The sequence below is a fragment of the Acidovorax sp. NO-1 genome, assembly GCF_000238595.1.
Lineage (GTDB): Bacteria > Pseudomonadota > Gammaproteobacteria > Burkholderiales > Burkholderiaceae_C > Acidovorax.
The window spans coordinates 56,408-104,191 of sequence record NZ_AGTS01000090.1; the positions used below are offsets into that span (position 1 = coordinate 56,408).

44 protein-coding genes and 1 pseudogene (1 of these 45 running past the window's edge) are annotated in these 47,784 nt (G+C 65.7%); 31 read left to right on the forward strand and 14 right to left on the reverse strand.

Translation table 11 applies throughout. The annotated features are described in order from the left end of the window. The 5 genes in view from KYG_RS14800 to KYG_RS14820 are tightly spaced (at most 36 nt apart) and all read right to left on the reverse strand, a layout consistent with a single transcriptional unit that may run on beyond the window. On the reverse strand, positions 1–725 hold the 5' portion of the coding sequence (locus KYG_RS14800) for an ABC transporter substrate-binding protein (RefSeq protein WP_008905728.1). Its footprint begins 448 nt before the window's first position; 725 of the gene's 1,173 nt are visible here — the first part of the coding sequence; the start codon lies at positions 723–725; its stop codon lies beyond the left edge, outside the window. After that, positions 722–1,513 carry an alpha/beta fold hydrolase gene (locus KYG_RS14805; protein ID WP_008905729.1) on the reverse strand — a complete coding sequence of 264 codons (792 nt, stop codon included), beginning with the start codon at positions 1,511–1,513 and terminating at the stop codon, positions 722–724. Before KYG_RS14805 ends, KYG_RS14800 begins: the two co-directional genes overlap by 4 nt. After that, complete coding sequence (locus tag KYG_RS14810) at positions 1,510–3,069, reverse strand: benzoate-CoA ligase family protein (protein ID WP_008905730.1); 1,560 nt, start codon at positions 3,067–3,069, stop codon at positions 1,510–1,512. The genes KYG_RS14805 and KYG_RS14810 overlap by 4 nt, the downstream gene beginning before the upstream one ends. A gap of 36 nt (positions 3,070–3,105) precedes the next feature. Then, positions 3,106–4,659: a 3,4-dehydroadipyl-CoA semialdehyde dehydrogenase gene (locus KYG_RS14815; RefSeq protein ID WP_008905731.1), complete on the reverse strand. Its 1,554-nt coding sequence runs from the start codon at positions 4,657–4,659 to the stop codon at positions 3,106–3,108. Between the two features lie 3 nt (positions 4,660–4,662). Beyond that, positions 4,663–5,133 (reverse strand): DUF4863 family protein, encoded by a 471-nt coding sequence (locus KYG_RS14820; RefSeq protein WP_008905732.1) that lies wholly within the window; start codon positions 5,131–5,133, stop codon positions 4,663–4,665. A 162-nt stretch (positions 5,134–5,295) separates the two neighbouring features. Between KYG_RS14820 and KYG_RS14825 the strand changes: the two genes are divergently transcribed. From KYG_RS14825 to pcaF, 9 genes are all read left to right on the forward strand, one after another. Further along, positions 5,296–6,216 (forward strand): helix-turn-helix transcriptional regulator, encoded by a 921-nt coding sequence (locus tag KYG_RS14825; protein WP_050813866.1) that lies wholly within the window; start codon positions 5,296–5,298, stop codon positions 6,214–6,216. 267 nt (positions 6,217–6,483) lie between these two features. Continuing rightward, a complete protein-coding gene (boxC, locus tag KYG_RS14830) occupies positions 6,484–8,151 on the forward strand; it encodes a 2,3-epoxybenzoyl-CoA dihydrolase (RefSeq protein WP_008905734.1) in 1,668 nt (555 codons plus the stop codon). A gap of 12 nt (positions 8,152–8,163) precedes the next feature. Then, positions 8,164–9,591: a benzoyl-CoA 2,3-epoxidase subunit BoxB gene (gene boxB / locus KYG_RS14835; protein ID WP_008905735.1), complete on the forward strand. Its 1,428-nt coding sequence runs from the start codon at positions 8,164–8,166 to the stop codon at positions 9,589–9,591. A gap of 62 nt (positions 9,592–9,653) precedes the next feature. Continuing rightward, positions 9,654–10,931: a benzoyl-CoA 2,3-epoxidase subunit BoxA gene (gene boxA / locus KYG_RS14840; protein ID WP_008905736.1), complete on the forward strand. Its 1,278-nt coding sequence runs from the start codon at positions 9,654–9,656 to the stop codon at positions 10,929–10,931. Between the two features lie 128 nt (positions 10,932–11,059). After that, positions 11,060–11,854: an enoyl-CoA hydratase-related protein gene (locus tag KYG_RS14845; protein ID WP_008905737.1), complete on the forward strand. Its 795-nt coding sequence runs from the start codon at positions 11,060–11,062 to the stop codon at positions 11,852–11,854. Then, on the forward strand, positions 11,851–13,392 hold the full coding sequence (locus KYG_RS14850) for a 3-hydroxyacyl-CoA dehydrogenase (RefSeq protein ID WP_008905738.1): 1,542 nt from the start codon (positions 11,851–11,853) through the stop codon (positions 13,390–13,392). The genes KYG_RS14845 and KYG_RS14850 overlap by 4 nt, the downstream gene beginning before the upstream one ends. A gap of 10 nt (positions 13,393–13,402) precedes the next feature. Beyond that, a complete protein-coding gene (locus tag KYG_RS14855) occupies positions 13,403–14,203 on the forward strand; it encodes an enoyl-CoA hydratase/isomerase family protein (RefSeq protein WP_008905739.1) in 801 nt (266 codons plus the stop codon). Beyond that, on the forward strand, positions 14,200–14,685 hold the full coding sequence (locus KYG_RS14860; RefSeq protein WP_008905740.1) for a MaoC family dehydratase: 486 nt from the start codon (positions 14,200–14,202) through the stop codon (positions 14,683–14,685). The genes KYG_RS14855 and KYG_RS14860 overlap by 4 nt, the downstream gene beginning before the upstream one ends. After that, a complete protein-coding gene (gene pcaF / locus KYG_RS14865) occupies positions 14,682–15,890 on the forward strand; it encodes a 3-oxoadipyl-CoA thiolase (protein ID WP_008905741.1) in 1,209 nt (402 codons plus the stop codon). The genes KYG_RS14860 and pcaF overlap by 4 nt, the downstream gene beginning before the upstream one ends. 96 nt (positions 15,891–15,986) lie before the next feature. On the opposite strand, the gene boxB (KYG_RS14870) is transcribed toward pcaF, so the two are convergent. After that, positions 15,987–17,483 (reverse strand): benzoyl-CoA 2,3-epoxidase subunit BoxB, encoded by a 1,497-nt coding sequence (boxB, locus tag KYG_RS14870; protein WP_008905742.1) that lies wholly within the window; start codon positions 17,481–17,483, stop codon positions 15,987–15,989. A gap of 137 nt (positions 17,484–17,620) precedes the next feature. Further along, a complete protein-coding gene (locus KYG_RS24480) occupies positions 17,621–18,001 on the reverse strand; it encodes a hypothetical protein (RefSeq protein WP_139019393.1) in 381 nt (126 codons plus the stop codon). A 62-nt stretch (positions 18,002–18,063) separates the two neighbouring features. Here KYG_RS24480 and KYG_RS14880 point away from each other — a divergent pair, with 62 nt between their 5' ends. The 15 genes from KYG_RS14880 (at position 18,064) to KYG_RS14950 (ending at position 32,351) form a co-directional block, all read left to right on the forward strand. Next, a complete protein-coding gene (locus KYG_RS14880) occupies positions 18,064–18,984 on the forward strand; it encodes a LysR family transcriptional regulator (RefSeq protein ID WP_008905744.1) in 921 nt (306 codons plus the stop codon). Further along, the gene (locus tag KYG_RS14885) at positions 18,984–19,241 is read left to right on the forward strand and encodes an EexN family lipoprotein (protein WP_008905745.1); all 258 of its coding nucleotides are present in this window, start codon (positions 18,984–18,986) and stop codon (positions 19,239–19,241) included. Before KYG_RS14880 ends, KYG_RS14885 begins: the two co-directional genes overlap by 1 nt. 248 nt (positions 19,242–19,489) lie before the next feature. Beyond that, the gene (locus KYG_RS14890) at positions 19,490–21,487 is read left to right on the forward strand and encodes a conjugal transfer protein TraG (protein ID WP_008905746.1); all 1,998 of its coding nucleotides are present in this window, start codon (positions 19,490–19,492) and stop codon (positions 21,485–21,487) included. After that, positions 21,484–21,930 (forward strand): ribbon-helix-helix protein, CopG family, encoded by a 447-nt coding sequence (locus tag KYG_RS14895; protein ID WP_008905747.1) that lies wholly within the window; start codon positions 21,484–21,486, stop codon positions 21,928–21,930. The genes KYG_RS14890 and KYG_RS14895 overlap by 4 nt, the downstream gene beginning before the upstream one ends. Next, complete coding sequence (trbB, locus tag KYG_RS14900) at positions 21,927–22,982, forward strand: P-type conjugative transfer ATPase TrbB (protein WP_008905748.1); 1,056 nt, start codon at positions 21,927–21,929, stop codon at positions 22,980–22,982. The genes KYG_RS14895 and trbB overlap by 4 nt, the downstream gene beginning before the upstream one ends. Next, positions 22,979–23,362: a TrbC/VirB2 family protein gene (locus KYG_RS14905; RefSeq protein ID WP_008905749.1), complete on the forward strand. Its 384-nt coding sequence runs from the start codon at positions 22,979–22,981 to the stop codon at positions 23,360–23,362. The genes trbB and KYG_RS14905 overlap by 4 nt, the downstream gene beginning before the upstream one ends. Then, on the forward strand, positions 23,359–23,631 hold the full coding sequence (locus tag KYG_RS14910) for a VirB3 family type IV secretion system protein (RefSeq protein ID WP_008905750.1): 273 nt from the start codon (positions 23,359–23,361) through the stop codon (positions 23,629–23,631). Before KYG_RS14905 ends, KYG_RS14910 begins: the two co-directional genes overlap by 4 nt. A gap of 12 nt (positions 23,632–23,643) precedes the next feature. Then, complete coding sequence (trbE, locus tag KYG_RS14915; RefSeq protein ID WP_008905751.1) at positions 23,644–26,115, forward strand: conjugal transfer protein TrbE; 2,472 nt, start codon at positions 23,644–23,646, stop codon at positions 26,113–26,115. Further along, entirely contained in the window at positions 26,112–26,867 is a 756-nt protein-coding gene (trbJ, locus tag KYG_RS14920) for a P-type conjugative transfer protein TrbJ (protein WP_008905752.1), read from the forward strand. Before trbE ends, trbJ begins: the two co-directional genes overlap by 4 nt. Positions 26,868–26,876: 9 nt before the next feature. Beyond that, entirely contained in the window at positions 26,877–28,241 is a 1,365-nt protein-coding gene (gene trbL / locus KYG_RS14925; RefSeq protein ID WP_008905753.1) for a P-type conjugative transfer protein TrbL, read from the forward strand. Between the two features lie 18 nt (positions 28,242–28,259). After that, on the forward strand, positions 28,260–28,964 hold the full coding sequence (gene trbF, locus KYG_RS14930) for a conjugal transfer protein TrbF (protein WP_008905754.1): 705 nt from the start codon (positions 28,260–28,262) through the stop codon (positions 28,962–28,964). Then, positions 28,961–29,974, forward strand: a complete 1,014-nt coding sequence (gene trbG, locus KYG_RS14935) for a P-type conjugative transfer protein TrbG (protein ID WP_008905755.1) — start codon at positions 28,961–28,963, stop codon at positions 29,972–29,974. Before trbF ends, trbG begins: the two co-directional genes overlap by 4 nt. 2 nt (positions 29,975–29,976) lie before the next feature. After that, complete coding sequence (locus tag KYG_RS14940) at positions 29,977–31,239, forward strand: TrbI/VirB10 family protein (protein WP_008905756.1); 1,263 nt, start codon at positions 29,977–29,979, stop codon at positions 31,237–31,239. Further along, the gene (locus KYG_RS14945; protein WP_008905757.1) at positions 31,236–31,481 is read left to right on the forward strand and encodes a DUF2274 domain-containing protein; all 246 of its coding nucleotides are present in this window, start codon (positions 31,236–31,238) and stop codon (positions 31,479–31,481) included. The genes KYG_RS14940 and KYG_RS14945 overlap by 4 nt, the downstream gene beginning before the upstream one ends. A gap of 333 nt (positions 31,482–31,814) precedes the next feature. Beyond that, positions 31,815–32,351, forward strand: coding sequence for a hypothetical protein (locus tag KYG_RS14950; RefSeq protein WP_008905758.1), 537 nt, complete (start codon positions 31,815–31,817; stop codon positions 32,349–32,351). A 56-nt stretch (positions 32,352–32,407) separates the two neighbouring features. On the opposite strand, the gene KYG_RS14955 is transcribed toward KYG_RS14950, so the two are convergent. Continuing rightward, positions 32,408–32,734, reverse strand: a complete 327-nt coding sequence (locus KYG_RS14955; protein WP_008905759.1) for a DUF3579 domain-containing protein — start codon at positions 32,732–32,734, stop codon at positions 32,408–32,410. A 262-nt stretch (positions 32,735–32,996) separates the two neighbouring features. Here KYG_RS14955 and KYG_RS14960 point away from each other — a divergent pair, with 262 nt between their 5' ends. The 6 genes from KYG_RS14960 to kynA all read left to right on the forward strand — a co-directional run bounded on the left by KYG_RS14960 (position 32,997) and on the right by kynA (position 39,178). Continuing rightward, positions 32,997–34,193: an aspartate aminotransferase family protein gene (locus tag KYG_RS14960; protein ID WP_008905760.1), complete on the forward strand. Its 1,197-nt coding sequence runs from the start codon at positions 32,997–32,999 to the stop codon at positions 34,191–34,193. Positions 34,194–34,218: 25 nt separating this feature from the next. Beyond that, positions 34,219–35,139 carry an ornithine carbamoyltransferase gene (gene argF, locus KYG_RS14965; RefSeq protein WP_008905761.1) on the forward strand — a complete coding sequence of 307 codons (921 nt, stop codon included), beginning with the start codon at positions 34,219–34,221 and terminating at the stop codon, positions 35,137–35,139. 128 nt (positions 35,140–35,267) lie between these two features. Further along, positions 35,268–35,843 carry a hypothetical protein gene (locus tag KYG_RS14970; protein WP_008905762.1) on the forward strand — a complete coding sequence of 192 codons (576 nt, stop codon included), beginning with the start codon at positions 35,268–35,270 and terminating at the stop codon, positions 35,841–35,843. Between the two features lie 75 nt (positions 35,844–35,918). Further along, positions 35,919–36,569, forward strand: a complete 651-nt coding sequence (gene kynB, locus KYG_RS14975; RefSeq protein ID WP_008905763.1) for an arylformamidase — start codon at positions 35,919–35,921, stop codon at positions 36,567–36,569. Positions 36,570–36,801: 232 nt separating this feature from the next. Next, entirely contained in the window at positions 36,802–38,148 is a 1,347-nt protein-coding gene (gene kynU / locus KYG_RS14980; RefSeq protein ID WP_008905764.1) for a kynureninase, read from the forward strand. Between the two features lie 142 nt (positions 38,149–38,290). Then, positions 38,291–39,178, forward strand: coding sequence for a tryptophan 2,3-dioxygenase (gene kynA / locus KYG_RS14985; RefSeq protein WP_008905765.1), 888 nt, complete (start codon positions 38,291–38,293; stop codon positions 39,176–39,178). 97 nt (positions 39,179–39,275) lie between these two features. Here the strand turns inward: kynA and KYG_RS14990 are convergent, their stop codons facing one another. Beyond that, complete coding sequence (locus KYG_RS14990; RefSeq protein WP_008905766.1) at positions 39,276–40,277, reverse strand: DNAJC11 domain-containing protein; 1,002 nt, start codon at positions 40,275–40,277, stop codon at positions 39,276–39,278. Positions 40,278–40,502: 225 nt separating this feature from the next. Between KYG_RS14990 and KYG_RS14995 the strand changes: the two genes are divergently transcribed. Then, positions 40,503–41,735 (forward strand): nitrate/nitrite transporter, encoded by a 1,233-nt coding sequence (locus tag KYG_RS14995; protein WP_008905767.1) that lies wholly within the window; start codon positions 40,503–40,505, stop codon positions 41,733–41,735. Between the two features lie 54 nt (positions 41,736–41,789). On the opposite strand, the gene KYG_RS15000 is transcribed toward KYG_RS14995, so the two are convergent. The 5 genes and pseudogenes from KYG_RS15000 to KYG_RS15020 form a co-directional block, all read right to left on the reverse strand. Continuing rightward, positions 41,790–42,953, reverse strand: a complete 1,164-nt coding sequence (locus KYG_RS15000; RefSeq protein WP_034694848.1) for an IS4 family transposase — start codon at positions 42,951–42,953, stop codon at positions 41,790–41,792. Positions 42,954–43,266: 313 nt separating this feature from the next. Beyond that, positions 43,267–43,543 (reverse strand): annotated as a pseudogene (locus tag KYG_RS25520) (DUF4372 domain-containing protein); the annotation flags it as partial. Between the two features lie 214 nt (positions 43,544–43,757). Next, the gene (locus tag KYG_RS15010) at positions 43,758–44,969 is read right to left on the reverse strand and encodes an FAD-dependent monooxygenase (protein ID WP_008905770.1); all 1,212 of its coding nucleotides are present in this window, start codon (positions 44,967–44,969) and stop codon (positions 43,758–43,760) included. 58 nt (positions 44,970–45,027) lie between these two features. Continuing rightward, a complete protein-coding gene (locus KYG_RS15015) occupies positions 45,028–47,541 on the reverse strand; it encodes an EAL domain-containing protein (RefSeq protein ID WP_008905771.1) in 2,514 nt (837 codons plus the stop codon). After that, on the reverse strand, positions 47,538–47,784 hold a 247-nt coding region (locus KYG_RS15020; RefSeq protein WP_008905772.1), incomplete at its 5' end, for an EAL domain-containing protein. The genes KYG_RS15020 and KYG_RS15015, both read right to left, overlap by 4 nt.

The following is a 47,784-nucleotide window of genomic DNA, read 5'->3' on the forward strand; positions in this document are numbered from 1 at the left end:
GCCGCGTAGTCCTTGACGAATTTCACGGCGCCGCCGCCGGCAAAGAAGGCGAACACGGCATCTGGCTTGGCCGCCGCGATCTCGGTCAGCAGCGCCTGGAATTCCACGTTGGGGAAGGGCACCGTCAACTGCTTGAGCACTTTGCCGCCTTCCTTCTCGAAACCCTCCTTGAAGGCGTTGGTCATCTCCTCGCCAGCTGCGTACTTCCAGGTGATGGTCATCGCGGTCTTCTTTTTCTCCTGCGTGGCGGCCACCGTGCCCATGCCGTAGGAAGACTGCCAGTTCGAGAACGAGCTGCGGAAGATGTTGGTGGCGCACATCGGGCCCGTGACGGCGTCGGAGCCCGCGTTGGGCACGATGAGCAGGGTGTTGCTTTCCTTCGCCGCGCGCGCCATGGCCATTGCCACGCCCGAGTGCACGGTGCCGACGATCACGTCCACCTTGTCGCGCCGGATCAGCTTATTGACGTTCTCCGTGGCCTTGGCGGGGTCGGACTCGTCGTCCACCTTGATGAACTCGATCTCGCGGCCCGCGAGCTTCCCGCCCTGCTCGTCCACGTACATGCGAAAGCCGTTCTCGATGGCCACGCCCAGCGCGGTGAAGGTGCCGCTGTAGGGCAGCATCAGGCCGACCTTGAGCTTGTCCGTGCTTTGGGCATGGGCGCCTGCGGCGAGAATCAGTGTGCTCAGCGCGATGGCGCTGCGGCGAGTGAGTGTGTGCTTCATGCTTGTCTCCTGTGGTGAATGAATGTGTGTGTCGCTGTGATGACCTGCTCAGGCTGATCCCGGTGGGGCGAGTGGCCGCAGTGCGGGATTTCCAGCAACTGCGTGGTTGGGACGCTTTCGGCGATGCCCCGGATCTGCGCCAGCGTGCCGTAGGCATCGTCCAGGCCCTGGATGGCCAGGACCGGGCAGCGGATGTCCGCGAGTTCATCGGTGATGTTCCAGCGCCGGAAGGGCGGGTGCAACCAGATGCGGTTCCAGCCCCAGAAGGCGGAGTCGGGGTCGCCGTGGTACTTCGCCAGGCCCGCCCGCAGGCCGCCGGTCTCGTAGTCCGCCTTGGCGCGCTCGATGTTCCGGACCGTGATGTCCTCGACGAAGATATGCGGCGCGAGCAGCACCAGTCCGGCCACACGTTCCGGATGCCGGCCCGCGTGCAACAGGGCGATGGAACCGCCGTCGCTGTGCCCGAACAGCCAGACGGGCTGCTGTACGCCGACGGCGTCCAGCAGCCGGGGCAGAACTTCATAGGCCTGCTGGTGCATGAAGTCCACGTCCCACACCTCGTCGTGCGGGCGGGGCGTGGACTGGCCGTACCCCGGGCGCGAGAACACGAGCCCGCGAGCCCCTGCAGTGGTACACAGCCGGTCGGGGAAGTGCTTCCACATCGCCAGCGAGCCCAGCCCTTCGTGCAGAAACACAATGAGCGGCCCTCGCGCGGATTCGGGCCCCACCCAGGCGTACTCGACGCGCACCTCGCGGCTGCGCCAGCGTAGATCCTGAAACTGAGTCACGGACGGACCTCGAGTTCGCGCAGGCGAAAGCGCTGGATCTTGCCGGTGGCCGTCTTGGGCAGTTCGGCCAGGAACTCGATCTGCCGGGGGTATTTGTAGGGCGCGAGCCGTTCTTTGACGAAGGCCTTGAGCTGCCCTTCGTCCACCAGTTGCCCATCCTTGAGCACGACGAAGGCCTTGGTCTTGGTCAGGCCTTCGGCGTCCGCCGTGCCGATGACCGCGGCTTCCAGCACCGAGGGGTGTTCCATGAGGGTGGATTCGACCTCGAAAGGCGAGACATAGATGCCGCTCACCTTCAGCATGTCGTCGCTGCGACCGGCATAGACGTAGTAGCCCTGCTCGTCGCGCACGTACTTGTCGCCGCTCTTCGTCCAAGCGCCCTGAAAGGTCTCGCGGGATTTCTCCCGGTTGGCCCAATACGTCAGTGCGGCGCTCGGGCCTCGGATGTACAGGTCACCCACTTCGCCGTCGGAGGCTGGCTGGCCGTCCTCTCCGCGCAATTCGACCTCGTACCCGGCCACGGGCTTCCCGGTGCTGCCGTACTTGATGTCGTCGGGACGGTTGGAGAGAAATACGTGGAGCATCTCCGTGGAACCGATGCCATCGATGATGTCCACGCCGAAGTGCGCCTTGAACCGGTGGGCAATGTCGGCGGGCAGCGCCTCCCCGGCAGAGGAGCACATGCGCAGGGCCACGGACTGGCGCTCCGGCAGCCGGGGCGATGCCAGCATGCCGGCGAAGCCGGTCGGGGCGCCGAAGAACACCGTGGGCCGGCACTGCAGCTCGGTGAGGCGCCTGAAGACGGCGTCCGGCGTGGGCCGCTCGGCCATCAGCACCGTGCAGGCGCCCACCGAGAGCGGGAACGTGAGCCCGTTGCCCAGGCCATAGGCGAAGTACAGCTTGGCGGCGGAGAAGCAGACGTCCTTTTCGGTCAGGCCCAGGACGCCCTTGCCATACAGCTCGCCCGTCCACCACAGGTTGCGCTGCGTATGGACAGTGCCTTTCGGTCGGCCGGTGGAGCCGGAGGAGTAGAGCCAGAAGCCCGGTTCGTCGCCCGTGGTCGGCGCGGGGGCGGCGAGCGGTGGCACGGCGGCCAGCGCAGCCTCGAATTCCAGCGCGCCCTGCGGCAGCTCGCTCTCGGGCTGGGACACGATGACCGTGCGCAGTTCGTGCGCCGACTTCTGCATAGCGGCCTGCAGGGTGCCCTGCAGCGCGCCCGAGACGATGCCCGCCTGCGCGCGGCTGTGCTCCAGCATGTAGGCATAGTCGTCCGCGGTCAGCAAGGTGTTCACCGCGACGGGCACCACGCCCGCATAAAGGCAGCCAAGGAAGCTCACGGGCCAGTCGTGCGAATCCAGCATCAGCAGCAGGATGCGTTCCTCGCGGCGCACGCCGGCCGCCAGCAGGGCGGCGGCCAAGCGGCGCGCCCGCTGCTCCAGCTGCCCGTAGCTCAGGGGGCCGCGGTCGTCGATGTAGGCCAGGCGGTCGCCGCGCTGGCGGTGCAGCGCGAACAGGTGCTCGGCGAAGTTGAAGGGGCCGTCCGTGGGGGTGGGCATGGTGTCTCCGTGTGCGTGTGCGTGTGTGCGAGAGGTTCAGAGCCCGAGCGCCTGCAGCACCTGCGGGCTGGCCTGGATGGCGCTGCGCTGGTGGTAGAAGTCGAGCGCGCGCAGGCCACCCAGTTCTTCGCCACCGCCCGCGCGCCCCGGCCCGCCGTGCACGGACATGGGCATGACGTTGCCGTGGCCCGTGTGCGCCTGGGCCACCTCGGGGGTGACGATGTGGAGCCGGCCGTGGAACGGCGCAAGGGCCAGCGCGCTGCGGGCGAGCAAGGCGGCATCGTCGCTGTACAGCGATGCGGCCAGCGACCCCAGCCCGCGCTGCACCAGCTGGTGGGCGTGGCCGGCGTCCCGGTAGGCCACGAGCGTGGCGACGGGGCCGAAGACCTCCACGTCGTGGACGGCCTGCGCGCCGTCGGCGTCGAGCGTGCCCAGCAGCACGGGCTGCTGGCAGGCCGCAATGGCGGGGTCGGCGTCCACCAGGGGCTGGCTGCGCCCGTCGTGCAGGATCGTGGCAGCGCCCGCCAGCTGCCGCAGGCCCTGCCCGACGTTGTGCAGCTGTTCACGGCTGACCAGCGCGCCCATGCGCACGCCCTCGTTGCGCGGGTTGCCTACCGTGACCTTGGCCAGTTTGGCCGAGATCGCCTCGGCCACCGCCCCGAACACCGGGGCGGGCACGAAGATTCTGCGGATCGCCGTGCACTTCTGGCCCGACTTGACGGTCATCTCCTTGACCACCTCGCGCACGAGCAGGTCGAAGGCCGGTGTGCCGGGTGCCGCGTCCGGCAGCAGCACCGCGCTGTTGAGGCTGTCGGCCTCGATGTTGGTGCGCACCGCATGGCGCGTGACGGCGGCATGGCTGCGGATCACGGCCGCCGTGTCGGCGGAGCCCGTGAACGAAAGCACGTCGAACGGTTGCAGCGCGTCGAGCAGGCCCGCCGAACTGCCGCAGATGACCGAGAGCGCGCCCTGCGGGAGGATGCCCGCGTCCACCACGTCCTGAACCATGCGCTGCGTCAGCCAGGCGGTGGCCGTGGCGGGCTTGACCACCACGGCCATGCCGGACAGCAACGCGGGCGCGGCTTTTTCCCACAGGCCCCAGGCCGGGAAGTTGAAGGCATTGATGAACAGGGCCAGGCCGGGGCGCGGCGTGCGCAGGTGCTGCGACTGGAAGACGGGCTCCTTGCCCAGCTTCACCGCATCGCCGTCGCGCAGCACGCGGGCGCCGCCCAGCGCCTCGCCCCAGCGGGCGTACTGGCCCAGGGTGAAAATCGCACCATCGATATCTACTGCCGAATCGTTCTTCACAGTGCCGGAGTTCGCCAGCGCGATGTCGTAGTAGGCGTCGCGGTGGCCCTGGAGCACCTTCTGGCACCGGGCCAGCAGCGCGGCGCGCTCGCCGTAGGTCAGCGCCTGCAGGGCGGCGCTGCCCTGCTCGCGTGCGAACCGGAAGGCGGCGGGCACGTCAAGGCCCGAGGCATCGACGCGCACCAGTTCCGTGCCGAGCACCGGATCGCTGAGAACCGCGCCGGCGCCGGTGCCGGCCTGCCAGCGGCCGCTGACATAGTTGGGAAGCAGGGGAGTGTTCATGGATCAGCTTTTCGAGAATTGAATCTGCCCTTCGGGCAGGAGATAGAGAACCAGGGCACGTCCGTCCGCAACCGTGGGCCGGTGCGCGCTGCCGGGCGGATAGACACACCAGCCGGCGGGCCGTCCGTCAAAGGTCGCTGCGCCGTCGCCTAGTGGCATGATCAGATCGATCTCGCCGCCCGGGTGCACGTGGTGCGGGCCGGCGATGTCCTGCATGTCCACTACATCGACGGAAAAGCGGTGCAGCGCATCGTCGGCCTTGAAGACTCGGCCGTAGCGGATGCCCCCGCCCTCGCGCTCACACAGCCAGCCATCGCGCACGCCTTCTAAGCAGGACGCCTTGAGCTGTTCGTAGCTTTGGCTGTGCGGCCCATGTTGTGCGTTCAGCCACTGGTCCAGCGCTGCGTCAAGGGGGCGGCCTGCAATCTGTGCGGTTAGATCGGCAACTTGTTGGTAGAACGTGTGTTTGCTCATCGTGGTTCTTATTTGATGTAAGGTGCTTGCACACCCCAGAAACATGCACTATCGTGCTTTGTTCGTGACGATAGAATGATGTCCTATGCTTGTCAAGCAATATAATGCATACGTGGTGTTAACCCTAGGTGCGACAATGCAGGGCTCGAAAGGTCAATTGGCATGAACAAAAGAGACGGGCGTCACTTGGAGGTTGCCGTTGCCGCCCTCGATACAGAGGAGCCGCGTGACGCCTTATTGGCCGCGTTGGGTGAGCGCGTGCGCAGCTTGCGTGCGCGCCGGGGGCTGACGCGCAAGGCCGTTGCCCAGGCCGCTGAAGTGTCAGAGCGGCACCTTGCCAATCTGGAGTACGGCATCGGCAATGCCTCGATCCTGGTGCTGCATCAGGTAGCAGGTGCACTCCAGTGCCCGCTGGCGGAACTGGTGGGCGATGTCTCGACCAGTTCTCCCGAGTGGTTGCTGATCCGCGAGCTGCTGGAGAATCGCTCCGAAGCCGATCTGCGCAGGGTGCGCGTCGCGATCGGCGAGCTACTCGGAACGGGGGCGGTGGATGCGGCGCGGGGACGGCGCATCGCCCTGGTGGGGTTGCGGGGCGCGGGTAAATCGACGCTTGGGCGGATGCTGGCCGATCATCTGGAGCTACCCTTCATCGAACTCAGCCGCGAGATAGAGAAGGTGGCCGGTTGCAGCGTGCGCGAGATTCATGACCTGTATGGCACCAATGCCTACCGCCGCTACGAACGGCGCGCATTGGAAGAAGCGGTGCAGATCTACGGTGAGGTTGTCATCGCCACGCCGGGCGGCATCGTCTCCGACCCCGCCACGTTCAACGAGTTGCTGGCCCACTGCACCACTGTATGGCTCCAGGCATCGCCCGAGGAGCATATGGGCCGCGTAGCCGCGCAAGGCGATCTGCGTCCAATGGCTGCCAGCCACGAGGCCATGGAGGACCTGCGCCGGATCCTTGACGGCCGCGCAGCCTTCTACTCCAAGGCAGATCTGCGCGTGAACACAGGCGGCAAGACGCAGCAACAGGCCTTCGATGCGCTCTGCGCAGCGGTTGTGCCCGTGCTGTCGGCATGAGGGCGCGCGCGCCGGTGGGCACGCGTCCTCGCTCAGTTGCTTCCAAAACAATAGCTGTCAGCGCTTGCTCGCCAAGCGCTGGAGGTTAAAAGCACTTCATCTTCGACGCTGGTCGAGCCTTGGTCTGGTTCTGATGTGTGCGCGAAAAAGCGCAGGCAGATGCAATTTTGTGCTGCCAGCACTTGACGTATGCAATTTAATGCAAGATACTCCTTGAACATCTTGAAAAGATGCACTATTTTGCACCATCACTTGACCGGAGACAGCATGGCTGAAACCACTTCATCCCCACGTGTTGATTACCGTACCGACCCCAGTCAGTACCGCCACTGGACGCTGAGCGTCGATGGCCCCGTCGCCCGCCTCGCGCTCGACATTGCCGAGGACGGCGGTCTGCGCCCGGGCTACAAACTCAAGCTCAACAGCTACGACCTGGGTGTGGACATCGAACTGCACGACGCGCTGAACCGCGTGCGCTTCGAGCACCCGCAGGTGAAGTCCGTCATCGTCACCAGCGGCAAGGACCGCATCTTCTGCTCGGGCGCCAACATCTTCATGCTGGGCCTGTCCAGCCACGCCTGGAAGGTGAACTTCTGCAAGTTCACCAACGAGACGCGCAACGGCATCGAGGACAGCTCCCAACACGAGGGCATCAAGTTCCTGGCGGCCGTGAACGGCGCCTGCGCCGGCGGCGGCTACGAGCTGGCCCTGGCCTGCGACGAGATCGTGCTGGTGGACGACCGCTCCTCCAGCGTGTCCCTGCCCGAAGTGCCGCTGCTGGGCGTGCTGCCCGGCACCGGCGGCCTGACCCGCGTCACCGACAAGCGCAAGGTGCGCCATGACCTCGCCGACATCTTCTGCACCAGCGTCGAGGGCGTGCGTGGCCAGCGCGCCGTGGACTGGCGCCTGGTCGATGCCATCGCCAAGCCCGCGCAGTTCGCCGACACCGTGAACAGCCGCGCCGCCAGGCTGGGCGAATCCGGCGGGCGCGCCACGGCAGCCCAGGGCATCGCCCTGCCCCGCATCGAGCGCCAGGAAGGCCCCGACAGCCTGGTGTACGAACACGTCACCGTGCAGATCGACCGCGCCCGCCGCACGGCCACGCTCACGGTAAAGGCGCCGCAGGGCGCGCAGCCCGCCGACATCGCGGGCATCGAGGCCGCGGGCGCCGCCTGGTGGCCGCTGGCCATGGGCCGCCAGCTCGACGACGCCATCCTGAACCTGCGCACCAACGAGCTCGACGTGGGCACCTGGCTGCTCAAGACCGAGGGCGATGCCGGCGCCGTGCTGCGCGCCGACCAGGTGCTGCTGGAGCACCGCGCGCACTGGCTGGTGCGCGCCACGCTGGGCCTGCTGCGCCGCACGTTCGCGCGCCTGGACGTGTCCTCGCGCACGCTGTTCGCGCTGATCGAGCCCGGCTCCTGCTTCGCGGGCATGCTGGCCGAGCTGGCCTTCGCCGCCGACCGCGCCTACATGCTGGCGCTGCCCGACGACGCCGCCAAGGCGCCGCACATCGTGCTGGATGAATTCAACTTCGGCCTGCTGCCCCTGGTCACCGACCAAAGCCGCCTGCAGCGCCGCTTCTACGACGAGGCAGCCCCGCTGGAGGCCGCGCGCGCCGCCGCGGGCCGCCCGCTGGATGCCGACGAAGCGCTGCGCCTGGGCCTCGTCACCGCCGCGCCCGACGACATCGACTGGGAGGACGAGGTCCGCATCGCCATCGAGGAGCGCGCCGCCATGTCGCCCGACGCCCTGACCGGCCTGGAAGCCAACCTGCGCTTCGCCAGCAAGGAGAACATGGTCACCCGCGTGTTCGGGCGCCTGTCGGCCTGGCAGAACTGGATCTTCCAGCGCCCCAACGCCGTGGGCGACAAGGGCGCGTTGAAGGTGTATGGCAAGGGCGAGAAGTCGCAATTCGATCTGAACCGGGTGTAAGGAGACCACGACATGAGCAGCATCAACTACAGCGAGAAGATTCCGAACAACGTCAACCTGTCCGAGGACCGCACCCTGCAGCGCGCACTGGAAGGCTGGCAGCCCAACTTCATCAACTGGTGGGACGACGTGGGCCCGGAGGGCTCGACCAATTACGACGTGTACCTGCGCACGGCGGTGAGCGTCGATCCGCAGGGCTGGGCCCAGTTCGGCCACGTGAAGATGCGCGACTACCGCTGGGGCATCTTCTTGAACCCCGGCGACGCCAACCGCGAGATCCACTTCGGCGACCACAAGGGCGAGAAGGCCTGGCAGGACGTGCCCGGCGAGCACCGCGCCAACCTGCGCCGCATCATCGTGACGCAGGGCGACACCGAGCCCGCCAGCGTGGAGCAGCAGCGCCACCTGGGCCTGACCGCGCCCAGCATGTACGACCTGCGCAACCTGTTCCAGGTCAACGTCGAGGAGGGCCGCCACCTGTGGGCCATGGTTTATCTGCTGCACAAGCACTTTGGCCGCGATGGCCGCGAGGAAGCCGAGGCCCTGCTGGAACGCCAGAGCGGCGATGCCAACAACCCCCGCATCCTGGGCGCCTTCAACGAGAAGACGCCGGACTGGCTGTCCTTCTTCATGTTCACCTACTTCACCGACCGCGACGGCAAGTTCCAGCTGGCCGCGCTGGCCGAGAGCGCGTTCGACCCGCTGGCGCGCACCACCAAGTTCATGCTGACCGAGGAGGCGCACCACATGTTCGTGGGCGAATCGGGCGTCAGCCGCGTGGTGCAGCGCACCTGCCAGGTGATGAACGAACTCAAGACCGACGACCCCGCGAAGGTGCGCGCCGCGGGCGCCATCGACCTGGAGACCATCCAGCGCTACCTGAACTTCCACTACTCGGTGACCATCGACCTGTTCGGCGCCGACCAGTCCAGCAACGCGGCCACGTTCTACAGCTCGGGCCTCAAGGGGCGCTACGAGGAAGGCAAGCGCACGGACGACCACCAGCTCAAGGGCCAGACCTACAAGGTGCTGGAGGTGGTCAACGGCCAGCTCGTCGAGAAGGAAGTGCCCATGCTCAATGCCCTCAACGAGGTGCTGCGCGACGACTACATCAAGGACTCCGTCGCGGGCGTGGGCCGCTGGAACAAGGTGATCGAGAAAGCCAACATCCCCTTCCGGCTCCAGGTGCCGCACAAGGCGTTCAACCGCGCCATCGGCGCGCTCGCCGGCATCCGCCTGTCGCCCGACGGCCGCGTGGTCAGCGAGAGCGAATGGAACGCCCGCAAGAATGAGTGGCTGCCCTCGGACGAGGACCGCGCCTTCGTCGCCTCGCTGATGGGCCGCGTGGTCGAGCCCGGCCAGTTCGCCAACTGGATCGCACCGCCCGTCATGGGCATCAACCGCCAGCCCGTGAATTACGAATACGTCCGGTTTGGTTGATAACCACGGTGGTGGGAGACAAGGGCCGGGAACCCCCGGCCCATGAGAAAAGGACGAACACGATGGAAACCGCCGAAGCTGTCACGACACTCAAACAGCACCTGATCGACCCCGAGATCTGCATCCGCTGCAATACTTGCGAAGCGACCTGCCCCGTCGGCGCCATCACGCACGACGACCGCAACTACGTCATCAAGGCCGATGTCTGCAACGGCTGCCTGGACTGCATTTCCCCCTGCCCGACCGGCTCGATCGACAACTGGCGCATCGTACCCATCGTACGTGCGTATTCCATCGAGGAGCAGTTGACTTGGGATGAACTGCCACAGGAACTGACCCCTGAGCAGTTAGAGGAAGCCGACGCGACCGAAGATGCCGCGAGCATCTGCACTGTCGCGACACCCGCACCGGCAAAAACGGCCGAGCCGGGGACGGAACCCTTCCGCTCGGGGCGGTACGGGGCGCATGTCCCGCCTTGGTCGGCGGCACATGCCTACACCAACCTGTACACCCCCAAGGGCCCAATGCAGGCCACAGTGGTGGGTAACTTCAACTGCACCGAGCATGGCTTCGACAGCGAAACCCACCACATCGTGCTGGATTTCGGAACGGTGCCCTTCCCGGTGCTGGAGGGTCAGTCCATCGGCATCATCCCGCCGGGAGAGGACGCGCTGGGCCGGCCCCACCAGCCACGCCAGTACTCGATCGCCAGCGCGCGCAACGGCGAGCGCGCGGGCTACAACAACCTATCCTTGACCGTGAAACGGGTCACTGTGGATCACCAAGGGCAGCCGGTGCGCGGGATCGCGTCCAACTATATCTGCGATCTCAAGGTGGGCGACAAGATCAAGGTGGTAGGGCCTTTCGGCAGCAGCTTCCTGATGCCTAACCACCCCCGCTCACACATCGTGATGATTTGTACCGGAACCGGCAGCGCCCCCATGCGCGCCATGACCGAGTGGCGCCGGCGCCTGCGCAACAGCGGCAAGTTCGAGAGCGGCAAACTCATGCTGTTCTTCGGCGCGCGTACCCCGCAGGAGCTGCCCTACTTCGGCCCCCTGCAGAAGTTGCCCAAGGATTTCATCGACATCAACCTCGCGTTCTCTCGCGCCCCCGGCAAGCCCAAGAGCTACGTGCAGGATCTGATGCGCGAGCGCTCCGCCGACCTGGCTGCCCTGCTCAAGGACGGGCTGAGCCACTTCTACGTCTGCGGACTCAAGAGCATGGAAGAAGGCGTGGTGCTGACATTGCGCGACATCGCAATGGATGCGTGCCTCGACTGGGACGCAATCGGCAGTGCCATGAAGGCCGAAGGTCGCCTACACCTTGAGACGTACTAATAAGCAACTGCTGAGACGCCGCACGCCCTTCCCCTTCTCTCGCACCACCAGGCGCTGAGGGGAGGTGGCAAGGCGGGTGATCCGTTGGCGGACTCACGGTAGCGCACAGCGCAATGGATGACTAACACATGACTACAGTGAATGTGACGCTGGATGCTGATGGCGTTGCCAGCGTCGAAATGGCACGGCCGGAGGTATTCAATGCCTTCGGCGAGCAGATGATCCAGGAATTGGGCGAGGCATTCGCCAAGCTGTCCTCCGATACCCAGGTGCGGGCAATCCTGCTCAAGGGACAGGGCAAGGCGTTCTCGGCAGGGGCCGATCTCCAATGGATGCAGCGCGCGAGTGTCGCGTCGCGCGAAGAAAACGTGGAAGATGCGCGGCGCTTCGCGGGCATGCTCGCGACCGTCGCCCACTGTCCCAAGCCCACCGTGGCCTGCGTCCACGGCCTGGCGCTGGGCGGCGGAGTGGGGCTGGTGGCGGCCTGCGACTTTGCCGTGGCCTCCGAGGACGCGCGCTTTGCGGTCAGCGAGGTGAAGTTCGGAATTCTCCCGTCCGTCATCGGCCCTTACCTCGTCAACGCCGTGGGCAAGCGCGCGGCCTTGCAGCTGGCGTTGACGGCCACGCGCTTCGATGCGCACGAGGCGCATGCCCTCGGACTGGTGCACCAAGTCTGCTCCCGCGACGTATTGGATACCACCGTGTGCGAGATCATCGACAGCCTGCTGCAAAACGGCCCCACGGCTCTAGCCGAGGTGAAAGCCCTCTATGCCCAGCTTCACGTCGGACCAGTGGACGGGGCGGTGCGCGAGTTGACCGCGCAGACCATTGCGCGCGTGCGCATGACCGATGAGGCCAGAGAAGGCTTCGATGCATTCCTCAACAAGCGCCCGGCGGCCTGGATTCGGAAGGCTGCACCATGAGTCCATTCGACATTCCCGTTGGCGCCCAGGTCTGCGTGATCGGCGCCGGTCTGATGGGGGCGGGTATTGCCCAGATCGCTGCGCAGGCGGGCGACACGGTGCTACTGTTCGACAAGCGCGAAGGCGCGGCCGAGGATGCGTTGCGTAAGCTTCGCCAGCAGTTGACGAAACTCGCCGAACGCGGGCGCATGACTGAAGCACAGGCCCAACAGACGCTGGGCCGTATCCGGCCCGCGCAGGACCTGGCTCAGGCCAGCGGCTGCAGTATCGTCATCGAGGCCATCGTCGAGGACGCCGCCGTCAAGCGCGACCTGTTCGCCAGCCTGGAGGCTATCGTGGCCAGCGATTGCATCCTGGCGTCCAACACGTCGTCGATCTCGATTACTGCGCTGGCCAACGGCATGCAGCGGCCCGAGCGCCTTGTGGGCATGCATTTCTTCAACCCGGTGCCGGCCATGCAATTGGTAGAGGTTATCAGTGGGCTCAAGACCCATGCGCAAGTGGCTGCCGCCGTGGAGCGGCTAGGTGTACGTTGGGGCAAGACGCCGGTGCATGCACGCTCCACGCCAGGCTTCATCGTCAATCGCATCGCCCGGCCGTTCTATGCCGAGGCACTGAACGTGCTCACCGAGCGCGCGTCCTGCCCCGCCGACATCGACCGTTGCCTGCGCGCGGTGGGCTTTCGCATGGGACCATGCGAGCTGATGGACCTCATCGGCCACGACACCAACCTCGCGGTAACACGCAGCATGTTTTCGGCTAACTACTCGGACCGGCGCTTCGGCCCGAGCCTGGTGCAGCAGGAACTGGTCGATGGCGGCCTGCTGGGGCGCAAGTCCGGCGAGGGCTTCTACCGGCACAACGCCGACCACCACACCGTCCCCTCTCCCGTACAGCCCGGTCCAGTGGCTGCCTGGATGCCCCCCGAGAAGGGAATCATCCTGCACGGCCGGGGCGGTTTCGTTGAGCGGATGGCCGCCCGACTCGCGGCCATGGGGGCAAGCGTGGAGCGCTGCCCCGACAGCGGTTGGAGCGGTATCGAAACCCCGCACGGGCAGTTGCGCGTGACGGACGGACGCACGGCGGCGCAACTGGCCTTTGAGAAGCAGGCCGCCAACCTCGCGGTCTGCGATCTCGTCCTGCCGAACTTGGATGGAAACGCGAACGGCGGTGCCCTGGCCTGGACGGCCGCGCCCGCCGCTACGCCTGCATGGCGGGACGAGGTGCAGGCGATGCTGCAGTTCGGGGGCTGGGAGCCGGTGCTGTTTGGCGACGTGGCTGGCCTGCTCGTCGCTCGCACCATCGTCATGCTGATCAATGAAGCCTGCGACGCGGTGCTGCAGGGCGTGTGCAGTGAGGGTGGCGCGGACACGGCCATGAAACTGGGCGCGAACTACCCGGATGGCCCCTTCCACTGGCTGGAGGGCTGGTGTGCGGGCGCGGTGGTGGCCGTGCTCGACCATCTTGATGGGCACTATCGCGGCGAGCGCTACCGTGCGAGCCCAGGGCTGCGCCGGCGCGCTTGGGGATTGAATTGAAGGACGACTGATGCCAAAGACGATTCCGGTAGATACCAACGATTTCCGTGTCGAAGTGGGTGATGACGGGGTAGCCGAGGTCATCTTGGGCCAGCCGGGCAGCATGCCGACCACAGGCGTCGCCGGGCATGGGGCCATCGCGACGATCTGGTCGCGCCTGGCCGCCGAGCCCGGCGTGCGCAGCATCCTGGTGCGCAGCGAAGGCAAGGGCTTCTGCGCTGGCGGGCATGCCGAGCTGGTGCGGCAAATGCTCGACTCCGCGCAGCACCGCGCCCGCGTGATGCGCGAGGGGCGGCAACTGGTGCAGTCCATGCTGGATTGCGACCTGCCCATTGTCTCCGCCGTCAATGGCGCGGCGGTAGGCGCGGGTGCGGCGGTGGCCTTGCTGGCTGACGTGTCGGTGGCGGCGCACACAGCCAAGATCATCGACGGCCACACCAAGATCGGTGTGGCGGCGGGCGACCATGCGGCGGTGATCTGGCCTCTGCTGTGCGGCATGGCCAAGGCCAAATACCACCTGCTAACCTGCGCCCCCCTGACCGGCGTGGAGGCCGAGCACATCGGTTTAGTCAGCTTGGCCGTGCCCGATGCGGAACTGCTGCAGACGGCGCGGCGCATCGCCCAGGAACTGGCTGCCGGCAGCCCTGCCGCCCTGGCACACACCAAGCGCTCATTGAACCACTGGCTGCGCGCGGCTTGGCCGGCGTTCGAGCATTCGCTGGCGCTGGAGATGATCGATTTCGCGGGCAGCGATGCGCGCGAGGGCCTGGCGGCCTTCGAAGAGCGCAGGGCGCCCCGTTTCGGTGCATGAAGTTCGCCGAATTCCATCCTGGGCAGGTGATTCATGCCGGCCCGTACCGGGTGACGCCAGAGGAGTCGGTGGCCTTCGCCAAGGCCTACGACCCGCAGTGGTTCCATACAGATGCGCAGGCAGCGCAAGGCGGAAGCTTCGGCGGCTTGATCACCAGCGGCTGGCATACCTGCAGCATCGCCATGCGCCTCATCGTCGATGTGGCGCTGCAAGGCTCGGAATCCTTCGCGTCGCCAGGTTTGAAGTACGTGCGTTGGCCGTACCCCGTGCAGCCAGGTGACGAGCTACGCCTGGAGGCGCACGTCATCGCCGCGCGACGCTCTGAAAGCCGCAAGGAATTGGGCATCATCGAATGGCGCTGGCAGCTCTTCAACCAGGAGGGGCGGCAGGTACTGGATCTGGAAGCCACCAGCATGTTCAAGCTGCCGGTTGTATGCCTGCCTGATCCACCCACCAACGAACAAGGAGAAGACAACACATGACCGCACGCCACGCCTTCATCTGCGACGCGATCCGCACCCCCTTCGGCCGCTACGGCGGCGCGCTCAGCAGCGTGCGCACCGACGATCTGGGCGCTATTCCCCTCAGAGCGCTGATGGAGCGCAACCCGGGCGTGGACTGGGCCGCCGTGACCGACGTGCTCTACGGCTGCGCCAACCAGGCCGGCGAGGACAACCGCAACGTGGCCCACATGGCCAGCCTGCTGGCGGGCCTGCCCGTGGACGTGCCCGGCGCCACCCTCAACCGCCTGTGCGGCTCGGGCCTGGACGCCGTGGGCACGGCGGCGCGCGCCATCAAGGCGGGCGAGGCGGGCCTGGTGATCGCGGGCGGCGTGGAGAGCATGAGCCGCGCGCCCTTCGTGATGCCCAAGGCGGAAAGCGCCTTCAGCCGCAGCAACGCGGTGTACGACACGACCATCGGCTGGCGCTTCATCAACAAGCTGATGAAGGAAAAGTACGGCGTCGATTCGATGCCCGAAACCGCCGAGAACGTGGCGACCGACTTCCACATCGAACGCGAGGCGCAGGACCGCATGGCCCTGCGCAGCCAGCTCAACGCCGTGGCCGCGCAAAAGGCCGGCCACCTCGCGCGCGAGATCGTGCCCGTGACCATCCCGCAGAAGAAGGGCGATGCCATCGTGGTCAGCCAGGACGAACACCCGCGCGAAACCAGCCTCGAAGCGCTGGCCAGGCTCAAGGGCGTGGTGCGGCCCGATGGCACGGTGACGGCCGGCAACGCCTCGGGCGTGAATGACGGCGCCTGCGCGCTGCTGCTGGCCGACGAGGCCAGCGCCGCCCAATACGGCCTCAAGCCCCGCGCCCGCGTGGTCGGCATGGCCGTCGCCGGCGTGGCGCCGCGCATCATGGGCTTCGGCCCCACGCCCGCCACGCAGAAGGTGCTGGCGCAGACGGGCCTGACCATCGACCACATGGACGTGATCGAGCTCAACGAGGCCTTCGCCGCCCAGGGCCTGGCCGTGCTGCGCGCGCTGGGCCTCGCGGACGACGACGCCCGCGTGAACGCCTGGGGCGGCGCCATCGCGCTGGGCCACCCCCTGGGCGCCAGCGGCGCGCGCCTGGCCACCACCGCCGTCAACCGCCTGCACGAACACGCGGGCCGGTACGCGCTGTGCACCATGTGCATCGGCGTGGGGCAGGGTATTGCCGTGGTGCTGGAGCGGGTGTGAGCGCACCGCAAATCGCACCAAACGATGGTGTGTGCGCTGGCGGCGAAGTGAAAACGACACGCCTGCGCCCTCCTGGATAGGAAGGCGCGGCTTTCATCATGCGATCTTCACATACTCGAAATCGCCCGTCTGGTTGTTGATGCCCACGCGCGGCGGCGCAATCCAGCTGGCGAACCGGCCCGGCTCGGTGCAGGGCTGCATCAACGACACGATGAAGTCCATGTCCTCGGCGTTGGGCAGCCACTCGGCGGCGTTGGCCTGCCAGTGCTCGTCGCTGACGATTTCGCCCTGCGGGTCGATGCGGTAGCCCGCGAATTCGCCGATGCGGCGGTTGAAGCCCTTGTGCGGCTGGCTCAGCTTGAACGCGATGCCTGCCTTCTCGATGGTCTTGTTCCAGCGGTCGATGCCGCCCTGACAGTCGGCGATGTAGTCGTCCAGCAGGCGGCAGTTGATCGCGCGCAGCGCGGGCACCTGGTTCACGACCAGCGCGCCATCGACCACCTGGGTGACGGGGTAGAAGGCGTCTTGCAGCTGGTGGTCGTCGCCCGTGAGCCTGGCCTCGTTGAAGCGGCCCTTGAGCCCGGCGCTGAACGCCTCGGCGCCGTTGCTCGAAATCTCGCTGCCGAACAGGTCCCGCGTCACGCTCATGTGGAAGTTGGCCTTGCGCTGCAGCAGCGGCAGGTCCACCACGCCCAGCGCGCGCACGCGCTCCACGTCATAGGGGTCGGTAATGCCCGCCCGGACCATGGCGGCGCAGGTGGCCTCGATGGTGCGCTGCACGCCGGTTTCGCCCACGAACAGATGGTGCGCCTCCTCGGTCAGCATGAAGCGGCACGAGCGCGACAGCGGGTCGAACCCGCTTTCGGCCAGCGCGGCGAGCTGCATCTTGCCGTCGCGGTCGGTGAAATAGGTGAACATGAAGAACGACAGCCAGTCGGGCGTGCGCTCGTTGAAGGCGCCCAGGATGCGCGGATTGTCCTGCTGGCCGCTGCGGCGCTCCAGCAGCGCCTGCGCCTCCTCGCGGCCGTCCTTGCCAAAGTATTTGACCAGCAGATAGACCATGGCCCACAGGTGGCGGCCTTCCTCGACGTTGACCTGGAACAGGTTGCGCATGTCGTAGAGGCTGGGCGCCGTCTTGCCCAGGTAGCGCTGCTGCTCCACCGATGCGGGCTCGGTGTCGCCCTGCACGACGATCAGGCGCTTGAGCAGGGCGCGGTACTTGCCCGGCACTTCCTGCCAGACGGGCTCGCCCTTGTGTTCGCCGCAGGGAATGGTGCGCCCCTCGACCTTGGGCGCCAGCAGAATGCCCCAGCGGTACTCGGGCATCTTCACGTGGCCAAACTTGGCCCAGCCGGACGGATCAACGCCCACGGCGGTGCGCAGATACACGTCGGCATCCTGGAACCCGTCGGGCCCCATGTCCTTCCACCACTCGAGGTACTGCGGGTGCCAAGTCTCCAGGGCGCGCAGCAACTGCTTGTCGGACGACAGATCCACGTTGTTGGGAATGCTTTCGTCTAGCCTGACCTCGACGAAGTTGTCGGCGCGCACTGCCTCGGAATCTTCGGTCAATGTATCCAATGTCTCGCTCATACTTTTCTCTCCTGTGGTTGGATGACAACGGCGGGCTTACACACACGCCTTCTTACAATATTGCAAAATAATGCATTCATCTGCTGATTAACGTGCATTAATATGCATCTTCATGTGGATTGAGCATTTGATATAGATCAGAGGTTGGACCGGGCGGCACAGGTTTGTAAATCGCCGTTGATCTCGCCTACATACGCGCAGAACGGCGCTGTTGTTGCAAGCCGCAGTGGTCGATTGGTTCGCGCTTGAATGTGCCGCTCTATCGCGAAGGCGGCCGATGTCGGCGCGTGGTACAGATGCAGCCACACGAACTGAAACAGCAGGAAGAGCCGCAGGTCGAATCCCGTATACGAAGCGCAGGCGATCCCTACCAGTTGGCGCAGGCATGCAACGAGGGCGGCATCGCTGACTTCATAGACGAGGGCTGTTTGAATGCGCCCTACACAACGATCAACCAAGTGATCGGCAATGCGCCGTTGGGTACGGAAACAGAGGACGAAAGCACGACGAAGTAACACGCCAATCCGACAGGTTTTGCCAAGCTGTCAATGGCGCACCGATGAACGGAGGAGAAAAGGCAATGGAGCTTCGGCATCTGCGCTGTTTCCTTGCTGTCGCTGAAGAACTGCACTTTGCGAGAGCGGCACAGCGGCTGCACATTGAGCAATCGCCCTTGTCGCGTGCGATCAAGGAACTGGAAGAGGAGTTGGGCGTGCAACTTTTCGCACGCACGACACGCAGTACCAGGTTGACTCATGCCGGCAAACTGTTCACGGATCATGTGTCGCGTGTTTTCATCGCGCTTGAACAGGCGCGCGATGCCGTGAAGGCGGCGGTCAATGGCTTCGATGGTCAGTTGCGCATCGCCCTGTCTGATGGCATCACACCGTCGCGCTTATCGACTTTGTTGGCACGCAGCCGCGAGGAAGACCCCGAGGTGGAAATCAAACTGTTCGAGGTACCTTTAGCTCAACAGGTCAGGGGGCTGCATGACGATCTGTACGACGCTGGTTTTTCGATGACCGAAGACGCGGGCGACGGTATCTTCGCGGAGTCAGCCTGGGATGATCAATTGATGGTGGCGGTGCCTGCGCGCCATCCCGTGTTGGTCTACAAGCGTATTCCGCTGGAGGAAGTGCTGCGCTACCCTTTGGTTTTGGGCGACCCTGCAATCTGCGAGGGACACGCTCGTCAGGTGGATCGCATTCTGCGTCAGCAGGCAATGGACCTGCTGATCGCGCAGCGGGTGGCTACGTTCGACGTGATGATGACATTGGTTTCTGCTGGCCTGGCGTTGGGCCTTGCCGATGCCGCGCGCATTGCCTCCGCCCGTGAACCAAACGTCGTTGCCCGCTCGTTGGCGGGCAAGCCACCCATGCTGACTACCTATTTGTTGCGCAAGGACACCGAGCCGACCCAGGCGCTGGCTCGTTTCATTGAGCGATTGCAATTCATTGGCTCGACAGGTAGCGAGATCGTCAACATTAAAGGAGGTGCATGATGCGTGAGTTCATGCTGCTTGCAGCGCTAGCCATAGCTCTTGTCAGCTGCGGAAAATCCGAATCGACAGCAACGGAAACTGTCGAATCGTTGGCCGCCAACCCCGAACGCCTCAAAACGCTGCGACAGCAATGCAGGTTGGAGCGAGCCAAGCTGGGCGACGAGTTGTGCAATCGCGTGGCCGAGGCGACGAATCGCCGGTTCTTCGGTGATGGCAAGGTGCCCTATACGCCATCCAAGGAGGCACCCAAGTTCTAGCTGCTTAGATTCAGATCTTGGCTGGCTTGCCACGGATCTTTCACGTTCTTGCTCGACACGCCGCAATGCGCCCACGCTTGCGGCGTTTTTACGTCCTGCGCCCCTGCGCTAATTCTTGTTCTTGGCTCGACTTTTCTTCCGATAACGGTCTTTGACCAGCTCTGTGGACAGGGTTGATCCTCGCATATGCGGCAGGTTTGTGTGCCGCTTGCGCACGAGGAAGCAGAGCGCAGGAAGGAAGCTAGGTTATGCATGGGACGAACGTTCTATTCGGTCAGATTGCTGTGGTCTTTGGCATTGTGATCGCTGGGATGTGGAGCGCCACACAATGGACAGCAGTGGCCCTCGGCTATCAGCTACGTCTGGGCTCGCCCTGGTTCGATTTCTTCGGCACGCCGGTCTATCACCCCTGGCGGTTGTTCGAGTGGTGGTTTTTCTTCGATGCTTACGCGCCGCGCGTCTTCGACACGGGCGGTGCAATCGCCGGTGGCAGCGGCCTCGTCGCCGTGCTGGTGGCCATCGGCATGTCGGTGTGGCGCTCGCGGCAGTCTCGGCTGGTCACGACCTACGGTTCTGCGCGTTGGGCCAACATGGAGGACATTCGCAAGGCGGGCCTCGACCAGCCTGCTGGCGTGTTCCTCGGTTTGCATCGCCGGCAGTACCTGCGCCACGAAGGCCCAGAACACGTCCTGACCTTCGCACCCACGCGCTCCGGCAAGGGCGTCGGTCTGGTCGTGCCTACCCTGCTGTCCTGGCCCGCGTCGGCCGTCATCCACGACATCAAGGGCGAAAACTGGAGCATCACCGCTGGCTGGCGCTCGCGCTTCTCGCACTGCCTGCTGTTCAACCCCACGGATGCGAAGTCAGCGGCCTACAACCCGCTGCTGGAGGTGCGGCGCGGCGCGCATGAAGTCCGCGATGTGCAGAACATCGCCGACATCCTAGTAGACCCCGAGGGTGCACTGGAGAAGCGCAACCACTGGGAGAAGACTAGCCATGCGCTGCTGGTCGGCGCTATCCTGCATGTGCTCTATGCGGGCGAGGACAAGACGCTACGCGGCGTCGCCAACTTCCTCAGTGATCCGGCCAGCCCGTTCGAACTGACCTTGCACCGGATGATGACCACGTCGCACTTGGGCGATGGGCCGCATCCCGTGGTGGCATCCGCCGCACGCGAAGTCCTCAACAAGAGCGACAACGAGCGCTCGGGCGTGTTGTCCACTGCCATGTCGTTCCTCGGCCTGTACCGCGACCCCACGGTGGCCGAAGTCACCTCGCGCTGCGACTGGCGCATCGCCGACCTGATCGCAGCGAAGCATCCCGTGTCGCTGTACCTTGTGGTGCCGCCATCGGACATCAGCCGCACCAAGCCGCTGATCCGTCTGATCCTCAACCAGATCGGGCGACGCCTCACCGAGTCGCTGGACGGCTCCGACGGCATCAAGCGCCGCCACAAACTGCTGCTGATGCTCGACGAGTTCCCGGCCCTGGGGCGCCTGGACTTCTTCGAGACGGCACTAGCCTTCATGGCGGGTTACGGCATCCGCAGTTTCCTCATCGCGCAGTCGCTCAATCAGATCGACAAAGCCTACGGTCAGAACCATTCGATTCTCGACAACTGCCACGTCCGCGTGACCTTTGCGACGAACGACGAACGCACGGCCAAACGCATTTCCGAGACGCTGGGCACAGCCACCGAGCTGCGCGCGCAGCGCAACTACGCCGGCCATCGGCTCGCTCCTTGGCTGGGCCACCTCATGGTGTCGCGCCAGGAAACCGCGCGCCCACTGCTGACGCCCGGCGAGGTGATGCAGCTTCCGCCCGACGAGGCGGTGGTGATGGTGTCCAGCGTGGCGCCGATCAAGGCGAAGAAGCTGCGCTACTACGCGGACGGCAATTTCAAGCGCCGCGCGCTGCCGCCGCCCGTCCTCGGGGTCGGGCGCTACGCCGATGTGCCGCCTGCGCGTTCCAATGACTGGAGCGGACTGGCGATTCCTGCCGTTCCGGTGGTGCCTGTCACTGAAGCTGTAGCGGACATGGGTAGCGCCGACGATGGCGGCCCACGCCGCCAGCCAGAACTTTCTGAAACCGTCGCCTACGACCACGAGCTGACCGCGTCCGCAGCCGATTTCGCGCTGCTCGATGACGACGACGAACCGATTCCCCTTCCACGCCATTTCGACCCGGCCCTGCAGCGCACGGCCCGGCTGGCAACCCTGGACCCTGACGACGGAATCGAGCTATGACCCAGCACCGTTTGAACCTCTTCATCCAGCCCGAGCACGCCAAGCGCCTTGACGAGCTGGCCGCAAAAAAAGGCGTGTCCAAGTCGTCCATCGTCGCGGCTGCCCTGGCGTCCTGGCTGTCGCCGGACGCGGGCGACCAGCGCGAAGCGGCCATCGCCAAGCGGCTGGATCGGCTGTCGCGCCAGGCCGAACGCATGGAGCGCGACCAGAACATCCAGATCGAAACGCTGGCGCTGTTCATCCGCTACTTCCTCACGGTGAGCACGCCAGTGCCCGAGGCGCACCAGGATGCGGCCCGTGCCCAGGGCAAAGCGCGCTTCGAGCAGTTCGTCGAACAGTTGGGCCGCCACCTGCTGCGCGGGCGCAGCCTGGTGCGCGACGTGGTGGAGGAACTGCATCCCGACCCGGCGCGCATGGATGAAGCGCAGGAGCGCGCCTCATGAGCGCCGTCCCTCCGTCCTTCAATTCCACGTCGCTCGACCGCCGCGTCCAGATGCTCCGCACGGCGATGGGGCCGCTGATCGCCGCCGCGCTGGAAGACCCGGACGTGGTGGAAATCATGCTCAACCCCGACCGCACGTTATGGATCGATCGCCTGTCGTCGGGCCGCAGGCCGATGGGAGTAGAACTGTCCGAAGCCGATGGCGAACGCATCATCCGCTTGGTGGCCGCGCACGTCGGCGCGGAAGTGCATCGCGGCCAGCCGCTATTGACCGCCGAGCTGCCTGAAACGGGCGAGCGGTTCGAGGGCATCCTGCCGCCCGCTGCGCCGGGCCCGGCCTTCGCCCTACGCAAGCGCGCCGTGGGTGTGATCCCGCTGACGCAGTACGTCATCGACGGGATGATGACCAGCGGGCAAGCGGATTTTCTGGTGCGAGCGGTGCGTGAGCGGCAGAACATTCTGATCGCGGGTGGCACCAGCACGGGCAAGACCACGCTCGCCAATGCGCTGCTGGCCGAGATCGCCGCCACGGGCGACCGCGTGCTGGTCCTCGAAGACACCATCGAGCTGCAATGCGCGGCCCGCGACCACGTGCCTCTGCGCACGCGCCAGGGCGTGGTGTCGATGCAGGAGCTGGTGCGTTCGTCCATGCGCCTGCGCCCGGATCGCGTCGTGGTCGGCGAGGTGCGCGGCCCCGAGGCGCTGGACCTCATCAAGGTCTGGGGCACGGGCCATCCGGGCGGCATCGCCACCGTCCATGCCGGTTCCCCGCTAGCCGCGCTGCTGCGGCTGGAGCAACTGATCCTCGAAGTGGCGGTGAACCCGCCCCGCGCGCTGATCGCCGAGGCGGTCAACGTCGTGATTCACATTGCCGGACGCGGCCGCAAGCGTCGCATCGAGAGCATCGCCCGTGTCGTCGGCTTCGATGGCGCGGGCTACCAACTGGCGAACGCGCTGGAAGCGCCGTTTCCCGAACTGGCGCCGGTTTCCCCTGCAGCCGCCGATACGGCTGCGCCTTCCCTGTCCCCTGACCAACCTGGAGAACTGCCATGACGCAGATGACCGTTCCTGCTTTCCGTATTTCCGTGAATCCGGCTTTGCGCCTTACGCGGCTGCGCAGTCTGGCCCGCACTGCCGTGCATGGGCTGTTCCTCGCCGCGCTGTTGCTGCTCCTGGCCGGTACGGCGCAAGCCGCCGGTTCCTCGATGCCTTGGGAAGGACCGCTGCAATCCATCCTCGAATCCATCCAGGGACCGGTGGCGCGCATCGTCGCGGTCATCATCATCATCGCCACGGGCCTGGCGCTGGCCTTCGGCGACACCTCGGGCGGTTTCCGCAAGCTGATCCAGATCGTCTTCGGCCTGTCCATCGCGTTCGCGGCATCGAGCTTCTTTCTGTCGTTCTTCAGCTTTTCGGGCGGGGCGCTCGTATGACTGCGCCTGACACTTTCGCGGCTGGCTTTGAGGTTCCGCTGCATCGCTCGCTGACCGAGCCAATCCTGCTGGGTGGTGCGCCGCGCACCGTGGCGATTACTAATGGCACGCTGGCCGCTGCCGTGGGCCTGGGTCTGCAACTGTGGGTTCCGGGGCTGGTGCTCTGGATCGCCGGTCACGCGCTGGCGGTCTGGGGCGCGAAGGCCGATCCGCAGTTCATGCCGGTATTCGCGCGGCACATCAAGCACCGGCCGCTGCTGGATGTGTGAGGGTATGCCGCGATGCTGAACCTTGCCGAATACCGTCAGCGGCCCGCCTTGCTGGCCGACTGGCTGCCATGGGCCGGACTGGTGGCACCGGGCGTCGTGCTGAACAAGGACGGCAGTTTCCAGCGCACGGCGCGCTTTCGTGGCCCCGACCTCGACAGCGCCACGCAGGGCGAACTGATCGCCACCTCGGCGCGGCTCAATAACGCGCTGCGGCGGTTGGGCTCTGGCTGGGCGCTGTTCGTAGAGGCCGAGCGGCGGCCTGCTGCTGACTATCCGCATTCCGAGTTCCCCGAGCCGCTGTCCTGGCTGGTGGACGAGGAGCGCCGCGCCGCCTTCGAAGACTCGGGCAACCACTACGAGAGCAGCTACCACCTGACACTGGTGTATCTGCCACCCGAGGAATCGCGTGCCCGTGCCGCCGGTCTGCTGTACGAGAACCGTCCGGCCGAGGGCGTGGACTGGCGCGAACGCCTTGCCGCCTTCACTGCTGAAACTGATCGCATCTTCGACCTGCTCGATGACGTGATGCCGGAGATCGCATGGCTGGATGACGGCCAGACGCTGACCTACATGCATTCGACCATCTCGACGCGGCGCTACCGCGTGGGCGTGCCCGAGGTGCCGTTCCATATCGACGCGCTGCTGACCGATTCCGCGCTCATCGGCGGCCTGGCGCCGATGCTGGGCGACCAGCACCTGCGCGTGGCCACGGTGCGGGGGTTCCCGACCGCGACCTGGCCGGGGATTCTGGACGACCTCAACCGCCTCGGCTTTGGCTACCGCTGGAGTACGCGCTTTCTCTGCTTGGACAAAGCCGATGCGGAAAAAGAACTTGTCCGCCTGCGCCGCCAATGGTTTGCCAAGCGCAAGAACGTGGTGGCGCTGCTGCGTGAAACCATCTTCCAGCAGGAAAGCCCGCTGGTCGACACTGACGCCAGCAACAAGGCGGCCGACGCCGATACCGCCTTGCAGGAGCTGGGCGGCGATCAAGTCGCCTTCGGCTACCTCACCGCCACGGTGACGGTGCTCGATGCCGACCCGGCCTTGGCCAACGAGAAGCTGCGCATGGTGGAGCGCGTCATCCAGGGCCGGGGCTTCGTGACCATTCCCGAAACGCTCAATGCCGTGGATGCGTGGCTGTCCTCGATCCCTGGCAACGCCTACGCCAATGTCCGCCAGCCCATTGTCTCGACGCTGAACCTGGCGCACATGATGCCGGTGTCCGCCGTGTGGGCGGGCCAGGAACGCAACCGCCATCTGGACGGCCCGCCCCTGATCGTTACCCGCACCGACGGATCGACGCCTTTTCGCCTGGTCACGCACATCGGCGACGTGGGCAACACGTTGGTCGTGGGGCCGATCGGCATGGGCAAGTCGGTGCTGCTGGCGGCGATGGCCTTGCAATTCCGCCGTTACCCCGGCTCGCGCATCTTCGCCTTCGACATGGGCCGCTCGATCCGCGCCACCATCTTGGGCCTGGGTGGCGAGCATTACGACCTGGGGCCGGATGGCGGCATCGCGTTCCAACCGCTGGCCCGGATCGACCGCGAAGGCTGGCGCACGTGGGCTGCCGAGTGGATCGAAGGGCGGCTGGTACACGAAGGCGTGGCGGTCGGACCGCCCGAACGCGAAGCGGTCTGGTCTGCCCTCGGCAGTCTGGCCGGAGCGCCCCTTGAGCAGCGCACGATGACCGGCCTGTCGGTGCTGCTGCAATCGAATGCGCTGCGCCAGGCACTCGCGCCCTACGTGCTCGGCGGCGCCCACGGCAAGCTGCTGGACGCCGACCTCGACCGGCTGGGCAGTGCCGACGTGCAGGCTTTCGAGATGGAGGAACTGATGGGCAGCCGTGCCGCAGTGATGGCCGTGCTGCGCTACCTGTTCGCGCGCTTCGAGGAACGGCTGGATGGGGCGCCAACGCTGCTGATCCTCGACGAGTCCTGGCTGTTCCTCGATGACCCGGTGTTCGCCGCTCGCATCCGCCAGTGGCTCAAGACGCTGCGCAAGAAGAACGTCTCCATCATCTTCGCCACGCAGTCGCTCGCGGACGTGAAGGACTCGGCCATCGCGCCAGCCATTATCGAGAGCTGCGCCAGCCGCATCTTCCTGCCGAACCCGCAGGCGGCCGAGCCGCAGATCCGCACGATCTACGAAGGCTTCGGCCTCAACAGGCGGCAGATCGAAATCATCTCCACCGCGCAGCCCAAGCGCGACTACTACTACCAATCCCGTCTTGGCAACCGGCTGTTCGACCTCGACTTGGGGCCGGCCATGCTCGCCTTCGCGGGTGCGTCCATGCCGCAGGACCAGCGCGCCATCGATGAGGTTCTTGGCCGCGTGCTGCCGCAGGCTGGCGTGTCCGGCTTCGCCGGTGCATGGCTGCGCCATCGCGGCCTTGATTGGGCGGCCGACCTGCTGTCCTCGTTCCCCGGCCTCGCGCCAGTTCCCTCTCGTTTCACTGATCCCCTACAGGAGAACCTGCCATGAAGCTTCATGCCCCCAAACTCGCTGCCCTGGCCATGGCTTGCACGCTGGCCTTCGGCGCTGTGCAGCCTGCCCATGCCTTCCTCGGCGGTGGCCGGATCGTGTTTGATCCCACCAACTATGTCCAAAACACGCTGACCGCTGTGCGCACGCTGGAGCAGATCAACAACCAAGTCCGGCAGTTGCAGAACGAGGCGCAGATGCTCATCAACCAGGCGCGCAACCTGGCGAGCCTGCCGTTCAACGTGGTCAGCCAGCTGCGCAGCAATCTGGCGACCACCCAAAGGCTGATCGCCCAGGCCAGGGGCCTGGCCTACGACGTGGCGAACCTCGATCGGGAGTTCGCGCGCCTGTACCCCGAGCAGTACGCAGCCACCGTGAGTGGCGACCAGATGTACCGCGATACGCAGGAGCGCTGGAAGAACACCCTCAACGGCCTGCAGACCACCATGCAGATGCAGGCCCAGGCTTCGCAGAACCTGGGCGAAGACGAAAGCGTGCTGGCCGATCTGGTGGGCCAGAGCCAGTCGGCGGTTGGCGCGCTGCAGGCGATGCAGGCCATGAACCAGTTGCTGGCCTTGCAGGCCAAGCAATCGATCCAGTCGCAGCGCCTTCAGATCACGCAGGACCGCGCCGCCTCGCTGGAACTGGCGCGGCAGGCGGCTGCTACCGAGCGCGGGCGCGAAGTGACGCGGCGCTTCCTGGGTAGCGGCACGCCGTACACGCCCCAGACCGTGAACTTCTACGGCAACTGACGCGCCGCCATGAACGACGTGACGGTCATCGACCGCTTCCTCGACACGTTCTCGCGCTACATCGACTCGGGTTTCGGGTTGCTGCACGGCGAGGTGGCGTTCCTGACCGCCACGCTGATCGTCATCGACATGACCATCGCGGGCCTGTTCTGGGCGATGGGGCATGCCACGGGTCAGGGCGAGGACGTGATCGCCAAGCTGATCCGCAAGGTGCTCTACGTGGGCGCCTTCGCCTACATCATCGGCAACTTCAACACGCTGGCGGGGATCGTGTTCCGGTCCTTCGCTGGCCTGGGTCTACAAGCCAGCGGCTCCGGCCTGAGCATGGGCAGCTTTCTGCAACCGGGGCGGTTGGCGAAGACGGGCATCGATGCCGCAGCGCCGATCCTCACGCAGATCGGCGAGATGGCCGGCTTCCCCGAGGTGTTCGCCCATATCGCGCCTATCGTGGTGCTGTTCATCGCCTGGCTGATCGTCATCCTGTGCTTCTTCGTGCTGGCGGTGCAGCTCTTCGTGACACTGATCGAGTTCAAGCTGACCACGCTGGCGGGCTTCGTGCTGGTGCCGTTCGCGCTCTGGAACAAGACCGCGTTCCTGGCCGAGAAGGTGCTGGGCAACGTGGTGGCCTCGGGCATCAAGGTCCTGGTGCTGGCGGTGATCGTAGGCATTGGCACGGGGCTGTTCGCCGAGTTCACGGTGCACCCCGCCGAGCCGTCCATCGACCATGCGCTGGTCGTGATGCTGGCCTCGCTCGCGCTGCTGGCGCTGGGCATCTTCGGGCCAGGGATCGCCACGGGGCTGGTGTCGGGGGCGCCGCAGTTGGGCGCGGGTGCAATGGCCGGCGCGGCACTGGGCGCGGCGGGTGCAGGTGTCGCCGTGGGCGCTGCCGCCATGAGCGCGGGCAGAGCGGTAGCTGCTGGGGCGCGCATGGCGCCGGCGGCCGCCACGTTGGCCGGCAGTGGCGCACGTGCAGCCACGGCGGCGGCCAGCGGCGCCAAGTCGGCATTCCAGGCCGGCTCCGCCGCTGCGGGTGGCGGGGTCAGGGGCGCAATGGTCGGCATGGGCAACGTCGCCAAGTCTGGAGCGCAGGCCGCCGGGCGGCGCGTCGCGTCCGGCGCTTCCGCCGCTGCACAAAAGATGACCACCGCCTTCAGTGCCGGATGGGACGGTACTAGCGCCGACACGGGCACCGCTGGCGGGGCTGCACCCGCTGGCGCTGCCGACATGAACAAGCAGGAGCAACCCGCCTGGGCCAAGCGCCTGCACCGCAGGCAGCAGCTCACCCACGCTGCGACGACCGCCGCGCACACGCTGCGCGGGGGCGATGGCGGCGGTTCGGGGCAAGGCCCGAGCCTGCGTGATTCCGATTCTTGATCTTCAAGGAGAACTCCCATGCGATTCAAACGACCGCAGGTGCGCTATGCCGACACGCCGCAGCCTGCCACGCCGTACCAAGCCGCCGGCCAGGTCTGGGACGAGCGCATCGGCTCGCCGCGTGTGCAGGCCAGGAACTGGCGGCTGATGGCCTTCGGTTGCCTGCTGCTGGCGCTGCTGATGGCCGGCGGGCTGCTGTGGCGCTCGGCACAGTCCATCGTTACGCCCTACGTCATCGAGGTGGACAACGCGGGCCAGGTGCGCGCCGTCGGCGAAGCCGCCACGCCGTACCGGCCCAGCGATGCGCAGATCGCGTACCACCTGGGCCGCTTCATTGGCCTGGTGCGCTCGCTGTCCATAGACCCCATCGTCGTGCGGCAGAGCTGGCTGGATGCCTACGACTACGCCACGGACAAGGGCGCCGTGGTGCTCAACGAGTACGCGCGGGTCAATGACCCGTTCGCGCGCATCGGCAAGGAGTCGGTGACGGTGCAGATCACGAGCGTGACCCGCGCGAGCGACACGTCGTTCAACGTGCGCTGGACGGAGACGCGCTTCGTCAACGGCGCGCTGGACCGCACCGAACGGTGGAATGCCGTGATGTCCATCGTGCAACAGACGCCGCGCACCGAACAGCGCCTGCGCAAGAACCCCCTGGGCATCTACGTCAACGGGTTGTCGTGGAGCCGCGAACTGGAAGGAAACGAAGGAGCAAAGCCATGAATGCAGTTTTCCGTAAATCCGTATTGCCGGTGATCCTGCTGGCATCGGCTGTCCTGTTCGTGGGCTGCGCCACACAGGGCAAGCCGCCGCCGGTGATCGCTCTCGATGAGCCTGTGCAGGCGCAGCCGCTGCCGGAGCCGCCCGCGCCGGTAGAGGTGGTCACGGTGCCCGAGCCGCTGGCCCTGCCGGCGCAGTTGAAGCCGTTGTCCAAGGTGGATGCGGCCCCGGCCGTGCCGGAGCCGGCTGACGAGAAGGTGCGCGTCTCGCGCGCCAATGCCGAGGCGCGCGTCGCGCCGACGCGCGAGGGCTACGTGAACGCGATCCAGGTCTGGCCCTACAGCGACGGCGCGCTGTACCAAGTCTATGCGGCCGTGGGCCGCGTGACGGTAGTGTCGCTGCAACCGGGCGAGGAACTGGTCACAATGGCGGCGGGTGACACGGTGCGCTGGATCGTGGGGGATACGTCCAGCGGCAGCGGCGATGCGCTACGCGTCAACGTGATGGTCAAGCCGATCCGCTCCGGCCTCAAGACCAATCTGGTCATCACGACCAGCCGGCGCACCTACCTGCTGGAGCTGACCTCGACAGAGAAGGCGTGGATGGCGTCTGTGTCCTGGGAGTATCCGAAGGACAAGATGCTGGCGCTCCAGCGCCAGGCGCAGGCGGCCAGTGCCGCCGCGCCCGTCGATACCGGCTTGTCGCTGGAGAAGATCCGCTTCCGCTACGCGGTGTCGGGCAGCAATCCGCCGTGGAAACCACTGCGGGCCTTCGACGATGGCGAGAAGGTCTATATCCAGTTCCCCGCTGGCATCGCCCAAGGCGAACTGCCGCCGCTGTTCGTGATCGGCGCACAAGGCGACGGGCAGCTGGTGAACTACCGTTTTCGCTCGCCGTACTACATCGTGGATCGGCTGTTCGGCGCGGCCGAACTGCGCCTGGGCGGTGACAAGGGCGACGTGGTGCGGATCGAGCGCACGGATGGCGTAGTGGGCGTGACGCGGAGGAACTGATCATGAGCCAGGACGACACCTCCGGCCTTGCCGCGCCCTCGGCGGGCAAGGTCGCGCCCGAGGCGGTGGCGCTGCGCGCGCAGCCGCGCCCGATCACGCGTCTGAACCGGCGCACGCTGGCCATCCTTGCCGGCGGCCTGTCGGCCGCTGTGCTTGGCGCCACGATCTGGTCATTGCAGCCGCACCGGCGCGGCGCGGGCGAGCAGACCGAGCTTTACAACGTGGATCGCGTCTCGAAGTCCGAAGGGCTGGACGGCTTGCCCGCCGACTACTCGAAACTGCCTGCGAAGGTGCCGGAGCTGGGGCCTCCGCTGCCGGGCGATCTCGGGCCGGCCATCGTGCAATCACAGCAGCCGGTGACGCCAGCCTATGCACCGCCGGGCCACGACCCGGCCGACGCTCTGCGCAAGGAGGCCGATGCGGCTGCGGGTTCGTCGGTGTTCTTCCGCTCGGGCGGACAGAAAGCCGCTGCGCCCGTGCAGGCCGCCACGGCAGGCCCGGCATCCGCCTTGGCGGCCTTCGATCCGCTCGCCGCTGGACCGGCCTCGACGGCGGCCCAGCCCACGGACCCGACTGCCGCGCAGAACCGGCAGGACCAGAAAGAGGCGTTCCTGAAAGGCGGCTCTACGGAAACCTGGAATTCCGGGAATCTGCAAATGCCGTCCTCGCCGTACCAGGTGATGGCCGGAACGGTGATCGCGGGCGCGCTGATGACGGGCATCAAGTCCGACCTGCCGGGCGATGTGATCGCCACGGTGACGGAGCCGGTCTATGACTCGGCCACAGGCAAATTCCTGCTGATCCCGCAGGGGGCTCGCATCCTGGGCCGCTACAACAGCCAGGTGAGCTACGGGCAGAGCCGGGTTCAAGTCGTGTGGAAACGGATCATCCTGCCTGACACGTCCTCGCTGACGCTCGACAACCTCGTGGGCACCGATCCTGCCGGCTACGCCGGGCTGGAGGATGGTGTGGACTGGCATTGGGGTCGTATCTTTGCGGGCGCGGTGCTGACGACGCTCCTGGGCGTCGGTGCCGAGCTGGCTGCGCCGGAGAACCGGCAGGATGGCAACCGCATCGTGATTGCCGGGCGCGACAGCGCACAGGACAGCATCAACCAGATCGGACAGGAGATCACCCGACGCAACATGAACATCCAGCCGACGCTGACCGAGCGGCCAGGCCTGCCGGTGCGGATCATCGTGAACCGCGATCTGGTGCTGCGCCCGTACCAGCCTTTGTTCTTCAACCGGGGGGCAATACGATGAGCACTGCCAGGAAGCTGCGCCTGGGGCCGCTGCCCCGCCAAGAGGTCACGAAGCTGACCTTCGCCTGCCCGGTCGGCCTCAAGAACGACCTCGACCGCTACGCCGCACTGCACGCGCAGGCGTATGGCGAGGCGGTGGACGCGGCCACACTGATTCCTCACATGCTGGAGGCGTTCATGGCAGGGGATCGAGGATTCAGAAAACGAACGACGGCCAAGACCGCACCGCCGAAACAGCCCTGATGACCCGGCCCTCGGACCCGACGAAAGCGCAGCCCACGGGCTGCGCTTTCGCTTGTGGACGTGGATGTCGGCAGGCCGGAACTACGATGACGATGCGATCTTGCCCGCTGCGATGCCCCTGCGTTTGCCACCGCAAGGCGCCCATGTGGCACCTAGCTCAAAAGGAGGCAAGAGCACACGGCGGCCAGTATCTGATCTAACCTATTGACCCATAAGACTTTTTGCGCCGCTACAAGTCTGCATCAAAGGCTTGACGACGGACATTTTTCGTTTCAGATGCCCGGCACAGCCCCGACGCTACATTGCGGGGGCATCACTTCCGACCCCCTGCCCATGATCCTGCGTCAGAAGTCCGCACTGGACGGCTTCACCTGCGAGTTTCTGGATGACACCCGCAGCCAGGTGCTGGGTCGGTTCAGCTACGCGTGGTTCTCGCAGGCCAAAAATACCCGATTGCGCGTCTACAGCGCCGAAGATGCTGCCAAAGGCGACATTCAGATGCACCTGAACGGCAGCGCCTGGAGGGTGCGGCACCTGTATCTGAACCGCGGGCACCTCGGCAACATCCGCTACACACTCGAAACAGCCGACGAGACCGTCCACGCGCAGGTGGATGTGCTGGGCAATAGCGCGGGGCAACGGTTGCCGCGCATCCTGATGACGCAGCCCATACAGGCCGAGGTCGGTACCTCCTCGGGCTGGATCAAAAGGAACTTCCCGGTCACGGAAAGCGGCACGCGAAGGCCCCTGGGCTGCATCCGCGAGCCTTCGGCCATCACCTTCAAACGCGAATTGCTGATCGAACTGCCCGGCGTTGAGCCGCCGGTGGCCGCGTTCTTGTCGGCGGTGGCGCTCATCGTGCGCTACTGAGCAGCGCGGCCTGTAGCCCCCGGCAACGCAGGCCCCAAGCCTGCTGCGCCGCGGTATCAGGGCTTTGGAAGCGGGGGGGTGTCCGGCAGCAGGCAGGCCTCGGCCACCTGCAGGTTGTTGTCCCGGGCAAAGTTCAGCACAAAATCCCAGGCCATGGGCTCGTGGTCGCGCAGATCGCGGTTCACCACCACACACTTCACCCCATTGAGCGTGGTGGGAATGCACCAGGGCGAATAGCTCAGATGGCTGCCAGGCCTTGCCCCGCCCGGCCGGAAGCTGCTCATCACCCCGGCCAGCCGCTCGGCCCAGTCGCTGGGGCGAAAGGTTTTCCCGTCGTGGGTGATGCCCTGGATGAAGACTTCTTTGGAGGTGGGGGAAACCATCGGGGATTGGAGTGGTAACAAGAACGTGCAGCCACGTTCTCAAAGCGCCAGACACAGGATCGCTGCATGCTGCACCGCAGCGCAACATTCTAACTCTTATATAAGAGCTGGCTCCCTAATCCCTTCAGCGGGCTGCACAACCACCGCGCGATGGGATTAGCGCCCGCATTGCAGTGATGCGCAATCGTCAACAGCCCCTTCCCTTGCGCCCTCTAGAATCGTGCTTCGCTTTTTTGCCACCGTACCGTCTGGAGATTTCCGAATGACCGCTTCCATCCCGGCAGCTTCGCCCCACGTGATGAACACCTATGGTCGCGTACCCATTGCGCTGGCCCGTGGGCAAGGCTGCCGCGTGTGGGATGTGAACGGCAAGGAATACCTGGACGGCCTGGGTGGCATCGCCGTGAACACGCTGGGGCACAACCACGCCAAGCTGGTGCCTGCACTGCAGGACCAGATCACCAAGCTCATCCACACCTCCAACTACTACCACGTGCCCCTGCAAGAGCAACTGGCCGCCAAGCTGGTGCAGCTGTCGGGCATGACCAACGTGTTCTTCTGCAACTCGGGCCTGGAGGCCAACGAGGCTGCGCTCAAGATCGCACGCAAGTTTGGCGTGGACAAGGGCATCGCCAAGCCGGAGATCGTGGTGTACGAACGCGCCTTCCACGGCCGCTCGATTGCCACCATGTCCGCCACGGGCAACCCCAAGATCCACAGCGGCTTCGGCCCCTTGGTCGAAGGCTTCATTCGCGTGCCGATGAATGATATCGACGCCATCAAAAAAGCCACCGAAGGCAACCCCAACGTGGTGGCCGTGTTCTTTGAAACCATCCAGGGCGAAGGCGGCATCAACCCGATGCGTGCGGAATACCTGCAGCAGCTGCGCAAGCTGTGCGACGAGCGCGACTGGCTGATGATGATCGACGAAGTGCAGTGCGGCGTGGGCCGCACCGGCAAGTGGTTTGCCCACCAGTGGGCCGGCATCGTGCCCGACGTCATGCCCCTGGCCAAAGGCCTGGGCTCGGGCGTGCCGATTGGCGCAGTGGTGGCGGGCCCCAAGGCGGCCAACGTGCTGCAGCCGGGCAACCACGGCACCACCTTTGGCGGCAACCCGCTGGCCATGCGGTCCGGTGTGGAAACCATCCGCATCATGGAAGAAGACGGCCTGCTGCAAAACGCCGCCCAGGTGGGCGACCACCTGCGGGCAGCGCTGCAGCGCGAGCTGGGCAGCCTGCCCGGCGTGAAGGAGATTCGCGGCCAGGGCCTGATGCTGGGCATCGAACTGAACAAACCCTGTGGCGCGCTGATTGGCCGTGCGGCCGAGGCAGGCCTGCTGCTGTCGGTCACGGCCGACACCGTGATCCGCCTGGTTCCACCGCTGATCCTGACCACCGCCGAGGCCGACGAGATCGTGGCCAAGCTGACCCCGCTGGTCAAAGCCATCCTGGCCGAGTAACCGGCCGGCACCGAGACACACGCCCATGAAACACTACCTGCAGTTCAACGACCTCAACGCTGACGAATACACCTACCTGTTCGAGCGCGCCGCGCTCATCAAGAAGAAGTTCAAGGCCTACGAAAAGCACCACCCGCTGGTGGACCGCACCCTGGCCATGATTTTCGAAAAAGCCAGCACACGCACGCGCGTCAGCTTTGAGGCCGGCATGTACCAGCTCGGTGGCAGCGTGGTGCACCTGACCACCGGTGACAGCCAGCTGGGCCGCGCCGAGCCCATCGAGGACAGCGCCAAGGTCATCAGCCGCATGGTGGACCTGGTGATGATCCGCACCTACGAGCAGGCCAAGATCGAGCGTTTTGCCGCCAACTCGCGCGTGCCCGTGATCAACGGCCTGACGAACGAATACCACCCCTGCCAGATCCTGGCGGACATCTTCACGTACATCGAGCACCGAGGTTCCATAAAGGGCAAGGTGGTGGCCTGGGTGGGCGACGGCAACAACATGGCCAACACCTGGCTGCAGGCCGCTGCATTGCTAGGGTTCAAGGTGCATGTGAGCACCCCCCGTGGTTATGAAATTGATGAGAAATTGGCCGTTGGCGCTGGTGGGACAAGCGCCAGTAGCTATCAATTTTTTAGCAACCCGCTCGAAGCCTGCCAGGGCGCCGACCTGGTCACCACCGACGTCTGGACCAGCATGGGCTACGAGGCCGAGAACGAAGAGCGCAAGAAGGCGTTTGCCGACTGGTGCGTGGATGCCGAGATGATGGCCGCCGCCAAGCCTGATGCGCTGTTCATGCACTGCCTTCCCGCGCACCGGGGCGAGGAAGTCGAGGCGGATGTGATCGATGGACCGCAGTCCGTGGTGTGGGATGAGGCAGAAAACAGGATGCACGTGCAGAAGGCACTCATGGAGTACCTTCTGCTCGGCCGCATAGCCTGATTTTTTGGCTCTCCATGCCTTGGCGTCGCCAGCCCGCCCACAGCGCTGAACTGTTGGCACACTGGGCATTGCTGGGCCAAGCACTCGGCCGGGATACACCGGCGTGGCGTAAAGAGGGGCGACGGCTTGTGCTCAGCTGGGCACGCTGGCCGCGCGCCTACCACGATACCACCCACCTCTGGGCCTGCCTGCGGCATTGGCACGTGGTGCAGGATCAGCAACCCGCCACACTCGACAACCCCCACGCTGTTGCGCTGGCCCTGTGGTATCACGATGCCATTTACTGGCCGTGGAGCAAACACAACGAAGAGCGCAGCGCCGACTGGGCAAGCCGCTTCATCCTGGGCCAGGGTCTACCCGCCACGCTGGCGCAAACCGTGCACCAGCACATTCTGGACACCCGCCACTCCCCCGGCCCGCTCACAGGCGATGCGCAGTGGGTGGTCGATATCGACCTGGCCATCCTCGGCCAGAGCGATGCGGTGTACCGCCAGTTCGAGCGCAACGTCCGCCGCGAATACTTCTTTGTGCGCTGGCCGCGTTATGTGACGGGGCGCAGTGCGGTGCTGCAGGGGTTTCTGGCGCGGCCGCGCATCTACGGCACAGAGTTTTTTCAAGAGCGCCACGAAGCCCAGGCCCGCATCAACCTGACCCACGCGCTGAACGCGCTGGCGGCCGGGTCCGTGTACGGCGCCGATTGTTGAGGCCTCAACAAAAACCGCCGGGCTGTTGGAAATAACCGACACCACGGGTTTTCCGGGACATGCAAACTTTGTCCCATGCCAACGCCTTCCCCCTCCACCGCCCGCCGGCTCTGGGACATCTCGCCGCCCGTCCACGCGGGCAGCCCCGTGTTCCCCGGCGACACGGCCTACAGCCAGCAGTGGTGCGCCACCATCGGCCCCGGCTGTCCGGTGAACGTGAGCGCGATCACCCTGTCGCCGCATGTGGGCGCGCATGCCGACGCGCCGCTGCACTATGACGAAAGCGGCGCCACCATTGGCGATGTATCGCTGGACGCATTCCTAGGGCCCTGCCGCGTGATCCACGCCATCGGCTGCGGCCCGTTGATCGAGTGGCGGCACATCGCCCATGCTTTGAACAGCGCCCTGCCCCCGCGCGTGCTGGTGCGCACCTACGCCACAGCCCCCGAGCACTGGGACGGCCAGCTCACCGCCTTTGCCCCCGACACCATCGTGCGCCTTGCCGACCACGGCGTGCTGCTGGTGGGCATCGACACCGCCAGCATCGACCCGGCCGACAGCAAGCAGCTTCCCAGCCACCAGGTCATCCGCCGCCGCGGCCTGCGCGTGCTGGAGAACCTGGTGCTCGACGCCGTGCCCGAGGGCGACTACGAACTGATCGCGCTGCCGCTCAAGCTGACCACCGCCGACGCATCGCCGGTGCGCGCCGTGCTCAGAGCGCTCTGACGAAAAAATTTCAAGCCTTTATTGGCTGATTGGGTACATGCCTCAGACCAACCCCGTTCGCCCTGAGCCTGTCGAAGGGCTGTTTACGAGCAGCGCACTGGCTTCGACAAGCTCAGCCCGAACGGACGGAGAGACCCCTGAGACAAGTCGAATATCAAGCCTTTTTGGCATCTAGCGCTTACCCCATAAGCGCTAGAAGCTATCAAAACAGTAGTAACCAATATTCACCGCCATGACGACAACCCTGCAAGACTGCCGCGCCCTGGATGCGCAAGACCCACTCGCCCCGCTGCGCGAACACTTCAGCCTGCCCGCGGGCGTGATCTACCTCGACGGCAATTCGCTGGGCGTGTTGCCCAAGGCGGCCGCTGCCCGTGTGGCCGACGTGGTGGCGCGCGAATGGGGCACGGACCTCATCAAGTCCTGGAACACCGCCAGCTGGTTTGACCTGCCCCAGCGCCTGGGCAACCAGCTGGCCCCGCTGATCGGCGCGGGCAACGATGAAGTGGTGTGTACCGACAGCACCTCCATCAACCTCTACAAGGTGCTGAGCGCGGCGCTGAACATTGCGCGCGAAGACAGCCCCGCCCGCAAGCGCATCGTGAGCGAGCGCAGCAACTTCCCTACCGACCTCTATATTGCCGAGGGCCTGTGCAAGGAACGCGGGCTGGAGCTGGTGCTGGTAGAGCCCGATGAGATCACCACAGCGCTGACCTCCGACGTGGCCGTGCTGATGCTCACCCACGTGAACTACCGCACCGGCGCCATGCACGACATGGCCGCCATCACCGCCGCCGCGCACGCGCAGGGCATTTTGTGCGTATGGGATTTGGCGCACAGCGCGGGCGCCGTGCCGGTGGACTTGAACGGCGCAGGCGCTGATTTTTCGATTGGCTGCGGCTACAAATACCTCAACGGCGGCCCCGGCGCACCTGCCTTTGTGTGGGTACACCCGCGCCACGCGAACCGCTTCTGGCAACCGCTGTCCGGCTGGTGGGGTCACGCCGCACCTTTTGCGTTCACCCCCGACTACAAACCCGCCCCGGGCATCACACGCTACCTGTGCGGCACGCAGCCCATCATCAGCCTGTCGGCGCTTCAGTGCGGGCTGGACGTGTTCACGGCTGCCGAATCACTGGGCGGCATGGCGGCACTGCGCACCAAATCCCTGGCGCTCACCGACCTGTTCATCCAGCTGGTGGAGGAGCGCTGCGCAGGCCACGGCCACGGCCTGGGCCTGGCCACGCCGCGTGCGCATGCACAGCGCGGCTCGCAGGTGTGCCTGACGCGCGACGAAGGCGCGGGCGTCAATGGCCAGGGCAGCGGCGCCTACGCCATCGTGCAGGCGCTGATCGCGCGCGGTGTGATTGGGGACTACCGCGCCGGGTCCGGTGCGGCTTCTGCTGCAGGCAAGGGCGATGGCGGCAAGGGCCCGCACAAAGACATCCTGCGTTTTGGCTTCACGCCGTTGTACATTGGCTTTGAAGACGTGTGGAACGCGGTGGAGCATCTGCGCCAGGTGCTGGAAAGCGGCGAGTGGCAAAAGCCCGAGTTCAACCAGACCCACGCGGTGACCTGAGGCCTGTCGGCATCCAAAAACACCTCAACCCGTTCACGCTGAGCCCGTCGAAGTGCCGCGCAAGGCTTCGACAGGCTCAGCCCGAACGGCTCTGATTGATCGAGCGCTCCGTGTGAAACGGCGCGAACGCAGGAGACCCACCATGTGCCCCTTTTCCCAAACCACCGTCCCCGCCAGCGACACGCCGGCCGCCGCCCTGCCCGAGTCCATCGTGCGCGAAGAGCGCGCCCAGCTCGACTTCAGCAAGTCGATGAGCTACGGCGACTACCTGCAGCTCGACGCCATCCTCACCGCGCAAAAGCCGCTCTCGCCCGCGCACGACGAGATGCTGTTCATCGTGCAGCACCAGACCAGCGAGCTGTGGATGAAGCTCATGCTGCACGAGCTGCGTGCGGCCATTGGCCACATTGCGCGCGACGAGCTGCCGCCCGCGTTCAAGATGCTGGCACGGGTCAGCAAGATCATGGAGCAGCTGGTGCACGCCTGGGACGTGCTGGCCACCATGACACCGCCCGAGTACAGCGCCATGCGGCCGTACCTGGGCCAGTCCAGCGGCTTCCAGAGCTACCAGTACCGCTGCATCGAGTTTTCGATGGGCAACAAGAACCGCGCCATGCTCCGGCCCCACGAGCACCGCGCCGACCTGCTGGCGCTGGTGCAGGCGGCGTACGAGGCCCCTTCGCTGTACGACGAGGCCCTGCGCCTGCTGGCCCGACGTGGCCTGCCCATGCCGGCCAGCCACACCGAGCGCGACTGGAGAGAGCCCTATGTGGAAAACGACGCGGTGGAGCAGGCCTGGCTCACCGTGTACCGCAACCCCGAAAAACACTGGGACCTGTACCAGCTGGGCGAGGAGCTGACCGACCTGGAGGACGCGTTTCGCCTCTGGCGCTTTCGCCACGTGACCACGGTGGAGCGGGTGATCGGCTTCAAGCGCGGCACAGGTGGCACGGGCGGTGTGAGCTACCTGCGCAAGATGCTGGATGTAGTGCTGTTCCCCGAGATCTGGAAGCTGCGCACGGACCTGTAGCGCAAAAAAAGGGCTGCTCACCGCGGTGAGCAGCCCTGCCTGATCGGTTCATTGCAGAAGATCATCCGGCCAATGCAAGTGCACCGGCCGTGCTGCGTCAGGGAAGGACGAGATCGTCGCCCTCGCGCACGCTGGCCTGCTGCTGGCGGCCGCCCAGCGAGTAGGTCACCCAAAGCGTCTTGGTCACCCGGGGCGCAGGGTCGCAGCGGCACAGGTCGTTGGTAACGCGCACCTCCAGGCGGTCATCGCGCACGATAGAGCGCAGCTGCCCCGTCACATCAACCATGCGGCCCTCGGCGCCGTAGGCGGCGTTCAGCACCACCAGGGCATTGCGTTGTGGATCCCGGTAGCCACCGCCCTGCGGGTAGGCGCCCGGGTTCACCACGCCGTTCCAGCCACCGTTCCAGCCTTCACGGCCCCAGTTGCCGCCGGTCCAGCCGCTGAAGCGGCCGCCGTCGATGGTTTTGCCCTCGGCGTATTCCAGCAGCTGGGTCTGACCGTCGCGGTCACGCACATAAATGCGCAGGGTCTTGGTTTTGTAGGGATGGGGGTCCACGCCAAAGGTGTCGTTGGTGAGGTGGATGGCGCGGTCATTGCGGGCCAGTTCGCGCAGGCGCTGCGTCACGTCGACATGGCGCTCGGGCGTGCCATAGACGGCTTGCAGGATGCTGAGCTCACCGTCATCGCGGCCACGGTTGTTTCGGCCCTCATAACCCTGCCAGCCCTGGTTGCGACCGCCCTGGCCCCATCTTCCGCCACGCCAGCCGATGAACTGGGAACCGTCCACGGTGGCGCCCTCACGGTACTCGAACGTCCGCGTCGCGCCGTCCCGCCCGCGGGCGTAAATGCGCAACGCCTTGGTGCGGCCACGGTCCGGGTCGGCGCCAAAGACTTCGTTGGTGACGCGGAAGGTCTGGTCGCTGCGGGCAAGCTGCCGCAGCCGGTCCGTCACGTCCACATTGCTCTCCAGCGTGCCATAGCGCGCGCCGAGGATCTGGTAGCTGCCTTCGTCGCGCGGCTGGGCCGTGGCGGAGGTTATCAGCCCGAAAAACAACAACAGCACGGCCCAGAAGCCGTGAAAGGGATGGCGAAGCAACATGGAAACCTCCTTGAATGGCAGGCCGGTCGCTTGCAGACACAACAACGGCCGGTGTGCACACGATTCCACGCCGATCTTGCCACGTCAATAGGACGGTGCCTTGGGGGTCTGTGGGACACCACCTGCGTGGCACCTGTGCAGCAAGGGACGTCGGCGGGGCGATGTCGCGGGCCCTGTGGGCGACAGCCGATCTGGCGCAGGGCTGGTAGCCTCGGCTGCATGCCGATGACCGCTTCGCAAACGCCCGCCCCGCTGATCTCCCCGCGCAACGCCTGGTGGATGTTGCTGGCACTTGTGTCGGGCTTTGCGCTGAGCCAGGCTTTTCGCACGGTCACGGCCATCATGGCCACGGGCCTGCGGGCAGAGTTCGGCCTGTCGGCCCAGGCGCTGGGCGTGTTTGCCGGGGCGTTTGCTTTTGCCTTCGGCACCATGCAGCTCTTCATGGGAATCGGCATTGACCTGTATGGCGTGCGGCGCACGCTGCTGGTGGCGTTTCCGCTGGCAATTGCAGGCGCTGTGCTGTCGGCGCTGGCACCGGGTTATGGCGGGGTGCTGCTGGGGCAGGTGCTCATCGGCGTGGGCTGCGCGCCCGCCTTTCTGGTGTGCACCGTGTTCATTGCGCGCTACTTTCCGGCCCGCCGGTTTGCCATGGTCTCGGGCGTGGCGATGGGTGTGGGCGGGCTGGGCATGCTGTTCACGGGCACGCCGCTGGCGTGGCTGGTGCAGCAGTCGTCGTGGCGCATGGGGTTTGCGGTGCTGGCAGCGCTGGCCACGCTGGCGTGGCTGCTGATCTTCTGGAAAGTGCACGAGCCAGCGCAGCCCACCCACGGTGCGCCCCCGCGCGAATCGGTGCTGCAGGCGGTGCGCGGCTTTGGCGCGCTGTTCCTGCTGCCGCACACCGCCGGCATCATGCTGCTCGCGCTGACGACATATGCGTCGTTCCTCACCATGCGGGGCCTGTGGCTGGGCCCGCTGCTGATCGAGCGGCACGGCTACTCGCTGGTGGCCAGCGGCAATGTCGCCATGCTGTCGTCGCTGGTGTCGCTGTTCACCCCGGCGCTGTTCGGGCGGCTCGACCCGGGGCCGGGCGCCCGGCGCCGCTGGATCACCGGCTTCACGGTGCTGCTGGCAACGCTCTTTGGCGCCATCGGCCTGCTGCATGCCGAGTGGCTGGACGTGGCAGGCTCCATTGCCGTGGGCATGCTGTCGGGCTACATGGTGCTGCAGTATTCGGACGTGCGGTCGGCCTACGCCCCCGCCGTCACCGGGCGCGCGATGGCGGTGTTCACCATGGCGCTTTTCCTGGGCGTGGCGCTGATGCAGTGGGTCACCGGTGTGGCCGCTTCCATCGCGGCCGCGCAGGGGGCCGATCCGTATGTGGCGGTGATGCTGACCATTGCCGGCATGCTGGCCGCCGGGGCCCTGGCGTTCCGGTGCCTGCCCGCGCCCGCACGCTGACGGCGCTGGCCTGAGAAAATATCACACTACTGTCCGGTAAATTTCCTTGATGCATCAGAATAGCTCCGTCTGATGCTGTCCTTGCTCAATCTCATCTCCGGTGAGTGCGTTGGTCACCATCTGTGCCAGGGTGACCTTCTCGAACATGTTGACCTCCGCCAGATGCAGGAAGTTGCGCAATGAAATCCGCGCATGAAACGGCTTGTGTGCGATCAAGGCCATGAGATAGGTACACACCGCAATCCAGATTTGCGAGCGCACCGCGTTCAGTGAGTTGCCGAAGAAGTGTTTGACGTTCAAGTTCTGCTTGAGCCACTTGAAGAACAACTCAACCTGCCAACGCTGCTTGTAGATCGTGGCGATGGTCAGGGCCGATAAGTCCAGGCGATTGCTCAGAAACACCAACTCCAGGCAGCTCACGGCGTCATAAAAGCGTACCCGACGCAAAGGCTGTGGGTAGCCCTTCTTGGAGCGCTCGCCGGTCAGCACAATCGTCTGGTCTGACCAGACTCCTGCCTTGGCGTCGGTGGGGTGCGCTTCAGTGCAATGAAAACTCAAGTTGCCTTTGGCGCGCACCACAAAACTGCATTCCTGCTGCACCAGCAGGTACAGCCGGGCAAAGTCCACATAGCCCCGATCCAGCACTACGATGGAGCCCTTTGGCAGAGCCAAATTGTCCAGCAGGCTCACATCACTGACCTTGCCCGTGGTGATGGTAAGCATGACCGGAATCGCGCCACGCAAGTCGATTACGGTGTGGGCTTTGATGCCTGCCTTGGTGGATCGAAAGTCAGCCCAGGGAAACAGGCTCAGGCACAAATCAATGGTGGTGGAGTCCATGGCATACAACGGCTCCTTAAGGCCCAACCCAATGTCATGGTCTTGGTACAAAGCCAGCGCCATCTCTGTCAGACGATGCCCCAGTGCTTCAAACAATGCCGAGTCGCGCCGCTCGTTGGCATCGGCCAAGGTGGAGCGTGACACCCGCTGGCGCAGGCCCAGGTGATAGAGCTTGCTGCTCTGAGAGTTCAGGCACGCGATCAGGTCACGCAAACCCTCTCTGCGGGTGAGCTGCGCGTAGGCCATGCAGATGAAGTGACTCCATGCGGTGAAGTCGCGCGTCCATCGGTTGGCTTGGTATTTGTCAACAAGGTGTTCAAAGTGGCTAAACGGCACGACCCCCAGCAATTGTGCGAAAACCGTGCGCCCAGTGTTCATGGTGTAGACCCCAAAAATGAGGCCACGGTACGCCACGGGCGTGGATCGCGTTTCAAATCGCCGGAATCGAGAATCCTCTGGGAACCCGCGCCCGGCCTATGTCTGAGCTAATTTGCCGGGAGATTTACCGGACAGTAGTGGCCTGCTTTAGTAGATCGAAAGTCAGCCCAAGGAAACAGGCTCAGGCACAAATCAATGGTGGTGGAGTCCATGGCATACAACGGCTCCTTAAGGCCCAACCCAATGTCATGGTCTTGGTACAAAGCCAGCGCCATCTCTGTCAGACGATGCCCCAGTGCTTCAAACAATGCCGAGTCGCGCCGCTCGTTGGCATCGGCCAAGGTGGAGCGTGACACCCGCTGGCGCAGGCCCAGGTGATAGAGCTTGCTGCTCTGAGAATTCAAGCACGCGATCAGGTCACGCAAACCCTCTCTGCGGGTGAACTGCGCGTAGGCCATGCAGATGAAGTGACTCCATGCGGTGAAGTCGCGCGTCCATCGGTTGGCTTGGTATTTGTCAACAAGGTGTTCAAAGTGGCTAAACGGCACGACCCCCAGCAATTGTGCGAAAACCGTGCGCCCAGTGTTCATGGTGTAGACCCCAAAAATGAGGCCACGGTACGCCACGGGCGTGGATCGCGTTTCAAATCGCCGGAATCGAGAATCCTCTGGGAACCCGCGCCCGGCCTATGTCTGAGCTAATTTGCCGGGAGATTTACCGGACAGTAGTGAAAATATCATCAAAAACAGGCTCCAGCGCTTATAAAGAAAGCGCAAGCAGCTATGTTTTATGTAGCAATTTGCACTACAGCGAACTGGCACTCGAGCCATCGCCCCGGTACAGCCAGGGAACATCCAGCAAGCGTTCGCCCAGCAGCCGCAACGACACGTCCCGCCCCCAGCGCACCAGCCCGGTGGCATGAAAGATGCGGCCGTTGCGGGTGGAGCGTGCCTGCACGCGTGCATTGCGCTGCCAGCGGTTGAGTGCGTAGCGCCTCAGGCGCAGCGGCACGTCCAGGTCGTGCATCGACAGCGCACGCTGCAGTTCGGCAGCGTCTTCAATGGCCATGCCCGCGCCCTGCGCCAGGTAGGGGCGCATGGGGTGCGCGGCATCGCCCAACAGGGCCACCAGGCCCTGCGCCATCTCGTGGGCGCCCTGCACCGGCGGGCGGTCACACAGCGGCCACAGGCGCCAGCCGGGCGCCCCGGCCGTGCCGACGCTGCGCACCACATCCTGCAGGGCCGTGCAGGTGCCTTGCAGGGCGTGGTCCAGGCCCGCCGCGTTGGCGGCATGGTCCCAGTTTTCCAGGTCCTGCGGCGCGGGGCCTTGCACGATCACGACGATGTTCTGCAGCTCCCCCCGGCGCACCGGGTATTGCACGGCATGCAGGCGCGGGCCCAGCCACGCCGTGACCTGGGCGGTGCGCAGCGCATCGGGCAGCGCATGCTGCGGAACCAGCGCCCGGTAGGCCAGGTGGCCCGTCACGCGGGGTGGCACGGCACCCAGAAGCTGGGTGCGGGTGCGGCTCCACAGCCCGTCAGCCCCGATGAGTGCGTCGCCCTCCAGCTCCTTGCCGCGGCTGGTGCGCACGGTGACCACGCCATCGGCATCGGCAAAGCTGTCTATCGCATGCTCCAGGTGCAGTTGCGTGTCGGTGTATTTGGTCAGGGCCGACAGCAGCAGCCCGTGCAGATCGGCCCGGTGGATGGTGGCGTAGGCTGCGCCGTAACGCTCCACGGCGGTCGATCCAAGCGGCAGCACGGCCAGTTCCTGGCCACTGACTGCATTGCGCACCTGCAGGCGGCTGGGAAACGCGGCCACCGCCTGCAGGGGCTGCTGCAGGCCCCATGCCTGCAGGCGGCGCACCACGTTGGGGCCGATCTGCACACCCGCCCCTACTTCACTGAAAGCGGCAGCGCGCTCGTACAGCCGCACATCCCACCCCGCGCGCGATGCGCCCAGCGCAGCGGCCAAGCCCCCAATGCCGCCGCCGGCAACCAACACCTGTTTTTTCATGGGTGGCATTGTGCCGCGCACCAGGGCGCGGCCAGATGACTTGCGGGTATTTCAGGTTTCAGGGCAACGGCCGAAGCGCGCGCTCCAGCAGTTCAGGCGCCATGGGGCGGCCAAACAGATAGCCCTGGAAAGCCTGGCAGCCGTGGCGCTGCAGAAACTCGAGCTGGAACGCGGTTTCCACGCCCTCGGCCACCACGGCCAGGTCCAGGCTCTGCGCCAGCGCCAAAATGGTGCGCACGATGGCGGCATCATTCGGATCGCTTTGCAGGTCGCGCACAAAGCTCTTGTCGATCTTGAGCTGGTCGAGCGGCAGGCGCTTGAGGTAGCTCAGGCTCGAATAGCCGGTGCCAAAGTCATCCAGCGAAAAGCCCACGCCGTAGCGGCGCAGGTGCTCCATGCGCGAGATCACGTCTTCCACATCGGTGAGCAGCAAGCTCTCGGTCAGCTCCAGCTTGAGCTGCTCGGGGTTGGCGCCGCTGGCCTGCAAGGCGCCCAGCACCTGTTCCACAAAATCGGGCTGCCGGAACTGCCGCACGCTCACGTTCACCGACAGGAAGAACCTGCGTGTGAGCGCGCTGCGCGACCAGGCCACCAGCTGGGCGCAGGCGGCCTCCAGCACCCACTGCCCGATGGGAAGGATCAGCCCGGTCTGCTCGGCCAGCCCGATGAACTCGGCAGGCATGACGACGCCGCGCTGCGGGTGATTCCAGCGCACCAGCGCCTCTGCGCCCAGCAGCCGCCCTTCACCATCCACCACCGGCTGGTAGTGCAGCATGAGTTCGTTGTCGTGCAGGCTGCGGCGCAATTCGGCCTCCAGCGCCGCGCGGCTGCTGACGGCCGCCTGCATGTCGGGGTCGAAAAACCGCTGGGTGTTGCGGCCGGCGGCTTTGGCCTCGTACATCGCCAGGTCGGCATGCTTGAGCAGTTCGTCCACGCTGCTCGCCTTGTCGCCAAACAGGGCAATGCCGATGCTCGGGGTGCTGTGGTGGCTGGTGTCGCCCAGGGCGTAGGGCTTGCCCAGCGCCTGGGCGATGTGGCGTGCCACCACTGCAGCCTCGCTGCTGGCCTGGGTGACATCGGCGCTGAGTCCTTCCACCAGCACCACGAACTCGTCGCCGCCAAAGCGGGCCACCGTATCCACATCGCGCACACAGGCGGCCAGCCGCTGGGCTGCCTGCACCAGCAGCTGGTCACCGGTGTCGTGGCCCAGCGTGTCGTTGAGGTCCTTGAAATTGTCCAGATCAATGAAAAACAGCGCCCCCTGCGCGCCGGAGCGCGCCACCGCTGCGGTGGCGCACTGCAGCCGGTCCACCAGCAGGCGGCGGTTGGGCAGGCCGGTCAGTGCGTCGTAAAACGCCAGCCGCTCGATCTGGCTTTCCACGCGCTTGCGTTCGGTGATGTCGCGCCCCACGCCGCGGTAGCCGCGCAGGGCGCCCTGCGCGTCAAACACCGGCACGCCACTGACCGATATCCAGTGCATGCTGCCATCGGGCCGCTGGCGTTGTATCTCCAGGTCACGAAAGGGCTGATGGGCCTGCAGCACGGCCCGGTGCGCGGCCCAGTCGGCCTCGGTCATGTTGAGGGCGCCGATCTCCCAGCGCGTGTGCCCCATCACGCTGGTCAGCGGTATGCCGTTGACGCTGAGGTCGCCCGCCAGCTGCACAAAGCGGCCTTCTGCGTCGTGCTCCCAGTACCAGTCGGACGAAAGATCGCTCAGCGAGCGAAATCGCGCCTCGCTCTCGCGCAACTCGTTTTCCACGCGCACGTAGTAGCTCACGTCGGCAAAGGTGCGCACCAGGCTGCCGTCGGGCAGCTCCGTGGTGCGCACTTCAAACGTGCGGCCATCGCGTGTGGTGCGCCAGTAAACGTCTGGCGCGGGGGCCACGGCCCCTCCGGCCACATACCCATAACCGCGCTGGTCCACCAGGCTGTGGCCCTCGCCGAAGTCGCCGCGCTCGGACTGGATGCGGGTCAGGTCCGCCAGCGTGGGGCGCTTGGCCATCAGCGATTCGGGCAGGTTCAGCAGCTCGAGCACCCGCTGGTTGTAGACGATGATGCTGCCGTCCGGCCCGGTCTTGAAGATGCCCTGGCTCATGCTGGCCAGGGTGACCTGCAACGCGGAGCGTTGCTCCTGCAGCAGCGTCAGCGCCTCCTGCCAGATGCGGGCATCCACCATGCGCACAGGCTGGCCCTGGCCCTGCGTTCGCTGCAGGAGCACGGCCAGGCGGTGCAGCAGTTCGCCCAGATGGGCCACCCCATCGGCCTCCCGCACGATGTAGTCGCCCAGTCCGCAGCGAAAGGCCCGCGCGGCCAGTGCCTCCTGGTGGCCGTCGATGCACATCAGCACCGGGCGGCCCGCACACAGCGCCAGCACGCCCGGAAGGTCCTGAACCGAGGGCTGCAGGCACAGCACCACGGCGTCCCAGGCATGCGATGCCAGCGGGGCGCGTGCCGCATCCGGGTTGGGGCTGTTCACCACCTGCCAGCCCGGCTGGCGTTCTTCCAGAAGCCGCCGCGCGGCCGTCGCGTGCAGCGCATCGCTGTCCACCCACAGAATGGCAGGCGCGCTCATGGTCCGCCGCTTTCGCTGGTGGCGCCAGGCGCCACGCCTTCCGGCACCAGCCGGTGCTCACGCACAAACACATCGATGGGGACCGGCCGCCCAAACAGATACCCCTGAAACCCCTCACACCCATGCAGCCTCAGGAAACTCAGCTGCCCCGTCGTCTCCACCCCCTCGGCCACCACCTGCAGGTCCAGGCTCATCGCCAGCGCCAATATGGTGCGCACGATCGCCGCGTCGTTGGGGTCCGAC

Coding starts and splice junctions, on each gene's coding strand:
- KYG_RS14810 (WP_008905730.1), bottom strand. CDS start 3,069: ATGCCCACCCCCACGGACGGCCCCTTCAACTTCGCCGAGCACCTGTTC.
- KYG_RS14815 (WP_008905731.1), bottom strand. CDS start 4,659: ATGAACACTCCCCTGCTTCCCAACTATGTCAGCGGCCGCTGGCAGGCC.
- KYG_RS14820 (WP_008905732.1), bottom strand. CDS start 5,133: ATGAGCAAACACACGTTCTACCAACAAGTTGCCGATCTAACCGCACAG.
- KYG_RS14825 (WP_050813866.1), top strand. CDS start 5,296: ATGAACAAAAGAGACGGGCGTCACTTGGAGGTTGCCGTTGCCGCCCTC.
- boxC (WP_008905734.1), top strand. CDS start 6,484: ATGGCTGAAACCACTTCATCCCCACGTGTTGATTACCGTACCGACCCC.
- boxB (WP_008905735.1), top strand. CDS start 8,164: ATGAGCAGCATCAACTACAGCGAGAAGATTCCGAACAACGTCAACCTG.
- boxA (WP_008905736.1), top strand. CDS start 9,654: ATGGAAACCGCCGAAGCTGTCACGACACTCAAACAGCACCTGATCGAC.
- KYG_RS14845 (WP_008905737.1), top strand. CDS start 11,060: ATGACTACAGTGAATGTGACGCTGGATGCTGATGGCGTTGCCAGCGTC.
- KYG_RS14850 (WP_008905738.1), top strand. CDS start 11,851: ATGAGTCCATTCGACATTCCCGTTGGCGCCCAGGTCTGCGTGATCGGC.
- KYG_RS14855 (WP_008905739.1), top strand. CDS start 13,403: ATGCCAAAGACGATTCCGGTAGATACCAACGATTTCCGTGTCGAAGTG.
- KYG_RS14860 (WP_008905740.1), top strand. CDS start 14,200: ATGAAGTTCGCCGAATTCCATCCTGGGCAGGTGATTCATGCCGGCCCG.
- pcaF (WP_008905741.1), top strand. CDS start 14,682: ATGACCGCACGCCACGCCTTCATCTGCGACGCGATCCGCACCCCCTTC.
- boxB (WP_008905742.1), bottom strand. CDS start 17,483: ATGAGCGAGACATTGGATACATTGACCGAAGATTCCGAGGCAGTGCGC.
- KYG_RS14880 (WP_008905744.1), top strand. CDS start 18,064: ATGGAGCTTCGGCATCTGCGCTGTTTCCTTGCTGTCGCTGAAGAACTG.
- KYG_RS14885 (WP_008905745.1), top strand. CDS start 18,984: ATGCGTGAGTTCATGCTGCTTGCAGCGCTAGCCATAGCTCTTGTCAGC.
- KYG_RS14890 (WP_008905746.1), top strand. CDS start 19,490: ATGCATGGGACGAACGTTCTATTCGGTCAGATTGCTGTGGTCTTTGGC.
- KYG_RS14895 (WP_008905747.1), top strand. CDS start 21,484: ATGACCCAGCACCGTTTGAACCTCTTCATCCAGCCCGAGCACGCCAAG.
- trbB (WP_008905748.1), top strand. CDS start 21,927: ATGAGCGCCGTCCCTCCGTCCTTCAATTCCACGTCGCTCGACCGCCGC.
- KYG_RS14905 (WP_008905749.1), top strand. CDS start 22,979: ATGACGCAGATGACCGTTCCTGCTTTCCGTATTTCCGTGAATCCGGCT.
- KYG_RS14910 (WP_008905750.1), top strand. CDS start 23,359: ATGACTGCGCCTGACACTTTCGCGGCTGGCTTTGAGGTTCCGCTGCAT.
- trbE (WP_008905751.1), top strand. CDS start 23,644: ATGCTGAACCTTGCCGAATACCGTCAGCGGCCCGCCTTGCTGGCCGAC.
- trbJ (WP_008905752.1), top strand. CDS start 26,112: ATGAAGCTTCATGCCCCCAAACTCGCTGCCCTGGCCATGGCTTGCACG.
- trbL (WP_008905753.1), top strand. CDS start 26,877: ATGAACGACGTGACGGTCATCGACCGCTTCCTCGACACGTTCTCGCGC.
- trbF (WP_008905754.1), top strand. CDS start 28,260: ATGCGATTCAAACGACCGCAGGTGCGCTATGCCGACACGCCGCAGCCT.
- trbG (WP_008905755.1), top strand. CDS start 28,961: ATGAATGCAGTTTTCCGTAAATCCGTATTGCCGGTGATCCTGCTGGCA.
- KYG_RS14940 (WP_008905756.1), top strand. CDS start 29,977: ATGAGCCAGGACGACACCTCCGGCCTTGCCGCGCCCTCGGCGGGCAAG.
- KYG_RS14945 (WP_008905757.1), top strand. CDS start 31,236: ATGAGCACTGCCAGGAAGCTGCGCCTGGGGCCGCTGCCCCGCCAAGAG.
- KYG_RS14950 (WP_008905758.1), top strand. CDS start 31,815: ATGATCCTGCGTCAGAAGTCCGCACTGGACGGCTTCACCTGCGAGTTT.
- KYG_RS14955 (WP_008905759.1), bottom strand. CDS start 32,734: ATGGTTTCCCCCACCTCCAAAGAAGTCTTCATCCAGGGCATCACCCAC.
- KYG_RS14960 (WP_008905760.1), top strand. CDS start 32,997: ATGACCGCTTCCATCCCGGCAGCTTCGCCCCACGTGATGAACACCTAT.
- argF (WP_008905761.1), top strand. CDS start 34,219: ATGAAACACTACCTGCAGTTCAACGACCTCAACGCTGACGAATACACC.
- kynB (WP_008905763.1), top strand. CDS start 35,919: ATGCCAACGCCTTCCCCCTCCACCGCCCGCCGGCTCTGGGACATCTCG.
- kynU (WP_008905764.1), top strand. CDS start 36,802: ATGACGACAACCCTGCAAGACTGCCGCGCCCTGGATGCGCAAGACCCA.
- kynA (WP_008905765.1), top strand. CDS start 38,291: ATGTGCCCCTTTTCCCAAACCACCGTCCCCGCCAGCGACACGCCGGCC.
- KYG_RS14990 (WP_008905766.1), bottom strand. CDS start 40,277: ATGTTGCTTCGCCATCCCTTTCACGGCTTCTGGGCCGTGCTGTTGTTG.
- KYG_RS14995 (WP_008905767.1), top strand. CDS start 40,503: ATGACCGCTTCGCAAACGCCCGCCCCGCTGATCTCCCCGCGCAACGCC.
- KYG_RS15000 (WP_034694848.1), bottom strand. CDS start 42,953: ATGAACACTGGGCGCACGGTTTTCGCACAATTGCTGGGGGTCGTGCCG.
- KYG_RS15010 (WP_008905770.1), bottom strand. CDS start 44,969: ATGAAAAAACAGGTGTTGGTTGCCGGCGGCGGCATTGGGGGCTTGGCC.
- KYG_RS15015 (WP_008905771.1), bottom strand. CDS start 47,541: ATGAGCGCGCCTGCCATTCTGTGGGTGGACAGCGATGCGCTGCACGCG.